At 39.6% G+C, this 47,747-nt stretch carries 35 protein-coding genes and 2 pseudogenes (1 of these 37 only partly in view); 7 read left to right on the forward strand and 30 right to left on the reverse strand.

The annotated features are described in order from the left end of the window. The 15 genes from D3H55_RS13165 to D3H55_RS13235 all read right to left on the reverse strand — a co-directional run. Window positions 1-718, reverse strand: the 5' portion of a protein-coding gene (locus D3H55_RS13165) for a DUF1672 family protein (protein WP_119547372.1). Its footprint begins 221 nt before the window's first position; 718 of the gene's 939 nt are visible here — the first part of the coding sequence; the start codon lies at window positions 716-718; its stop codon lies beyond the left edge, outside the window. A 121-nt stretch (window positions 719-839) separates the two neighbouring features. Next, window positions 840-1,787, reverse strand: a complete 948-nt coding sequence (locus D3H55_RS13170; protein ID WP_119547421.1) for a DUF1672 family protein — start codon at window positions 1,785-1,787, stop codon at window positions 840-842. Window positions 1,788-1,939: 152 nt separating this feature from the next. Next, window positions 1,940-4,051 carry an SA1320 family protein gene (locus tag D3H55_RS13175; RefSeq protein ID WP_119547373.1) on the reverse strand — a complete coding sequence of 704 codons (2,112 nt, stop codon included), beginning with the start codon at window positions 4,049-4,051 and terminating at the stop codon, window positions 1,940-1,942. 17 nt (window positions 4,052-4,068) lie between these two features. Continuing rightward, complete coding sequence (locus D3H55_RS13180; RefSeq protein ID WP_119547374.1) at window positions 4,069-4,998, reverse strand: DUF1672 family protein; 930 nt, start codon at window positions 4,996-4,998, stop codon at window positions 4,069-4,071. Window positions 4,999-5,361: 363 nt separating this feature from the next. Continuing rightward, window positions 5,362-6,273 carry a DUF1672 family protein gene (locus tag D3H55_RS13185; RefSeq protein ID WP_119547375.1) on the reverse strand — a complete coding sequence of 304 codons (912 nt, stop codon included), beginning with the start codon at window positions 6,271-6,273 and terminating at the stop codon, window positions 5,362-5,364. Window positions 6,274-6,320: 47 nt separating this feature from the next. After that, window positions 6,321-7,247 (reverse strand): DUF1672 family protein, encoded by a 927-nt coding sequence (locus D3H55_RS13190; RefSeq protein WP_119547376.1) that lies wholly within the window; start codon window positions 7,245-7,247, stop codon window positions 6,321-6,323. Between the two features lie 29 nt (window positions 7,248-7,276). After that, the gene (locus tag D3H55_RS13195; protein ID WP_119547377.1) at window positions 7,277-8,188 is read right to left on the reverse strand and encodes a DUF1672 family protein; all 912 of its coding nucleotides are present in this window, start codon (window positions 8,186-8,188) and stop codon (window positions 7,277-7,279) included. Between the two features lie 83 nt (window positions 8,189-8,271). Next, a complete protein-coding gene (locus D3H55_RS13200) occupies window positions 8,272-9,171 on the reverse strand; it encodes a DUF1672 family protein (protein ID WP_119547378.1) in 900 nt (299 codons plus the stop codon). A gap of 23 nt (window positions 9,172-9,194) precedes the next feature. Then, window positions 9,195-10,082 (reverse strand): DUF1672 family protein, encoded by an 888-nt coding sequence (locus tag D3H55_RS13205; RefSeq protein ID WP_168413076.1) that lies wholly within the window; start codon window positions 10,080-10,082, stop codon window positions 9,195-9,197. 87 nt (window positions 10,083-10,169) lie between these two features. Beyond that, complete coding sequence (locus tag D3H55_RS13210) at window positions 10,170-11,093, reverse strand: DUF1672 family protein (protein WP_119547380.1); 924 nt, start codon at window positions 11,091-11,093, stop codon at window positions 10,170-10,172. Between the two features lie 28 nt (window positions 11,094-11,121). Then, a complete protein-coding gene (locus D3H55_RS13215) occupies window positions 11,122-12,045 on the reverse strand; it encodes a DUF1672 family protein (RefSeq protein ID WP_119547381.1) in 924 nt (307 codons plus the stop codon). Between the two features lie 98 nt (window positions 12,046-12,143). Then, window positions 12,144-13,052, reverse strand: a complete 909-nt coding sequence (locus tag D3H55_RS13220) for a DUF1672 family protein (RefSeq protein ID WP_119547382.1) — start codon at window positions 13,050-13,052, stop codon at window positions 12,144-12,146. Window positions 13,053-13,132: 80 nt separating this feature from the next. Then, window positions 13,133-14,050, reverse strand: coding sequence for a DUF1672 family protein (locus D3H55_RS13225; protein WP_119547383.1), 918 nt, complete (start codon window positions 14,048-14,050; stop codon window positions 13,133-13,135). A 36-nt stretch (window positions 14,051-14,086) separates the two neighbouring features. Next, window positions 14,087-14,986, reverse strand: coding sequence for a DUF1672 family protein (locus tag D3H55_RS13230; protein WP_119547384.1), 900 nt, complete (start codon window positions 14,984-14,986; stop codon window positions 14,087-14,089). A gap of 284 nt (window positions 14,987-15,270) precedes the next feature. Continuing rightward, window positions 15,271-15,975 (reverse strand): CPBP family intramembrane glutamic endopeptidase, encoded by a 705-nt coding sequence (locus D3H55_RS13235; protein ID WP_119547385.1) that lies wholly within the window; start codon window positions 15,973-15,975, stop codon window positions 15,271-15,273. Between the two features lie 81 nt (window positions 15,976-16,056). Here D3H55_RS13235 and D3H55_RS13240 point away from each other — a divergent pair, with 81 nt between their 5' ends. Continuing rightward, window positions 16,057-16,803, forward strand: coding sequence for a MerR family transcriptional regulator (locus D3H55_RS13240; protein WP_119547387.1), 747 nt, complete (start codon window positions 16,057-16,059; stop codon window positions 16,801-16,803). 51 nt (window positions 16,804-16,854) lie between these two features. Here the strand turns inward: D3H55_RS13240 and D3H55_RS13245 are convergent, their stop codons facing one another. Beyond that, entirely contained in the window at window positions 16,855-17,160 is a 306-nt protein-coding gene (locus tag D3H55_RS13245) for a nucleotide pyrophosphohydrolase (protein WP_420808752.1), read from the reverse strand. 182 nt (window positions 17,161-17,342) lie between these two features. Here D3H55_RS13245 and D3H55_RS13250 point away from each other — a divergent pair, with 182 nt between their 5' ends. Continuing rightward, window positions 17,343-18,704 (forward strand): ion channel, encoded by a 1,362-nt coding sequence (locus tag D3H55_RS13250; RefSeq protein ID WP_168413077.1) that lies wholly within the window; start codon window positions 17,343-17,345, stop codon window positions 18,702-18,704. Window positions 18,705-18,814: 110 nt separating this feature from the next. Here D3H55_RS13250 and D3H55_RS13255 read toward each other — a convergent pair whose 3' ends face one another. The 9 genes and pseudogenes from D3H55_RS13255 to D3H55_RS13295 form a co-directional block, all read right to left on the reverse strand. Then, the gene (locus D3H55_RS13255; protein ID WP_240628571.1) at window positions 18,815-19,225 is read right to left on the reverse strand and encodes a hypothetical protein; all 411 of its coding nucleotides are present in this window, start codon (window positions 19,223-19,225) and stop codon (window positions 18,815-18,817) included. A gap of 247 nt (window positions 19,226-19,472) precedes the next feature. Further along, window positions 19,473-19,613 carry a hypothetical protein gene (locus D3H55_RS13260; protein WP_168413078.1) on the reverse strand — a complete coding sequence of 47 codons (141 nt, stop codon included), beginning with the start codon at window positions 19,611-19,613 and terminating at the stop codon, window positions 19,473-19,475. Between the two features lie 300 nt (window positions 19,614-19,913). Continuing rightward, entirely contained in the window at window positions 19,914-20,093 is a 180-nt protein-coding gene (locus tag D3H55_RS13265) for a hypothetical protein (protein WP_240628572.1), read from the reverse strand. A gap of 59 nt (window positions 20,094-20,152) precedes the next feature. Then, window positions 20,153-20,686 (reverse strand): hypothetical protein, encoded by a 534-nt coding sequence (locus D3H55_RS13270; protein ID WP_119547395.1) that lies wholly within the window; start codon window positions 20,684-20,686, stop codon window positions 20,153-20,155. Between the two features lie 112 nt (window positions 20,687-20,798). Beyond that, window positions 20,799-22,067, reverse strand: a complete 1,269-nt coding sequence (locus tag D3H55_RS13275; protein ID WP_168413079.1) for a DUF2399 domain-containing protein — start codon at window positions 22,065-22,067, stop codon at window positions 20,799-20,801. Continuing rightward, complete coding sequence (locus D3H55_RS13280; RefSeq protein ID WP_119547425.1) at window positions 22,054-26,169, reverse strand: TIGR02680 family protein; 4,116 nt, start codon at window positions 26,167-26,169, stop codon at window positions 22,054-22,056. Before D3H55_RS13280 ends, D3H55_RS13275 begins: the two co-directional genes overlap by 14 nt. Beyond that, on the reverse strand, window positions 26,162-27,334 hold the full coding sequence (locus D3H55_RS13285; RefSeq protein ID WP_119547399.1) for a TIGR02678 family protein: 1,173 nt from the start codon (window positions 27,332-27,334) through the stop codon (window positions 26,162-26,164). Before D3H55_RS13285 ends, D3H55_RS13280 begins: the two co-directional genes overlap by 8 nt. Continuing rightward, window positions 27,312-28,828: pseudogene (locus D3H55_RS13290) on the reverse strand (TIGR02677 family protein). Before D3H55_RS13290 ends, D3H55_RS13285 begins: the two are co-directional and overlap by 23 nt. 208 nt (window positions 28,829-29,036) lie before the next feature. After that, a complete protein-coding gene (locus tag D3H55_RS13295; protein ID WP_119547401.1) occupies window positions 29,037-29,429 on the reverse strand; it encodes a hypothetical protein in 393 nt (130 codons plus the stop codon). 94 nt (window positions 29,430-29,523) lie between these two features. On the opposite strand from D3H55_RS13295, the gene D3H55_RS13300 reads away from it, so the two are divergent. Continuing rightward, window positions 29,524-32,673, forward strand: coding sequence for a DEAD/DEAH box helicase (locus D3H55_RS13300; RefSeq protein ID WP_119547403.1), 3,150 nt, complete (start codon window positions 29,524-29,526; stop codon window positions 32,671-32,673). A gap of 464 nt (window positions 32,674-33,137) precedes the next feature. Here D3H55_RS13300 and D3H55_RS13305 read toward each other — a convergent pair whose 3' ends face one another. The 3 genes from D3H55_RS13305 to D3H55_RS13315 form a co-directional block, all read right to left on the reverse strand. Next, a complete protein-coding gene (locus D3H55_RS13305; protein WP_119547405.1) occupies window positions 33,138-34,040 on the reverse strand; it encodes a hypothetical protein in 903 nt (300 codons plus the stop codon). A 242-nt stretch (window positions 34,041-34,282) separates the two neighbouring features. Next, window positions 34,283-34,765, reverse strand: a complete 483-nt coding sequence (locus D3H55_RS13310) for a TIR domain-containing protein (RefSeq protein WP_119547407.1) — start codon at window positions 34,763-34,765, stop codon at window positions 34,283-34,285. Beyond that, window positions 34,765-36,210 (reverse strand): SIR2 family protein, encoded by a 1,446-nt coding sequence (locus D3H55_RS13315; protein WP_119547409.1) that lies wholly within the window; start codon window positions 36,208-36,210, stop codon window positions 34,765-34,767. The genes D3H55_RS13310 and D3H55_RS13315 overlap by 1 nt, the downstream gene beginning before the upstream one ends. Window positions 36,211-36,818: 608 nt before the next feature. On the opposite strand from D3H55_RS13315, the pseudogene D3H55_RS13320 reads away from it, so the two are divergent. The 3 genes and pseudogenes from D3H55_RS13320 to D3H55_RS13330 all read left to right on the forward strand — a co-directional run. Then, window positions 36,819-38,263 (forward strand): annotated as a pseudogene (locus D3H55_RS13320) (DNA/RNA helicase domain-containing protein); the annotation flags it as partial. Window positions 38,264-38,510: 247 nt separating this feature from the next. Continuing rightward, window positions 38,511-39,575, forward strand: coding sequence for a ParB/RepB/Spo0J family partition protein (locus D3H55_RS13325; protein WP_119547411.1), 1,065 nt, complete (start codon window positions 38,511-38,513; stop codon window positions 39,573-39,575). Further along, complete coding sequence (locus D3H55_RS13330; protein ID WP_168413080.1) at window positions 39,568-40,371, forward strand: restriction endonuclease; 804 nt, start codon at window positions 39,568-39,570, stop codon at window positions 40,369-40,371. Before D3H55_RS13325 ends, D3H55_RS13330 begins: the two co-directional genes overlap by 8 nt. Before the next feature lie 103 nt (window positions 40,372-40,474). Here D3H55_RS13330 and D3H55_RS13335 read toward each other — a convergent pair whose 3' ends face one another. Together D3H55_RS13335 and proA are read right to left on the reverse strand one after the other, a co-directional pair. Continuing rightward, on the reverse strand, window positions 40,475-41,416 hold the full coding sequence (locus D3H55_RS13335; RefSeq protein ID WP_119547415.1) for an exonuclease domain-containing protein: 942 nt from the start codon (window positions 41,414-41,416) through the stop codon (window positions 40,475-40,477). A 66-nt stretch (window positions 41,417-41,482) separates the two neighbouring features. Beyond that, window positions 41,483-47,290: an anti-phage protein ProA gene (gene proA, locus D3H55_RS13340; RefSeq protein ID WP_168413081.1), complete on the reverse strand. Its 5,808-nt coding sequence runs from the start codon at window positions 47,288-47,290 to the stop codon at window positions 41,483-41,485. 238 nt (window positions 47,291-47,528) lie between these two features. Here proA and D3H55_RS13345 point away from each other — a divergent pair. After that, window positions 47,529-47,747: GIY-YIG nuclease family protein (locus D3H55_RS13345; protein WP_168413082.1), on the forward strand; the 219-nt coding region annotated here is incomplete at its 3' end.

Consider the following 47,747-nt stretch of genomic DNA (forward strand, 5'->3'; position numbering starts at 1 on the left):
TAGTCGGATCAAATGCTTGCTCATTATAAGCAGCCCTTAATTTATCTGTGCTAACCTGAGGATTTTCCATGTATAAATCATAAACCGGTTTAATTGATTCATCATTCACCACAGTAGATGACAAGAAATAATAGGGAGTCATAAAACCAGATCCACCTGCGTTTTGAAGAGATTCAACTGTTCTTCCAGTTACAGGCTCTTTATTTACAATTCCCTCTAAATATTCTTCCAAGCGATCAAACTCGTCTTTAAATATTCTTCTGTAAAGGCCTTCAGTTATAGCGCTCTCCACCTGTCCCTCTTGTGAAAACACACGGTCGGACTGAATTTTTTCATTGGATTGATCAATGGGAACAATTGCAAAAGTGTAAAAGTGAAGCGGGTTGGTTGATTCTACAAACACTGTTGCACCGTCTTCATTGCCCACGATATTATGTACCTTTACATCTGTCTTATATTTTTTCATAAAAAAATCTTTAACCGCTTTCTCTACCGTTTCATGATTCTCTTCTGCAATCTTGTCTGTTTCTTCCCCGTTTTTAAGGGTGTATCCCTCCCCTGTGTATTCCTGCACTCTTACATATTGATTCTTAACTTGTGATTCATTGTTCTCTTTTTCATCCACACCATTACCATTCGCATTATCCATATTCATACATCCACCAAGTAATAATGAAAGTCCGATTCCATTTATGATCCACTTCTTTTTTCTGTTCATGAATGGCTGATCCTCCTAGTGTGGGACGGAGGGACAGGTTCCTTGTCCCTTCGGAATTGTTCCTTGATATGGGACGGTGTACCTGTCCCTCTGTCCCATGTCCCTCTGTCCCACCCAATACTCACCTCTTACCAATTTCATTTACAATATAATCCGGATAAGCTCTTTTTAAGGAATTACCCTTAATGCCTTCAGATGATTCTACTGAAACTTTATTGTCGTTAAGGAAGAAACTATAGGTTCCATTGGGGATGCCTTCTAAACTCTCTAAGTCTGATGATATCTTTTCGAATATTTCTTTATTAGGATCTGCGCCATTCTTTTTCATAAATAAACTTACATTAATTTTTAAATTTTCCAACTTAAAAGAGTTATAATCAAACTTTTCTTTCAGTTCACTATCTGAAATATCTGGATCATTAAGATAAAGATCATATACTGGTTTAATTTGATCATCATGATTAAAAGTAGAGACAAAGTAGTAAGGAGTCATATACCCTGATCCCTCTACATTTTGTATTGCTTCTATCCTTTTCCCTGTCACCTTCCCTTCAGATGTTATCTTCTCAAAATATTGATCAAGTTTTTGAAACTCTTTTTTATATAAATGGGCATATAAACTTCCTCTAATCGCGTTCTCCACTTGACCTTCAACAGACATCACTTCTGAAGTTCTGACTTTCTTCTGATTTGTATCAATTGGAACTACTGCGTAAGTATAAAAATGCAGCCGGCCTTTTGATTCTACGTAAACCGTTGCCCCATCTTCATTACCCACAATATTATGGACTTCCACATCCGTTTTATATTTTTTCAGGAAAAAATCTTTTACTGCCTTCTCAACTTCTTCACGATTCTCTTCTGCAATTTTATCGTTTTCCTTACCATTTATTAATGTGTAGCCTTCCCCTTTATAGTCCTGCACTCTTGCGTACTGAGCCTTCACTTCAGCCTGCGTATTCTTCTTCTCATCCACACCATTACCATTCGCATTATCCATATTCATACATCCACCAAGTAATAATGAAAGTCCGATTCCATTTATGATCCACTTCTTTTTTCTGTTCATCAATGTCTGATCCTCCTAATTTTGGGACGGAGGGACAGGTTCCTTGTCCCTTCAGAATTGTTCCTTGATATGGGACAGTGTACCTGTCCCTCTGTCCCATGTCCCACTTCCAAAATCGGCAAAAAAAAGAGGAACAAGTGAAGGACCTGTCCCTATAACGTGACACGATCCACTTGTTGACGCAGTTGGATCATGTTGTTCTTCAGCCGTTTTGAGATTTCGCATAACGCTTCAATGGATTTTCCTTTTTGATGACTGAGCTGATAGACGATATCGTCAAAGAGCAGTTCCATTTCTTTATGGATGGCGATGGCTGAAACATTGTATAAGTGGATATTAGCGTAGCCCGTTGAATCAAAGATGGCTGCGTTGATATAAGGCTTGAAGCTCTCCAGTAAGGCTGGGAATCCGATGGTCAATCTGGTTAATCCATCCCTGAGCCCTTCAATGGTGGCGGCGAGCTCGTCGATCGGTTCCAGTGCGGAAGATACGTATGAACGGATTTTGTCATCGAAGTCGGAAAAGATGCTGATGATTTTCCCAGGCACCGTTCCGCTTAACGCGATGTTCATGGCGCCTTTGATCTGCGCTGAGATGATCTCCAGGGTATTCTCGATGGCAAACGCGAGTCCGGTTAATGATCCTAACAGTGGGAGAAGCAAACCGTGTGAAGCTCCTTTGAAACTTTCAAAGGATCCTTCCAGAATGACTTCTTTCATCTTCATTCCGATAAGCATATGGTCAGACGCTTCCAGAACATATTCGTTTTTCTTGGGCATCGCCACAGTATGTTGAACGGAAGCCCCTGATGAAATGCTGGCACTTAAGGAGGCATCCCGCTCACCAAAGTTCTCTCCCAATTTTGCAACCTGACTTTGAAACTCTGCAATGTTACTATTCAGCTTCGCAGTATTATAGTCGATAATCTTATAGTGTTCTAGCATGTCGTTTACAAGAAGGTCCTCGAACGTCTCCCTCCCTCCACTAAAAAGCTCCGGGATTTCTTTATGAAGGATGTTCTGAAGGAAGCCGGTCAGACTGGCGATCTCCCCTTTGAACTCAAGCAGCTGACTCCGTGCCTGCCCGAAAATACTCTCGACACTGATGCTTCTGTTGAATAGGTGTTCCACCAATTCGACAGGCGGTGAATTCAATACACCATTGAGAGACCGGCTCGCATTTTCAGCCATATTGACGAGAGAAATAAGGTGATCGATTTCTGAAGTCAACCGGTGAGAGGTTGTCGTAATGCCAATAAATAAAGGATTACCAATCAGATTTTCAAAAGAATCTTCAAAAACCATCTGCAGGCGGTTTAGCCGTTCAGCATACCGATCGCCTTCATGCTGGGCAATCTCTTCTGAATGGGTCAAGTATTCCTGGGCTTGCGTCAGCCTTGTCAACACATCTCCTGCCAGGGCTTCAGCCAGGAGATTGAGGTTGTCACGATTGATGTCGATCCTGTCTGAATGGCCGCTATAAAGGGGTTCGCCGGTCCAGATGCTTGTCATGATATGGGCATCGGCTTCGTCATAGATGTAACCATGACCAGGAGTCCCAGGTTGCCCGATTTCATACTTACCATCCTCAATATATCCCGTATGATTGTTTTTTAGGATGTTAAACCCTTCTCCGGTCTGGGGGATGCCGGTTGATATATCATATCTTTTGCCCGGTATGCGTGAATCGAGATCCAGGGCAATGAGGGTGCCTGTCAGGACATCATAGTTGGTAAAGTAGTTGGTGATGTTGTCGTAGCTTTTGTCAGGGTCCATTACACCCTTTGGGAATAGGGCTGGATTCAGTGTAACGGACTTAATATCCGGGCGATTTCTTACGGCGTAGTTTGCAAGGGGGCCGCCTAGGGAGTTTCCGGTAACAGAACTGACTCCCCCTTGATCTTTAAATCTTTCATTAATTTTATTCAAATACTCCTCAGCAGCTTCCAATTGCGGCAATGTTAAATCACTTAAAAGTTGAACATCCGTAAGTAAGTCTTGCCTACCGTTCTCAGCAGCAGCGTCGGTACCTACATATGCTATCGATATTTCTTTGGTAACTTCATTTCTGACAGTAAGTGCATCAAGTCCAGTAGGATCATTATAGTGGGTGTGTAATACTAAATATTCAGTTCCATTAACTTCAAATTTAGATTTTGATATTAAATGTTTGTAAGAATGTAACCCAGCAATTTCAACCAAATTTTTATCGATATTTATTTTATTTATATCGTTATTGGGTGGTTCTTTATATATTTTATTCATATATCTTTCCACCTATCTTAATTAATTTCAATATAGTCAGGAAACCCGGCTTCTAATGAATTATCTTTCAACCCATCACCCACTTTCTCATTAATTAAGTTGTCATTGAGGGTCAGGCTATAACTTCCTTTAGGAATACCTGTCATTCCTTTCAAATCATTTGAAAGTTGATTTATTAATTCTTCATTCGGTTCCGCTTCCTTTTCCTCCATAAATAGCTCAATATTAATTTTTATATTTTCAGCAGAGAACCCGTCTTCTGCAAATTGAGCTTTGAATTCACTTACTGGAGTATCTGGATTTTCAAGGTATAAATCATATACTGGCTTTATGGCTTTGTCGGATTTTGAGGTGGTTATAAAATAATAGGGAGTCATATACCCGATTCCTCCAACATTTTCTATAGCTTCCATGGTTCTTCCCACTACCTTATGCTCGTTTACAAAAGTATCAAGGTACTGATCAAGTTCCGCGAACTCTTTCTCGAACAGTAAATGGTAAAGCCCTCCACGGATGGCACTTTCCACTTCACCTTCAAGAGACACTACTCCATTCGCCTTCACTTTTTCTTCACTCAAATCAATCGGCACTATCGCAGTCGTATAGAAGTGAACCGGTCCTGTGGATTCAACAAACACAGTCGCACCATCCTTGTTCCCTACGATGTTGTGGACTTTGACGTCTGTTTTATATTTTTCCATAAAGAAATCTTTAACAGCTTTTTGAACTTCATCACTTTTTTCTTCTGCAATTTTATCTGCGTCTTCTCCGTTTCTGAGTACATATCCTTCACCCTTATAATCTTGCACTCTCACAAACGTGTCTTTGTAGGGTCCAGTTGCCTCTTGAGAATCCACGTTATTTTTTTCATTATCCATATTCATACATCCTCCAAGTAATAATGAAAGTCCGATTCCATATATGATCCACTTATTTTTTCTGTTCATGAATGTCTGATCCTCCTAATTGGATGGGTTCATTTAGTGCATTACCTTTATAGTTTATAAAAGTCTGTAAAGTATTAACAGTTAAGTTAGGAATTACTTAGATTAATTAGGAAAAACAGGAAAAAAGTAGTGGCGGCATTTCGTTTCTGCATTTCTTTTAACCTATTTATGTAATTAGAATCATTGTGAGTCTTTGGACTTATACACTTGTATAATTACCCAATTTTTTTAAAATATAGCCTATGAAATCATGAATTTTTCTAAATATTGAGTAATTAGTCTAGCTGAGAATTTTCTAGTCTACCTGAATCACTTCCTGTTCGATTGAATGATTTTTAAAACCCTTGCTTATTAACTTCTGCCTTACTTTTTAACAATGGAATCAGGAAACGTTAATTGCAAAGAATTATCTTTAATGCCATCGTCTGCTTTTTCATTAATCAAATTATCATTAATGATTACACTGTAATTTCCTTTAGGTATTGAATTCATTGACTTAATATCTTGTTGAAGTTTAGTAAATAGTTCTTTATCCGGTTCTTCATTTTCGTTCTCCATGTATAACTGAATGGTGAAATTATAATCTTCTGCTGCGAAGTCAGCTTTTGAGAAGAGCGATTTAAGTTCTTCGACAGGTGTGTCCGGATTATTTAGATATGCCTCATAAACGGATTGCATTGCTTTATCATCAGGAGGGGTGGATAAATAATAGTATGGAGTCATATATCCGGCTCCCCCGACATTTTGGAGTGCTTCTTTTGTTTTTCCTGCAACTGCGTACTCAGATGCGATTTTACCTAAATATTGATCAAGCTTATGAAATTCATCTTCAAATATGAGATGGTACAAACCTCCCTGAATCGCACTCTCAATATCTCCATCCAAAGACGTAACACGGTCTTCTAAAACGACTTTATCACTCAAATCAATCGGCACGATCGCGGTCGTATAAAAGTGGACCGGGCCTGTCGATTCAACAAACACAGTCGCACCATCCACGTTTCCTACAATGTTATGGACTTTGGCGTCTGTTTTATATTTTTCCATAAAGAAATCTTTAACAGCTTTTTGAACTTCATCACTTTTTTCTTCTGCAATTTTGTCCGCTTCTTCTCCATTTCTGAGTACATATCCTTCACCCTGATAATCCTGCACTCTCACAAAAGTGTCTTTGTAGGGACCTGTTACCTCTTGTGAATCCTCATTATCCATACACCCGCCAAGTAATAATAAAAGCCCGATTCCATATATAATCCATTTAGGTTTTCTGTTCATGAATGGCTGGTCCTCCTAATGGGTTCATTTTTCTTTCTTATTCACTTTTAATTCCGAACAATATAGTTTCCATGCCCTCTGCTTAACGAATTTTCTTTCTCACCAGTAAAACTGTCCTTATAAACTTTATTATCATTTAGGTACAAGCTGTACGATCCTTTTGGCAGACCTTCTATCCTCTCTATATCATCGGCCACACGGTTAAAGACCTCTTCATCTGGAGAAGCTTCTTCATCTTTCATAAATAGCCGTATATTTATTAATAAATTTTCAGGAGAGAAGGAGCTTTCTATGTAAGCATCCTTTAGATCCTCGATGTCAGCTTCCGGATCTTTTACAAATAAATCGTATACCGGCTTAATAGATTCATCATTCATAAACGTTGAAAGAAAATAATATGGTGTCATATAGCCTGTTCCTCCAACATTTTGCAGTGACTCTTGTGTTTTTCCAACGACTTCACCTTCCGAGACCAGGTCCTCTAAGTAGCTGTCCAACTTATTAAATTCATCTTCAAAAATCAAGCGGTATAATCCGCCTTTTATTCTATCCTCAACCTGGCCTTCCTCTGAAAAGACCTTATCACCGCGAATTTTTTCGGTGTCTCTATCAATTGGCACGATCGCATAGGTATAATAATGAAGACGTCCCACTGATTCTACAAAAACGGTTGCTCCATCCTCATTTCCTACAATATTATGCACTTTGATGTCTGTTTGGTAATTTTCCTTAAAGAACCTCTTTACTGCGCTCTCTACTTCATCTTTATGAGATTCTGCCATTTCATCCATTTTCTCTCCATTGGGTAAGGAATAACCCTCACCCTTATAATCCTGTACACTCACTAATTGCTTTTCCATTTCTTTTGAGGTTTCCTTTTGGCCATTATCGTTCGCTTTATCCATATCCATACATCCGCCAAGTAATAAGGAAATGCCGATTCCATATATGATCCACTTATTTTTTCCGTTCATGACTGTCTGCCCTCCTTACTCAACTCTTTCTAATCTTTCATAATGTAATTGGGGTCCGCCCTTTCAACAGTAGTATCTTTATCCCCGCTGCCCGAAACTTCATCAATCAAATTGTCATGCAGAAGAAGATTATACGCTCCATAAGGCAGTCCTTCCGCTTCTTCAATAACTTTTGCGATTTCATCCAGCTCTTCTTTGGTTGGATTTGAATCTTCTTTGTTTTTAAAAAGCTGAATCGTAATATTGATTGACTCAGGGCTTAATTTCTCTACATTTAAATCTTGTAACTCTTCCTTTGTAAGGTCAGGATTTTCTAAATAAAGTTCAACGATTTGCTCTGATAATTCCATATCGAAAAATGAAACAAAATAGTATTCATTCCCAAATCCGAATGATTTAGTGTTATGAATGGCCTGCGTCGTTTCGCCAGTATAGTGATAATCTCTTGTGATTTCTTTTAATACCTCATCCAACTCGTTAAATTCTTCTTCATACATCAACCCATAAACTCCAGAAGTGATGGCATTTTCAACCTCTCCTTCTAATGAATAAACCTGGTCAGCCATGATTTTTTTCTCTTTGGCGTCTAAAGGTACTACCGCATATGTATGGAAATGAGGCTTGCCAATCGATTCAACAAACACACTAGCTCCATCAACATTACCGACAATATTATGAATCTCAACTTCCGTTTTATATTGCTGCAAGAAAAAATCTTTCACAGCTTGTTCCACTTCATCACGGTTTGCTTCTGCAATCTTGTCATTTTCCTGCCCGTTTTTCAGAGAAAATCCTTCTCCATTATATTCCTGTACACTTACTAGACGATCGCTATGATCCTGCATCTCATCCACTCCATTACCACTCGCATTATCCATACATCCTGCAAGTAATAATGAAAGGCCGATTCCATATATAATCCATTTGTTTTTTCTGTTCATGAATGTCTGATCCTCCTCATTGGACAGGGTTACTGATAAGCTGTTAGTGAGTCTGGCTGCTGTGTTTTAGTCACACTAACTATTTATTCGTTACGAATCATTTCCTGTTCAATGGAATTATCTTTAAACCCTTCAAATGATTCCTTATGAACCCCGTTATCATTTATGGCCACTCTATATGTCCCTTTAGGGAGAGCGCTCATTTCTTTTATCTCTTTTACTACACGCTTCATGATCTCTTCACTTGGACCCACATTCTCTTCTTCCATAAAGAGCATAATATTAATTCTTAAACTATCAGGATCGAACGAATCCCCGTCATACGCTTTTTTTAGTATGGTTCCCGCTGTTTCATGGTCTTCCATGTAGAGATTATAAACAGGCTTTATGGCATCATCGCTTTTCAGGGAAGACATAGAGTAATAGGGCGTCATGCTACCCGATCCACCAACATTTTGAAGGGACTCAACGGTTCTTCCTACAACGTCTTCTTCCGAAACGACCTTCTCAAGATACGCATCCAGATTCTTAAATTCTTCCTCAAATATTAATCTGTATAACCCTTCACGAATCCCCCGCTCAACTTCGCCTTCTTGTGTCCTCACTTCTTTCGTCATGATTTCTTCCATTCCTTGATTTATTGGAACAATGGCATAAGAATAAAAATGCACAGGTCCTGTCGATTCCACAAACACCGTCACTCCATCGACATTCCCCACCAGATTATGTACTTTCACCTCAGCCTTATATTCCTTTAAGAAGAAACCCTTTACCGCATTTTCCACTTCATCCCTTTTAGCCTCGGCAATCTGATCGTTCTCGTCACCATTATTCAAAAAGTACCCTTCCCCTTTATAATCCTGAACTCTTGCATACTGATGCTTCACTTCAGCCTGCTTCTTATCCACACCATTATCCATACACCCGCCAAGTAATAATGAAAGTCCGATTCCAAATATAATCCATTTGTTTTTTCTGTTCATGAATGTCTGATCTCCTTCTCTAATTATTTTTTAATAATATAGTCAGGCAAAGATCTTTCAATAGAGGTTTCTTTGCTTCCAACCCCTGATTCTTTATCAATGGTATTGTCATGTAACAGAATATTATAAGCACCTGCAGGTATACCTTCAGTATCTTTAATCGTTTGAACTACCCTTTCCAGCTCTTCAGTTGCGGGTTTTTCCCCTGGCCTATTTTTATAGAGCTGAATGGTAATATAAATGGCTTCAGGATCGACCTCTGAAATGTTCAGCGTTTCTTTCCATTCCTCTTTACTGGTTTTGGGATTTTTTATGTATGTGTCCATGATTAGGTTCGATCTTTCTATATCGCCAAAAGAAACATAATAATAAGGAGTTCCATAGCCGAAAGCTGCAGTATTATTTATTGCTTCTTTTGTTTCTCCGGTAAATGCCAGCTCTTCTGCCATTCCCTCAATTACTTGATTAAGCTTGGTGAATTCATCCTCGTATAGTAACCCATAAACACCTGAGGCAATGGCATTCTCCACCTCTCCCTCTGGTGAAAAAACCTGGTCAGTCAGCATTTTTTCCTCGCTCACATCTATGGGCACAACTGCATAGGTATGGAAATGCGTCTTACCTATCGACTCAACAAATACACTGGCTCCATCAACGTTACCGACAACATTATGAACCTCAACATCTGTTTTATGTTGCTTTAAGAAAAAATCTTTCACAGCCTGTTCCACTTCATCACGGTTGGCTTCTGCAATCTTGTCATTTTGTTGCCCGTTTTCAAGAGAAAACCCTTCTCCGTCATATTCCTGTACGCTTACTAAACCATCGCCAGAGTCCTTCCCTTCAACTTGAGTATTCTTTTCCTCCACGCCATTACCATTTGCACTATCCATACAACCACCAAGTAACAATGAAAGCCCGATTCCGTATATGATCACCTTATTTTTTCTGTTCATGAATGACTGGTCCTCCTTTCCCATTTTCCCTTCACCTCAAGCTTACTCAATGACAATATAGTCAGGAACCCCAACACGTAATGAGTTTTCTTTGTAGCCATCGTCGACTTTTTCATTAATTAAATTATCGTTGATTACTAGACTATAACTTCCTTTAGGAATAGAGTTCATTTTCTTTAAATCTTTAGGAATCGCATGAAATAATTCCTTGCTGGGTTCTGCTCCCTCTTCTTCCATAAATAGCTGCAGATTAATTTTTAGATTTTCAACCGAAAATTCATCCATGGCGAAATGCGATTTAAGTTCAGCAGGAGGAATGGTTGGGTTTTCAATATACGCATCATATACAGGCTTTATGGCCTTGTCAGAAGAAGAAGTCGTAATAAAGTAATAAGGGGTCATATAGCCGGTTCCTCCAACATTCTCTATAGCTTCCTTTGTTTTGCCAACCACCTTATTCTCTGCCTCAATTTTTTCAAGGTACTGATCAAGTTCCGCAAACTCTTTCTCGAACAGTAAATGGTAAAGCCCTCCACGGATGGCACTTTCCACTTCACCTTCAAGAGACACGACTTCATCCGCCTTCACTTTTTCTTCACTCAAATCAATCGGCACTATTGCGGTCGTATAAAAGTGAACCGGTCCTGTCGATTCGACAAACACAGTCGCACCACCCTTGTTCCCTACAATGTTGTGGACTTTGACATCTGTTTTATATTTTTCGATAAAGAAATCTTTAACGGCTTTTTGAACTTCAACACGTTTTTCTTCTGCAATTCTATCTGCGTCTTCCCCGTTTCGGAGTACATATCCTTCACCCTTGTAATCTTGCACTCTCACAAACGTGTCTTTGTAGGGACCTGTCACCTCTTGTGAATCCGCATTATTTTTTCCATTACCCATACATCCTCCGAGTAATAACGAAAGGCCGATTACATATATAATCCATTTGTTTTTTCTGTTCATGAATGTCTGGTCCTCCTTTCCACCAACCTTAATTAATTTCGATATAGTCAGGAAACCCGGCTTCTAATGAATTATCTTTCAACCCGTCACCCACTTTCTCATTAATTAAGTTGTCATTGAGGGTCAGGCTATAACTTCCTTTAGGAATACCGGTCATTCCTTTCAAATCATTTGAAAGTTGATTTATTAATTCTTCATTCGGTTCCGAGTCCTTTTCCTCCATAAATAGCTCTATATTAATTTTTATATTTTCAGCAGAGAACCCGTCTTCTGCAAATTGAGCTTTGAATTCACTTACTGGAGTATCTGGATTTTCAAGGTATAAATCATATACTGGCTTTATGGCTTTGTCGGATTTAGAGGTGGTTATAAAATAATAGGGAGTCATATACCCGATTCCTCCAACATTTTCTATAGCTTCCATGGTTCTTCCCACTACCTTATGCTCGTTTACAAAGGTATCAAGGTACTGATCAAGTTCCGCGAACTCTTTCTCGAACAGTAAATGGTAAAGCCCTCCACGGATGGCACTTTCCACTTCACCTTCAAGAGACACTACTCCATCCGCCTTTACTTCTTCTTCACTCAAATCAATCGGCACGATCGCAGTCGTATAGAAGTGAACCGGTCCTGTCGATTCGACAAACACAGTCGCACCATCCTTGTTCCCTACAATGTTGTGGACTTTGACGTCTGTTTTATATTTTTCCATAAAGAAATCTTTAACAGCTCTTTGAACGTCATCACGTTTTTCTTCTGCAATTCTATCTGCGTCTTCTCCGTTCCGGAGTACATATCCTTCACCCTTATAATCTTGCACTCTCACAAAAGTGTCTTTGTAGGGTCCTGTTACCTCTTGTGAATCCACATTATTTTTTCCATTAGCTATACATCCTCCGAGTAATAACGAAAGTCCGATTCCATATATAATCCATTTGTTTTTTCTGTTCATGAATGTCTGGTCCTCCTAATGGGATGGGATTATTGATAAGCTGCTATTCCAGCCAGTTCTTAATTCTAGTACGTCTGGTATAGGTATTTTAATCAAATTCAGTCCGAACTTTCCGCTCTTACTATCTCATTTTTTATGGAATTATCCTTATTGCCTTCAAATGACTCCTTATGAACTCCATTATCATTCACAACCACTCTGTACATCCCATTAGGAATAGCCCCCATCTCTTTTAGATCATCCGTTACTTTTTTCAGAATTTCTTCATCAGGCGGAACGTTTTCTTTTTCCATAAAAAGCATGATGTTAATTCTTACATTTTTCTCATCAAATGAAGCTTGATCAAATGCTTTTTCAAGCTGTTCTTTACTCGTATTTGGATTACTCATGTACAACTCATATACCGGCTTTATGGCCTCATCTCCAAATAGGGACGACATAAAGTAGTACGGTGTCATAACACCAGATCCACCAACGTTCTCGAGGGACTCTACTGTTCTCCCAACAACGGCTTCTTCCGCCACAACATTTTCCAGGTATTTATCCAGGTTTTCAAACTCTGTCTCGAACACCAGCCTGTATAATCCTTCCCTGATTCCTTTTTCAACTACATCCTCCTGCGTCCATACATCCTCCATCATGATTTCTTCCGTTCCTGGATTGATTGGAACAATGGCAGTTGAATAAAAGTGCACTGGCTCTGTCGATTCCACAAATACCGTCACTCCATCAACATTCCCCACCAGATTATGTACTACAACCTCTGTCTTATAGTTCTCTAAGAAGAAATCCTTTACCGCTTTTTCCACTTCGCCACTTTTAGCCTCGGCAATTTTATCGTTCTCGTCCCCATTATTCAAAAAATACCCTTTCCCTTTATAATCCTGCACTCTTGCATACGGTTCCTTCACTTCATCCTGCTTCTCATCCACACCATTATCCATACATCCTGCAAGTAAGAAGGAAAGTCCAATTACATATATAATCCATTTGTTTTTTCTGTTCATGAATGTCTGGTCCTCCTAACTGATACTTCCTCTCTCAATTTTCCTCAAGGCCAGTTGGGTCACCATAGTATTAAACCGCCTTATTCTTTTATGATTTCATCGGGGTAAGCCCGTTCAAGGGAATTGTCTTTCACACCTTCAAATGAGTCCTTGTGGATTCGATTATCATTTACGAAGACACTATAGGCCCCCTTTGGAAAATCAGCTGCATCTTCTATGTCATTAATAATCTGGTTGAATACTTTTTCACTTGGTTCCTTACCTTTTTCTTTCATGAAAAGCATGATGGATATTCTTAAATTTTTCGGATCAAATGCTTCCTTTTTAAACGCTGCTTGTAATTGCTCTGCGCTGGCATCAGGATTATTTATATATAGTTCATATACAGGTTTAATAGCCTCATCTTTAATTGGTGACGTTGAAATGAAATAGTACGGAGTCATATACCCATCTCCTGCAACATTTTCGAGAGATTCTCTTGTCCTTCCAACAACTTCCCCTTCAGTTACGACTTTCTCCATGTAACTGTCTAATTGGCTAAATTCCTTATCGAACAATTGTTTATACAAGCCATCTGTTATGGCACTTTCTACTTGCCCTTCCTTGGACCAAACCTCATCCGATTGGATGGTCTGATCACTCGAATTGATGGGGACAACAGCATACGTATAGAAAGAAAGCGGGCCGGTTGACTCGACAAACACGGTGGCCCCATCCACATTCCCAACCATATTATGAACTTCGATTTCTGTACGATATTGAGTCAGAAAAAAATCTTTTACGGCGTTCTCAACTTCTTCCCGCTGTTCTTCTGCGATTTTGTCGTTTTCCTTCCCGTCTTTTAATGTGTAGCCTTCGCCCTTATAATCCTGTACACTTATATACTGTTCTTCCATTTCATCCTGCGTACTCTTCTCGTCCACACCATTATCCATACATCCTGCAAGTAATAAGGAAAGTCCGATTCCATATATGATCCACTTGTTTTTTCTGTTCATGAATGTTTGATCCTCCTCATTGGCTGGGTTCATCTACTATTTAGATTTAATAAATTCAGCCTTAATCGAATTATCCTTATACCCCTCAGATGATTCTTTATGTATTCCATTATCATTGATGATGATTTGATAAGTTCCATTCGGAATTGAATCCATTCCTTCTAAATCCTTTAAAACTTTTTCCAGAAGGCTTTTACTCGGGGAAGCCTTCTCCTCGCTCATATATAAGATAACGTTCATGGTTAGATATTCTTCATCAAATAATTCTGTATTGAATGCACTTTTCAGGTTTTCCGTTTTGGTATCCGGATCTTCCATGTATAAATCGTACACAGGCTGGATTGCCTCATCACCATTAAACGAAGTAATCGTATAGTAAGGTGTCATGAATCCTGATCCACCTGTATTCTGCAGTGATTTAACCGTTCTTCCCACTACCTCTTTTTCAGATGCCAGTTCCTCAAGGTAATGATCCAGCTTCTTAAACTCTTCTTCAAAAATTTTAAAATATAAGCCTTCTCGAATCCCTTCTTCCACCACATCTTCCTGAGACCTCACTTCATCAGAAATGATTTCTTTCGCTTTCTGATTGATTGGAACAATGGCAGATGAATAAAAGTGCAATGGCCCAGTCGATTCCACAAACACCGTCACTCCATCTACATTCCCCACCAGATTATGTACTACAACCTCCGTCTTGTATTCCTCTAAGAAGAAATCCGTCACCGCTCTTTCCACTTCTCCACTTTTGGCCTCGGCAATCTGATCGTTTTCGTCCCCATTATTCAAAAAGTACCCTTCCCCTTTATAATCCTGCACTCTTGCATACTCATCCTTTACTTCAGCCTGCTTCTCATCCACACCATTACCCATGCATCCGCCAAGTACTAATGAAAGTCCGATTCCATATATAATCCACTTCTTTTTTCTGTTCATGAATGTCTGATCCTCCTAATGCAATAGGTTCATATTAAAAAACACCTTTAAACTTTATGTATGAATGTTCGCCATCCCCTATTAATCCTGCTGAATTTCCGCGGGTTTTACGACTTCTATATTTGGATAATTACCCCAATTATTCAAAACATAGCCTTTAATAGGAGAAATATTTCTTAGTATGGAGTAATTAGTCTAACCTGAGATTTCCCTAGGCATGTCACTACAATTCAGCAACAAAAATAGAGACAAGGTTCCCCCTGTCTCTTTGTAAGTACTTCCCGTCACCCCAAACTCGTCAGCAGCACCATCGTTCCATTGGTCAGTCCATGAACTAAAACGGATGGCCAGATCGAGCCCGTCCGTTCATAGGCCAGCGCAAAAATAATCCCGCTGAAGAAATTGACCGGCATGACATTGTAGGTTGGAATATGGACGATTGTAAAGATGAGCGAGCTAAGCAAAATCGCTCCTTTAAACCCGACACGCGTCCGCAGCCACCGGTATAAAAAGCCTCTGTAAAAGATCTCTTCGTAAATGGGAGAAATAACCGCAGCAGAGACAAAGGCAAGCAGAACCGTAACCAGCGTCACATTCTGCTGCATTGCCTCCGTCTTGCTGTTCTCCCACGTATTCCCTATAAAACTGGTGAGCACCACAATGATGACAGCACCCGCCAATAGAATAATGGAATATAAAATGATCAGTTTCCAATCCTTCATCTGAAAGGGCTTTACGCCCACTTCACTCCAGGAAAGCTTTTTTGGACGCAGAGCGATAAAATAAATGCCTCCGAGTAATACGATGGCGATTGTTAATCCCATCAACGTCCCCGCGTACAATTCGTTGTTCAGCCAGCCAGAGTAAATCGGCTGCACCGTCCATTTAATGACGCCAATCACAATGACAAACTCAAGGACCATGAGCAGGACAAATTCCTTCACACCCCATCGGTCTCTCTCTTTCCAGTTTTGCTGTTCCATCCTCATCCCTCTTCCTTTATATGCTATAATCCAACTGTACAGGGTGACGCTGCGTTACCCGCAAGCATTTTTTTCAGGGGGAATGAAATGAAACGCTGGACAACCGGAGAGGTATCCAAACAGAGGAATATCTCCATCCGCACGCTTCGATATTATGACGGAATCGATCTCCTTACACCGAGTTTCAAGGATGATAACGGAAAGAGGTATTATTCAGAGGAAGATTTATTCACATTGGAAAAAATCATCATCCTGAAATCCCTCTCGCTTCCATTGGAAGACATCCGCACAATATTGGACAAGCTTTCCTATAAGCAAATCCTGATCTCTCACTACAATTATCTGCAAGAGCAGCAAGCGGCCCTTCAAACAAGCATTTCCAAGACCGCCTCACTGATCAACATGATCGACCTGGAAGAAACGCTGTCCTGGGAACGCGTTTCCGAGCTTGTTAAAAATTCGGAAGAAAGCTCCAAAAAGTGGATCGATTACTTTCAAGAAGATGAAAAAGCATTCTTACAAAAAGCCATCCCCAACCTCAGCCATAACGATGACTCCACACAACAATATATGACCCTGCTGCGGCAGATTGAATGGTGTATAAAACACGACATCAAACCAGAATCAGACCAAGGCGCCGAAATCGCAGCTAAACTAATCGAACTAACGGATGCCAGTTTCGAAGGAGATACAGAGCTGATGGACAAATTCTGGGAAGTCAGGAAGCTGCCTGCCGAGGAAACGGGGCTCTATCCGGTTTCGGAAGAAGTGCTGGAGTTTGTGGAGCGTGGGATTGCTTTTGTGTCTGAACGCCAGAAAGAGACTGAGGTCTGAACCATATAAAAAAGGCCTGTTCCCCTAGTGTGCTGAGAACAGGCCTATTCATTAACTTCCTTGCTTTACCGGGTATTTAATATTATTTTTCTCAAGCTTTTTATAAACTTCATCCTCCAGATCCACATCAAGTGAATCCGCCAGCTGGACTAAATAGATCAGCACATCCGCCATTTCCTCCTTGATATTCTGCCTGGTATCCGCTGCCGCCTCTTCACTCGACTTCCATTGGAAGTTCTCCAGCAGCTCACTTGCTTCAAGGACGATGGAAATTGCCAGGTCCTTTTCCCGGTGGTCGTGATTCCAGCCTCGGTCGTCTCGGAATTTTAGGATTTCATTTTTTAGGTTTTGCATAATATCTCCCCTGTTCTCTTCTTCATTATTTGCTGAGTTTCTATCCAGTCTTGAAATATCCCTCGCCATTTCTATCTACCAACCTCTTAGTATATAATATATGAGGATTCCAGAATTAACTAATAAGTTGCAGCCGGCTCTTTTACAGGAGGGATTTTTTGAGGTTTATAAGGGTTTTATTTATTTTGATTCTTACCATGCTTTTTTCTCAAACTGTTTCAGCAGAGGAGAATAAAGTCACAAAAGTAATAAGTGTGGATACACTAGAAATCAATAACCAAAAAGAAGTTACATTGTATGGAGTTTCCACTGAGATTTATGAAGAGTACCAGAAATTTGCGGAAGAAAATGATATCCGCACTTTTGGAATGGACTATAAAACTGTGGGAGAACTGGAACTCTACACTTTTACAGGCAACGAATATACCGAAGTTGATGCTATCAAAGAATTGGAAAAGCTTCTTTTGAATAAAAGGGTACACTTAAAAGAAATGGACAATAACCAATTCCTTGTATTCTTTTCTGCCGATGATACATATAGTCTTAATCAATTAATCCTTGCGAATGGATATGGCTCTTTAGATAACAATATCGGTTCTGAACATAAAATGGATTTCCTATTAGAAGAAAAAAACGCCCAAGATAAAAGCCTGGGAGTCTGGAATATCAGTTTCATTTCAGCAGGCTCCGGCAGTTCCGAGACCACTCTGCCAGGTGCTATCTACATTTTCCTATCTATTTTCTTCATTCTTAATTTCTTTATCTTCATCTTTTCTGTGAGAAAATTATCTTCCCTACCGAGTTGGAGCGGCTTACTATATGGCCTGACATCACTCCTTCTCATTCCTTTTCCGGCAATGGTTTTCTCTTTACAATACGAGCTCGCAGCTAAAATCTTTTTAGCACTGGTTTTTTTAGGCATAGGATTCATCTTCTATTATTTATCCATTTTCATCATCAAACATAAAGAAGTACTGACCATACCAAAGCTCTTGGGATTAATAGTAGGTGGGGTCTTCATCATCATTTCATTTTTCGCTATAGTATATAGTACATTTGATCATCCGCGCTTTATATCTGTGTTAGAACAAGGATTTTCTAAGAACCAAATAATATCAGACACAAGAGTGCTTGGCGGGGATCATATATTCGTAAATGACAATAAAGACTCCTTCAACCAATACGCCGACTATATTTACTTTAGCGGTACAACGTTTTTCGGCGGTTCTTACGGTGATGTACTACCCAAGGGAAACATCCGCTTCATCGTGCTCATTGAAATGCTGACCAGCTTCTTATTGCAGCTAGTATTCTTCGGGATCATCATTAATATCGTTTATGAAAAATTTATTGCACATAAGCGATCACAGCCGGCAACGGTAAAAGCTGATGATAAACCTAAGACAAACCAGGATCCTTATAAAGAAGAAGAATTGCCCAGTGAAAATAGCGCTGGAATTGAGCAAAAGACTGGGAACAATTCATCTTTGTTAACCTTAATAGTAGTCCTGTTAGGGGTATTATTTGCTAAAAAGCAGGACAAATAAGAAAAACCAAGCAGCCGGCATTGATTGTTGGTTGCTTTGGTTTTTTCAAGATAATCGGACGGAACGTATTTCACTGTAAGACTTATATTTTTAGATACTTTTACCTTGAATTACGCTGTTTTTATTTCCTCCTCAAAACACATAAACCAGTAACCGAACTCATCTTGTTTGCAAATTGCATTCCTTAGTTCAATCTTGCCTTCAGGAGTAAAGTAGTACGCTAGAACTCGTTCTTCTTCCTTTAAATTGTCATAGTACCGGTAAATCATCAATACCTGCGATTGCTGTACAGAGTTCTTTTCGAGGACCAAGTTATTTAGAAAGTCAATTCTCTCCTGTGAATCAACATATTGAATACCTATTACATTCTCGGGTAAATAACCTTCTTCTGTCTCTGAAAACAGCTTTTCAATCATCTCCATATCCTTTTTCCAGAAACTCTCTCTTTCCAAATGCAAAACAAGGGAAATATAGTGCTCTTCATCAATACGCGGGTCACACTTCCACCAAGACAGATCCATTGGACGTGACCTCCCTTTACTGAAATCCATTTTGGAGTCTTCCACAAAAGCATCTAATCCCAGCATTTCTCCAAGATCTGCAAAAAATTGATTTCTCTCCTAGTAAATATAGAAACATTGTGATTAGAAGCTAGATTCAAACGACGGTAATTACGTATGTATCCCTCAAAAAAACTGCATCAAGTTCAATTGGTTTTTCACTTTTTTCTTCAGCATGGGAACCTCCTCTGTTCAAGTGCGCCAATTATCATTTAGCTATTTGTAGAAAAGCATCAAGATTTTTATTTAATTCTATATTCGTATCTTTAACCCACGGCTTACCACTAGGTCTATCATGCTTAAAATGCACCATTGTAACTTTTCTTTTATTAAATACTTCCGGTTCCAATTCTAAAATGAAACCATGGGGACAGTTTCCTTGGCACATTCGAATCAACGTACCTGCCCCCCTTGACTATGTTTTGTAAGGCTAACCGGGGACGGTTCTCGTCCCCTCTCTACCTGGATACCTTAGCCGTAGACTAATGATTCGCATCTCCCAATGTCATTGGTACCTACTTACTCACTTTATCTGATATAAGCCCGTTATTTTGAAACGCAAAAGGAAGCAAGAGATACGCGACACAGTAAGGCATTTCAAAACAGTTATGCTATCAAAATAAAAAGCCCCTAATCATTTAGGGACTTCTTAGTATACAAGAAACGGCTTCATTTCTTCTTCCGTTAAATCTTTTGGTTCTACTCCATGCTCTTTACAATAGTTGTCCAACGCTCTTATTTTCACTTCAGGGGAATCTTTGGAAGCCGGGAATGCAAATACACCATCTGGAAAAGCGTTATCAAATCTTTCGATATCTCTTCTGCGCATAATATCACCCCTGGTTCTAGTATGCCCAGCTGGAGTTCTTTTAATAATATACCTTGATTTCAATTTGATCCCTGCCACCATAATACACCTCCCGGAAAATATTGTTCGACAAGTTTTGAAGCTGCAGCGTTATCAAACATAAAATGCTGCCCAAATGTCTGTTTAGCTCCCATACTAAAGTAAAAGAGGTATTTACTGCTTTTGGATGTAAGACCTACATACCCGTCAAACCCTTTATCTAAGCTATACCAACATGCAAAAGCTATGAGAACTCTTCCGACATTAATATGTGACCGCTCTAGGTTTGGTACACCCTTTATAAATTTCTTGTTTTGGGGAGCAGATTCAATTATATCTACATCTACACAAAGGAAGTCTTCATCAGGGTTTTCTTTCAAGGCAATAAGACCTTCTACAAAATCGGGATTATTGTTTGTAACTAACCCGAATACCCTAAACTCATGCGATATCGGGTGAAGCCAATTAAATTCCCAGCCAAAATCGGCAAGGTATCTATTACCCTTTATTTCTTCTTTTCCCACTTCTCGAAAATAGTAAACAACTGGCTTGTTTGTAGCTGCATCTAATAGCATAGCTCAAATCACTTTCTTTTGATTGTTATTCTATTTTAACATAAAAAGGATAATCTATGCTGATCGGTATGTAAAATTCTGAAAAATCTAAATAAAAATCACTATGGTAATGCTACTCCCGCTTCAAATCTTCTAGCATCACCTCCACCAATGCTTCCTGATAACCAGCTCTTTTCTCCCGTTGGATGCCTTCAGCAACTTTGTTCAAACCAGGATGGCGAAGCTTTTTCAATTGACTTAACCTTTTGTCAGATATTATTTCTTCTGACCTCCCCTCAAGATACGATTTTTCATCCATTCTCCATAATTGAACAGCTTCCGGAAACCTGCCTACTAATCGGTCCGCGATGAGCATCCCTTCAGGATCTAGATCGCCCGAATAGTAAATCGTAACTTCTGATGATGCAAGTAGTTCAATCAGTCGCCAGCCGGCAATCCGCACCTGCCCATGTGTACAGATAACCGGAGCAGTGGGAGCAAGATCCATCAATGTGGAGGCCACGCTCGAGTTCTCAACTACCCAAACTGCATTTCCTCGATATGGATAGACCTTATCCACCTTAATCAACTCTTTTAAAGGTAGATTCAAGACCGTTCCCGTTTCTTGTGCAGCCATCCAGACAGGATGAAGTCCTTGATCCGTCTCAGCCAATATGTTTTGACATGTAATAAAGCTCCATAAATCATCTCGTAGAAGCCCATAGAATCCAAGGAGATCGTTTTCTTCTTCTGATGTTTTGCTAAAACTGATCTCGCCTTCCTCCTTGTTTTTCTGGTCAACCGTTAATAAATGAAGCAGCATTTTACCCAGTATCGCATTTCGATCGAACGCATGTGGATTGCCCGTTACCTTTTGAGCAAATAAGGGAATTCGTATGAACATATGTTCTTTCCTTATAAACCCCCACGCTTTTTCAAGGTGTTCCAAATAATAAGACAATCTAGCAGAGTCTTCCTTATACACACTCCAAATCCATCTGGTGTCTGCTGACTTGGAAGAAACCCAATCAATGTACCAATCAATCTGCGGAAATTTCACTCTCGCGTCCCTCAAGAACTCCATTTCTCGTTCTTGCTCTTGCATAAGAAGATCCCTGTTTGCTACAAATGTCTCTTCGAAATAGTCTTCAAGGAACGAAAGCAACGAATCATACTGATACCTTGTACGGTTTAACGATTTTTCAAACCTTAACAGGGTAATGGATTGTTTCCCGCGTAATTCTTCTACGGGCAACCCTGTCAGTCCTGAGATGACTTTCAACTCCTCAACTGAAAATGATTTCAGGCTGACCGTCCCCCCAATCCGTCCGAGGGACTCATATCTTTTCCTGAACAGGAGAAACAGCTTCTGAAAAGCAGTCTCCCCCTTAAGTAAGCTCAAGTCGTTCATAGATATCTTCCTCTTCCTGTTGAACTGATTTCCTCTGAATCCCATCCCATTCATAGCGCATGACCGTTACGAAGTCAGCATTTTTAGGACGCAGCAGATCAGCGATTGAAAGGGATGGCACTGTATCATAATCCCCCCACAACGCCTGGGAATTCATAATATAGTTGAAGCCCAGTTGCTCGATGACTTCGAACATGTCCCTGATATTGTTTTCATCCACTCCTGCAAAGGCCTCGTCCAAAGAGATGATATAAGGTGCGAAATCTCCTGCTTCCTTATATCGTGAATATGCAGCCGTGAATAGCGGGATATACATGGCCATGGCCTTCTCTCCACCTGAGAATTGGAAAAACGCATTATTTGTTAACTCACGCTTGACTCCTTCGTTCTCTCGCTTATAAGAAAGGACAAAGGTGAACCATTTTCGATAATCCAATACTTCTTTCAAAACCTGATGAAGAGTGGATCCTTCATTCCTGAGAGTGATCAATTCTTTGGCTTTCGCGATCCTGGATTGGAAGTGCCGAGTGATTTTGCTTAAATCATCTTCGTGAAGATGTTTGCTGTCACGTTCGAGCAAGCTGACAAGTTCCACCGTATCCATCTCTTCTTCCGATTCCGCCGTCTGTGCTTTCCACGCAATTGAGAAGATCAGTCCCGAGGAATTGTCGCGTGCCGCCATGATCTTATCCATTTGACGAACCCATTTGGCAGCCCGTTTAATCCGGCTCCTGAGAATCGTTCCGATATGATTCAGCATAATATCCTCGTACAGCTTCCGGTCCTGTTCATCCAGGTTACGATCTTGTTCTTCATATGTTTTTGTCAGGATATCAGCAAGATAATAAGGATTGACCTGACTGCCATTATAAGAGAAACGAATCATACGGCGATCCTTTAGAGAGCTGTACTCTTTCAGGAAGGGTTCAAATCGCTCATCCTGCTCCTCATTCATCCACTGGGGCCTCTCTCTGTCCTCGGTGTAACTCCCCATCCTGTACTCCGATAGCATCTGTGATTCTTCAAAAAATGCCTTGGACAGCTGCTCTAATAGTTTTGGTTTTTCATAAGAGGTAAGCATATCCCCGTATGCTGATAGAATGTGATCCGCATCTGGAGCATCGACTTCCACAAACTGATGATTGATCTCCTCTGTGACGTGCTGTTTCCACAGATCACGCATCTTCGTCCAGAATTCCATGTCCGCAGCGTGCGCCTCCAACTTCTCATTCACCCGTTTTGCATCATTTGTTTTTTCCGGAATGGTCTTTTGAAGCATCTTCAGTTGCCGCTTCACTTCTTCATATCTGCCTTGAACACGTCTGATTTCACGCCTGATTTCCTCCACTCCTTTTAATGCCAGCTGCTGTTCGATGGATTCAATTTCCCGAAGCAATTTATCCCTGTCACTCTGCTCCACATTAATGTCACCTTTCAAATCATCCAGCTCTTCTTCTATTTCATGAAGGAATGAGGCTAAGTCTTGGATCCGTTGCCGGCTTACTTGCAATTGAACAAGCGCATTTTCAAAATTGTTCAGATCCCCATCATATTCCTTCATCAAACGTATTGCCTGCGTCACGCTCTCTGTGTCCAGCTCAAACGAGAAACGGCTGCTGTAATCGTACAGCTGTTGCTTCAGCCGGCTTAGGGCCACTTGAACCCCTTTCCACTGGTGATCAGTTTGGTCCAGGAGTGCCTGTTGAACTTTCCGGTTCTGTTCCAGCTGTTCATACTCCTTATGCACGTCACGGAGCAGCTTATCAGATGGAATCGATTGCTGCCATTCTTTCACGTCCTCCAGGATCTGTGATAACCGGGAGATCTCCATCATCACTTCGTCCCGTTCTTCGTTCAGGTCCGCAAGATCAGTCACAAGAAGCGCGATCTGCTCCTTTAAATGACGTTTTCTTGATGCCCTTCCAATGAATTTGGATGGGCCTTCTTCCGGGGCATGACCTTTCAAGATCCCCATCATGTAAGAACCATCTGGATCGATCACGAATGCCCCGGCTGTCTCTTCTAATGGAATGGAACGAAGGACATCATCCACCTTTTGCAGGGAAACAGCTGAGTCATCTTCGACATCCGGTATCAGATAGTCAGCAAGGGTCTGCGTCATAAGCAGCGGCTCTGGCACCAGTATCGAATCTTCGGAGGGGGTGATCTCGTCCGCTGTAATGAGGCTGTCGAGGATCCCCGTCTGTTGAAGAACCGCTTCGATCCGGGATTTTTCCCCTTCCGTCACACCTTCCTGAAACTCCACCGCTTCATAAAATGGAACCGCCCCAACCCCTTTCCCCTTCAGTTCTTCACGGTGCAGGGAAGTTCCCTCAGAGCGGTCGGGCTCGATCATTTTTTGCTGCTTCAATTGCGTCATCTGCCTGTTCTTCTCTTCAATGGCATCGCCCAATCGCTTAAGATGATTTCTCTTTTCTACCATTTGAGTCCGTATCTCTTCCCGGTACTCATCCAGACTTTCGAGCAGGATCCCTTTCACTTGATCATAGGAACACTCTTCGTAAAGCCCCTGTACAGACCGAGCAAGATGTTGTCGCTGACCATCCGTAAATAAGAGCTTGTCATGCTCACCGATCCAAGTGAAAATGGCAGATTCCAATTTCTGCTGTTCTTCCGTAAACCACTCTTCAGTATGGTTCATTTGCTGCAGAATCTCATCCACCTTCTGCTTCTTCTCCGACGATTCCCGTTCAAGTTCACGGTATCTCTCCAGCTGCCGCGTTCGATCTTCAAGGAGCTTCATGGCTTCTGAAAGGACCTCCTGATGAGCCCCCGTTTCTTTCTTCCAGACGGTGAAATCGTACACACCTTCTTCCATCCGTTCGAAATCGGCTTGATTGACGCTGTGAGCTGAAAAATCACATTCCTCTGCCAATTCATTCATATCATCCAGTAATTCTTCGACCTTATTTTTTGCTTTCCATTCACGGTCCTCCAAGGACTCCAGCTCTGCCTTCTTTTTCACATAATCATTGTGCTTTCTGTCTCTTTTCTCTTCCAGGCGATTGACCGCGTCTGTTTTCCGCAAAGACTCTTTCTCTAGATCTTTCTTCTTCGCTTCAAGTGACCATACTTCATGGCGGTTCAGCTGATCTTTTTGTTTTTCAAGAAGATCCTGCTCATTCGACAAGCTCTCTTCTTTGACCTCAAGGTCTGAAATTTCCACTTTCAAATCTGCTTTGTTTTGCTGAAGTTCTTTGACCGCTTCTTCTTTCTGTATAACCTTCTTATGGGATGATTGCCACTTTTCCGCTTGTTCAGCAAGTATATAACGGTTATAGCGATCGTACACCCGGAGCACTTTATTAATTGATTCCTTTTGCACCGCCAAGCGCTCAAGCTCCTGTTGCGCCTGATCCATGTGATCGATACTATCGGATAAATAACGGATTTCATCATCCGTCAATGGCGGCAAGGCCGATTCCAGGATTTCATAAATCACCGTCGGTTTGAAATCTTTTGAAAGCTTGGGGCTTCTCAATTGAATCAATAATTTGATCAGGTCCTCATAGGCTTCCGTTGATTGGAAGCCGAAGATGTGGCGATTCACTAGCTCCATGTACTCCCTCTGGGACTGGACGACCTCTCCGCCTGTCCCAATCCGATTCTTCAGTTCCTTTTCAGACATGGGAATCTGTTCACCCGAATGCTTTAGGGTGAGGGAAAAATCAAAGCCGATCCTCCGATTATCTGTGATGACGAAATACCATGATTTCATCTGCTTATTCCTCTTTGCCTGCATTCCGATTCCGGTTGTCATATACTGCCCTGTACTTTTCTTCACATATTCCATAAACAGATATCCCGTACGCTCATCACGATCGACAATCCCTTTTTCGCCTAGAAGATAGTCTTCCATCCGTCTCGCCTTTGAACCAAATGGATCCAACCTGTCCGGGGACTTCCTCCCATCCAGCAGCACGGGAAGAAAACTCTGCATCGTAACAGACTTACCCGATCCATTGGCTCCACGAAGCAGCAGCTTCCCGTCTTTAAAGTTAAAGGTCTCTTCATCGTAATACCAGAAATTCACGAGACCGGCGCGGTTCAGTTGCCATTGCTCATTACTCACTCTCATCATCCTTTCCAGTAAAATCATCCGGATATTTCCCCGCAAGGATCCCAAATAAAGGCTTGAAATAAATCATCGCATCACTCTCATCCGTCTCGACCATCATCCAGCTTTTCATCGAAGAGAGGCACTCCTTCCTGATCGTCTCAACCGTAGCTTCCCGGAAATATTTCGACCAACCGGACCCATTCTGTTCTCTCAACTCTATGATCAACTGATCGAAGTCCCCAGTCGTCAACAGTAAATCACCGGATTCCAGGGGCGTGAATGAAGAACGCCTTTCATATAGTAGATACGAAAGCTGCAATAATACATCGGTCACGGCTTTATTATCCGGAAAATACTCATACTTGTAATGAGGTTCCTGTAAAGACAGAAATGCCGTATTCTTGAACAGCCGAAGGCGGTAATGGCTGTGTTTCTCAATGTCTTCCATCATACGGTTCCGAAAGTTCCGGATATAAATAAAATCAGGATCGCTGCTTGATTTTCTATGTACGCCAGGAGAAAAGAACAATTGGCGGTAGACGCGCTTTCTCCGCTCATCTTCCTGCTGAAACTTCCAATCTTCCTGAAGAAGATCCTGCCAGCAGGTAAACTGAGTCAAATCTTCCGGAAATGACCGAATGAAATATTTACTGTAAACCGTTGTTTCATACAGCACCTCATGTTCTTCGTCGGTATCAAACTTCTGAATATTCCCGTCCACCGTACTGATCAGCTGAAGGTCTGCCATTGTTTTAATCGTACGGATAAGGGACTTCCGGTGAGTATACACCGTCCAATCGATCCCTTCGTCCCCCTCATAGTCATGTCTGATTTCCTCTGCCAGTTCCGACAACAGAAACTGTTCACCGACAGACTTTTCCTCAAGAAATGCCATGGCATAACAGAACAACGCGTAATCTCGCTGCTCTTGAAACGATGATATGCCCATCCATGCCTCAGGCTCGACCGGAATTTTTTCAAGCTTAATAAAATGCTGATGGACGATTAACAAGAGGCCGAATTTGTCATCAAGATACCGTCTCAATACCTTCTCACGTTCCCGGATCAACTGATACTCCTGTGGATTCTCACTTCTCAATATCCAGAACTCATTCAGCAGGAGTTCCAATCCTTCAATCGCTTTGTCATCGAATTCAACCGTCTGTATCTCTTCCAACCGATAGCCCCCCTTTCATTTCTAATGTCACATCAGGCATCTTTAACACTCCGTCTTCCGCTTGCAGGATCACCATTCGATCACGATGGACCTGAACCTGAACCGTGAACCCATAATCCGTTTTAATGGTCTGTTTCTTGGTGGCCATTGCTTTACCGATCCAGCTGAGAATCACCTTCCGGACAAAAGGCTCCACTACATCAAGCTCAGAAATAATCATTTTGTCATCTGTAAACAGATTTTCGATGATAGTGCGCTCCTGTTCCTTTTCAGCAAGATGTTCCCGCATCAATGCCTTTTTCTTTTCCTCATTCGATACCATCGCCCCGGCTTCGTTTTTTCCTTATAAGATCTGATCCTTGGTTTGATAGGCAGGATGATCGGTTCTTCCTCCCAAATATCACTGTGAATATTTTCTGTCGTATCTTCTTCGATTTTCAGATGCCTGATCGTCATGGAACCGAAAACGACCGCTGATAATTGATGGGCATCTTCCATCGAACGGCTCCCGCTGAAGAGCCCAGCAAGATGAAGATAATCTTTCTTACGGCTTTGATGACTGTGATGCCGTTCGCTCATCCGCTGCACATAACGAGTGATCCGTCTGATCATTTCATTCGTCTGAAGCTGCAGCATCTCGAGCTCGCTCGATTGGCTGTCGCTCCCGAGAAACCATGACCTCATCACTCGCCAGAAATCGTGGAACTCCTGATACCAATCCATCACCGTCTCTTCCCAGATTTCCTCTAGCCTGGGAATTTGCCTCCTATGATCAGCAAGCTTATCAAAGAAAGGAGCCACAACCTGCTGATCCATCCGTTCCAGCACATCCGAAATCTGAAAGGATGTTTTCTGCAAGGACACAATAAAGTCCCTCAGATAAGTGGTGAATTGATTTTTATACACCAAGAACGCCTCACTCTGCATTCGCTGATCCGTTTGTTCACTGTTGATATACGCAATATAATCAGCCGTGCTCGTCCGAATCGTCCGAAAATATTGTAAGAGGTCTTCCCATAGGAGCATATACGTCTCAGAAGATTCCGATAGTCCCTTTTTCAACTCATGATCCAATTTGTTCACGGATTCAAGCAGCCTGTCAAACTGTGACTTCTCTAGAGAACCACCGAAACTCTCCCCGCTCTTCTTCTCAAGCGTCGACACCATTCTCTCGATCTCAATCGTATAAGGCGTCGACTGATAGCGAAACCGCTTCTTCTTATACTCCTCGATCGTCTTCGCATTTGTCATATCCTGCCGGGCATTCAGATTCTTCCACTTCACCAGCTGAGCAAGCTGGACAAGAAGCTGCTCCTCTTCATAATGCTCGTAATGAGGGAGATCTCTCATGTATTCCAGCACCTCTTCTGGTGAAATAAAATCCCGCATCCGTTCATGCTGTAAATAAAAGTATCGTAGAATCGTTCGGTATTCAGCCGCATTCTCAGCAGTTAAATAACTCGCTTCGATAAGTTTTTTCATTGGTCCTTGCATATTTATGCACCTCTTTTCATGGCTATCATACTTCACTCATTTTATGTATATGGAATAATTATACCAGTTAAGGGAGCCAGAGGGACAGGTACAGTGGCTCTATATGGAGGGAAAGATAGTAAGAGATAAGATAAGTACATTTTCCAGGAAGGATCATTATAAGGATACAAAAAAAGAGCGATTCATTCAGATAATCCCTGATCGCTCTTCACTGATCCTTCTTAAGCTCATCAACCTTCCCCATGTCAGTTACCTCTCTGAGCATAGGAAAATTCAAATCAAAGGTATCTTTCGAATATCTTTTATCCTTCAAACTCTCTATAACAGATTGTGGAACACGGCCACTCTCCAACAGTCTTACTAAATCGGTTCTCGCAATTTCCCCTACCTTCTTCTCACTATCCGGCTCTGCTTCCACCGCCACCGTTACAGCTGCCTCTTTTTCCGCCACGTTGTATTCCTCATACTTACGGACTTTCCGGCTTAACTGTTTCAGCAGCCTCTTCTTTTCCTCTATCTTTTCTTCCAGCTCCAATAGTTCTTTCTGTCTTAGACTGATGGTTGTTTCAAGGTTTGAGAGTTCTAAGAGTTTCTTAATCATTGGGACCTCCTCTATTCACAAGCACGATTCCTTTTATATCTATGTTATTATGATTATACCAAATAAAACCATATATTAGGAAAGGATCCCCATCATGCTTAAACAAGGAATCTATGAAGAAATCATTACGAAAAAGCTTCAGGACGAGCTGTCTGGTTCGGACTTGGATTTTGATATCGGCAAGACCCCTCTGGATGTGGAGGAAGCGCGGAAAGTCCTTTCTTCTTACATCAGTTCGGTGACGAGGAATGCTCTGAAATCTGTTCGCGATGAGGAGCGGAATGATCAGCAGGCTCTCCTGAGACAGATTGAGACCTGCAATGACATCATCACGATTCTAAGCCAGCGACTGGACCGCCAGGAATTTGAACGACTGAAGATTGCCGAAGAAGGCGAGGTCCTGACACATATCTACTCCAAGATGAACTCCATCCGAAGCATCGGTAATCAGGAAGTCATCCGTCCCGTTACACCCATCTCTGAGAGCTCCTTATTCACCGGCTCCAGCTACGAGCCGAACATGCTAGGTGAACTGAAGAAGGAAATCGTCTCCTCTGATTCTATCGATATGCTTGTGTCCTTCATCAAGTGGAGCGGGCTGCGGATCATTTTAGAAGAATTGAAGACATTCACGGAGGGTGGCGGCAGGCTGCGGGTCATCACAACCTCCTACATGGAGGCGACGGATTATAAGGCGATCCAGGAGCTGAGCAAGCTTCCCACCACCGAAATCCAGATTTCTTATGATGTACAGCGGACAAGACTGCATGCCAAGGCCTATCTTTTTAAAAGAGAGACCGGCTTCAGCACAGCTTATATCGGCTCCTCCAACCTCTCCAATCCTGCTCTGACGTCGGGGCTCGAGTGGAATGTGAAGGTAACCGAGAAGGATTCCTTTGATGTGCTCAAAAAATGTGAGGCCACCTTTGAAAGCTATTGGAACGACAAGGAATTCAAAGTTTTTAACGGAGAAAATGAGGAAGACAACCTGACCCTTAAGCTGGCTTTGGAAAAAAGCAAAGTCGCTGAGGAATCGGTTCAGTATCTCTTTGACATCCAGCCTTACTACTATCAAAAAGAGATTCTCGAAAAGCTGCAGGCAGAACGGGAAGTTCATCATCGTTATAAAAATCTGCTGGTTGCAGCAACCGGTGTCGGAAAAACCGTCATCTCTGCTTTCGACTACAAACGCTTCCGGAAGGCAAACGGCGGCAAAGCAAAGTTGCTTTTTGTTGCTCACCGGGAGGAAATTTTAAAACAAAGTCTGAACACTTTCCGTGCGATCTTACGTGAACCGAACTTCGGGGACATGCTTGTTGGAACACACCAGCCATCCTCTCTCGATCACTTATTTGTCAGCATTCACAGCTTTAACAGCAAGGAGCTTCATCAACATACCGAGAGCGGCTACTACGATTTCATCATCGTCGATGAGTTTCACCATGCGGCCGCTGACTCTTATCAAAAGCTGCTGAACCATTATCAGCCGGGGATTCTCCTGGGACTGACCGCTACCCCTGAGAGAATGGATGGAAAAAGTGTTCTTTCTTATTTTGATGACCACATCGCAGCCGAAATGCGGTTAACCGAAGCGGTCAATCAAAAGCTGTTAAGTCCTTTTCAATACTTCTGTGTCACCGATACCGTCGATCTCTCCAACCTGAAATGGTCCCGAGGCGGTTATGATACCAAGCAACTGGAAAATGTCTATACGTCCAATCACCTCAGAAGCTCGCAGATCGCCCAAAGCGTCCAGAAGTATGTCACGGATATCAGCGATGTAAAAGGACTGGGCTTCTGCGTGTCGATTGCCCATGCGCAGTACATGGCCGATTTCTTCAACAAATCCGGCATCCCTTCCATCGCATTACATGGAGGAACCGACCGTAAATCCCGTCAAGAAGCTCAGCAGTTGCTCGTCTCGGGAGAAATCAAAGTCATCTTCGTCGTCGACTTATACAATGAAGGAATCGACATCCCGGAAATCAACACCGTGCTGTTCCTGCGGCCAACAGAAAGTTTAACCGTCTTCCTGCAGCAGCTCGGACGCGGCCTTCGCCTATCAGAAGACAAGGAATGCCTGACTGTCCTGGATTTCGTCGGACAAGCACACCGCAACTATTCGTACGAAGAAAAACTGAGAGCCCTGATCGGCAAATCAAAGCACTCCGTCCAGTACTATGTCGAAAACGGATTCTTCAACCTGCCAAAAGGCTGCTTCGTTCAACTGGAAAAACAAGCGAAGGAATACATCCTGCGGAATATCAAAGCCGGCGCCAACACCAAAGCAAACCTTGTAGCCAAACTAAAAACCTTTGAGCACGATACAGGGAAACCTGTTACCTTGAAAACTTTCCTGGAGCACTATCACCTGGATCTCTATGACTTTTACGGAGGAAATAAAAATAGAAGCTTTTCCCGCTTGCTAGTGGAAGCGGGACTTGCAGAAGATTTCACCTATGAAGGAGAACAGTGGCTTACAAGCCGCCTGCCGAACCTCTTTCATCTCAACTCAAGAAAACTGCTGGCGTTTTTAAAAGACTACATGGAAACGGAAGAAGTGAATGGGAAAGAAGAAGAACTAATGCTGAACATGTTCTATTACTCCTTTTATCAAGCCCATCCTGAAAAAGAAGGACTCTCTTCCATTAAGGAAGGCATTGAAAAAGTGTCCGAGCATCCTGCGTTCAAAGAGGAGATCAAACAAATTGTAGAGGTTCTCTATGACTCTCTAGAAACGATTGAATTGAAGCCGAACTTCGCCTTCCCTTGCCCGCTCCAAGTCCACAGCCGCTACTCAACAGCACAAGTACTGGCTGGATTTGACTACAACAATGAAGAGCAAAGTCCGGCATTCCGGGAAGGAGTCAAATACTTCAAGGACAAGAACCTGGATATCTTCTTCATCACGCTGAACAAATCGGAAAAAGACTTCTCGCCATCAACACTTTACGAGGACTATGCCATAAACGAAAAACTATTCCACTGGCAAACCCAAAGTAAAGTCAGCGAAGAAAGCCCAACCGGACAGCGGTACATCCACCACCGCCAGACCGGAAACAAGATCGCCCTGTTTGTTAGAGAATACAAAAAAGAGAAAGGCAGCATTCCTTCACCTTTCGTCTTTCTTGGGACAGCCAATTATATTAAGCACTCAGGAAACAAACCGATGAGTTTTGTTTGGGAACTTGAGGAGGAAATGCCTTCTTATTTGGTGCCTCGGGCTAATAAGAATATACTTTAATTAAACTGGATTTCACCTAATACCTAAACTTAATTTAATGACCAAGGAAACATTTCCTTGGTCATTTTTTATGGGAACCAATACTACGATTAACTTCTACATTTGGATTGTTATTATCCTCAATAACATTTATCTGTAGTTAGTTTTAAATTAATTCACCAAATTTAAACATTGACATATTACATAATCCGGAAGACTCACTTCAGTATCTATAAATATTTTTTATGAAAACTCAGTAAAAAAGTTAGCACATTTCAGATAACTCTTCTCAAGCTTTTTATAAACCTCTTCCTCCAAATCACCCTTCAGCCGGTCCACCATCGGTACTAAGCAAATTAAAATCCCCCCCCATATCTTCATTGATATTCTCCCCAGTATCCGACCAGCCTTCTTATTCATTTTCCGTTAATAATCCTCCAGCAGCCCGTATAATGAGGCTTCTTTGAATGCATAAGATATCTAATCTATAGAATAAATTTGAACCTTACCTTATTTATATCTTCTACTGTTTCATACTTTGTTAAAAAGCTGCTATATCGTAAACTTCCCTTTCTCTTCCTTTTATAATTTATTATGATTTTATGTATGCGTTTCCTAAGTATTGCTTCCGCATACCCTAACTCAAAAGGCATCCATTTTGAAAATCTTGAATTTTTACTGTCAATATATAAGAAGTTATCAGAAATCTCTAAGGCATGTAATATTTCATCAGTGATTTCTACATTAGATAGTTCTCTAAAAAAATTATTCTGTTCAAAAAACCTTTCCAATTCCTCAATAGTCTCTTTATCCTCTTTGCTTATTAATTCTAAAAATAGATTTATAATCTTTTGAGTTGCTCTTTGATAATTTAGATGATAGTCATCTAACCAATCTACATAAGTTGACAGCCCCGACTCATACAGTAATAGAAGTTTAATCCCTAATACCTCTCTGGCATCAATACTACTATGTGAAAGGAAAACATTATACTTTTCTTGTTTTAGATATTTCTTCATTTTAAATATTAGCATCATAATCAACCGGGAACGAAACACAAATTTCACCTGGTGTACGAGATCAATATTATTCTTATCATATATACCTAATTCTTTACTTACTTTTTCAAGCACATCTTTTTCATTTCTATTTTCTGATAGGTTTAATACCTGTTCCGTTGATACTTCCCCAATCCTCATTATGGAATTCAAAATATTTATTGAATAAGTTGAATCAACTTCTGAAAACTCGTGTGGGTTTTCAATATTTATTATGTACCTTGAATTTCCATCTAATTCAGATGCCTTATTATTAAAAACTTTCTTTAAATCTTCAATGTATGAATCTAAATAATTTGTTAAACTCTTTTCAATATCATTAACACGCAATATTATTAGCCCTCCGTAACATGTTTTTTTAGAGTATGTAAATCCATGACGAATTCAAAAAAGAGAGAGAAACCCATTTTCTCTATACATAATGATCCGGTGTCCTTCACTAAGTAAAACTAATTCTAAAACTCCTGAAATTATTACTGAATTAAACAGGAACCCTCAACAATGGGGGTTCCTGTTTGACTTTACTGATTTAGGTTGCATTATATAATAAGCAAACGTCAATAACTATTTATTTATCTACCTGCTAGTCTTGCGGACTCCTCTATCCAACTAGAAAAATTCTCATACCCTTTGTCTAAATCCCAATAATACGTTTTAAAGTAATTTGACGCTTTTTTTGATTTTCCGTCTACTGTTATATAAAGATTATCTAATGGGTTCTCTCCTTTTACATCTGTTTCACCATCTTTATTTTTTAAGCGGTGAATATAGATTCCAAGTAAACCATTTCCCTTTTCTACACTTTTTTCAATTTCATACTTAACCCATTTTCTTTCTGAGGTTTCTTTTCCAATTAGGACTACCGTTACGGAGGTCCCTTTCATTTGTTCTTCTATCCATTCTTTTATTGCCTTATCACCCTTTCTTTTTACTTCTTCCCATTCTGCCTTATCAATATAACCCTTAATAGATTGAGTTATATTTGAGTTTCTTACCTGCCCTGCTCTCCATGCATCTTTTTCATAATGAAAACTAAAAAAAACCTTTCTTGCCACTATACTCTCCTCCTAATTTTATCGATTATTTTTTTTATTTCAGAAATGACCTTCTGGTGGTCTTTTTCCCCAATTAATACATCTAGGGATTCTTCTAAGTACCAAAAGGTTTCTAAGTCACCCTTAACTTCATTTAAAATTTTTTCAGCTGCAAATCCAGTTGTTCCAACCGGGATAATATACTTATCTTTTTCCCTAGCTATTTTGTATTCTTCAATCATCCCATTAGCCTCAACGACTTTCCCATCAACAATTTTATTCCCAAACAAAAAAATCACTACTCCTGCATCACTTATCATTTCGTTTCTATATTCTGTCCATAGTTCTTTTAGAGTTTTACCTCCGGATTCAGATTGGGGAAAAGGTCTTAATGTTAAATAGTCATTGATTTTTTTTCCTTTACCTAGAAAAATCTCTTCAAGTGCTCCATTAATTATATAACTGCCCACTCCTAAGCCAAAACCTGAGATAATATGATGGTTGTCCACTACTAAAGATTTTGAAAGATCATGCATTAAATCTTTAGCTTCAGTTTCGGTATAGTTACCATATTCTTCGGCACTGCCAGAAATAAAAATTTTATTAACCTTAAACTTCTTTTCAATATTTTTTAAGATTGTAGTTATATCCGCATACTCTTCAATTAATACCGAGTTTATTCCATATCTTTTTAAATCCTTGACTTTTAAATCTTGTTTCACTTTGTCATAGTTAAATGCGTCTTCATCAATTGAGCCATCCTGTTTTTTATATTGTTGATCATATTTATTTACTTTCCTAAAAAAACAGTAATGATTCTTTGGACTATCCCCAAGCAAATCTATTCGTATCTTACTGAGTATTTGTTCTAAGTTGGGATCTTCAAAGCTAAATCCTATAAATAAAAATGTTTTTGAAATCAATTCACCTTTTAGTTGAGTCGTAAAAAGCGCTTTAGTGGAGTCATATTTTTCATAATCATCTCTAGTAATAACCGCATCATCAGGAAAGTCTCTATCTCCATGCATTTTATATACGACTACATCTCTATTTGGTTTAAAGTTTTTCATCTGGTTTTGATTAATTTTTTTATCAACAATTTTCCCTACATCGCCTAAGGTATCTTCAATAATAGAATCATAATTAGTTGTCCAATAGGTATCAATCGGTAAACGAGATAGGATATTCATGTTCTCATTTCGTTCTGCTGCCCGTTGAAACTCATCAACTATCGCTTCATTTATTGTCTGCCTTCCATTAGCGTTAAAATGATATTGAGCCACAGAAACTAGGTCTAGTTCCTTATTAATATCTAAATCTAGTTCTGTTGCAATATCTCTAAGAAGCCCCCTCCAATCAACAAATCCAGAACCTCGTGAAAGACCTGCTCCTGCAAATATTGAAAGGTTATTATTTCTGATTTCTTTTAGTATTGCTTTTTCAAAGACTGATAAAGATGTACTCAAATTTACACCTACCCTCTACATTCTTTATTTTAAATTACAAATTAATACATTTTTTTATTATTTTACCATTTATATTGCCTAAAAGCGACCTATCCTTTTTAAACACTGGTTTCATTTTCTTGTACGTTAGTAGGAAAGTAGAGACTAGAATTTATCCTATTCAATAATCACAGAATCTTTCCTCCTACTCCCCCGGCCATTTGTACTAATTTAATTTAAACATAAAGTAGTAATATCTAAACAAAAAACACTATAATATGCCTAAAAGAATATTTATTGCAAGAAAAACATTCGCTTATACAACTTGCTCCCTTAACACTTTAATTTATTTGAAATACCCCCACCCTCGTACACAATACTCCTTATCATTAATTTCAAGGGAAATTGGTATTACTATATTCTTATTGTCTTCGTTACAAGTAAAGTGATATTGATGTGGGGGTATTATTTGATTTCATCCCCTACTTATGTACTGGAGAGAGCTGAGCGGTAAAGAAGTATAATTATAGGTTGTATATTGCCTCTATGAGTTGGTTTTTTCAGACACTACAGAGGCATGTGTGTTTTTTATGATACAATTTTTAAAAAGAGACAATGAGGTTAAAAGAATGGACGAACTTATTGTAGAAAAGAGAGATCTCAATCGTGAGCATATCGCTTACATAAAAACAGACCACTTAAACAACTATCCAATCGTATATATTCTTTACAATGACAAGAAAAAGCCCTCTGCCTACATAGGACAAACGGTTCAAGCTGCACGTCGGTTGAAGTAAAAGGCGGAAGAACTTAAATCGTTTGATTTTAATTGGCCATGAGAAATATTAATCAGTCGGCGACCTATAATATTGAGTCTAATCTTATAAACTTCTTTATTGCCGATAATCGCTACCAACAGCAGAATGTAAGCCAGACAAACTCCAGGGAAATGCACAACTATTATGAGAAGCCTTTTTATAATGAGGAGCTTTTTCAAGCGATTTGGGAGAAGCTTAGGGAAGAGAAGGTTGTTTACGACACAGTTGAAAATCTTAGAAATAAAGATATTTACAAGTTATCTCCCTATAAAGAGCTGACATCTCAACAGCTTGATATTAAAAATGAAATTCTTGATTTCTGTAGAGAGAATATCAACCGAGATGGCAATCATGTAATTGCGATTGAAGGTGACGCCGGATCAGGGAAAAGCGTCCTGTTAAGCTCTTTGTTTAACACCATTCAGGACTTAGCTCATGACAGCAGCTCTTCCCTCCACGCAACGGACAATTACCTGCTGGTGAATCACGGAGAAATGCTGAAGACGTATAAAGGGATTGCTAACAGCCTGCCGAATTTGAAGAAGAAGAGCCTCATGAAACCTACACCTTTCATTAATCAAAAGACAAAAGATGACTCGAAGGCTGATATCGTCTTAGTAGACGAAGCTCACCTTCTCCTTACAAAGGAAGATTCCTATAACAACTTCAGGTATCAGAACCAGCTGGAGGAAATCATTAAGCGCAGCAAAATCACAATTGTTATTTTTGACCCGAAACAAGTGCTGAAAATTAAAAGCTACTGGGATGATAGATTGCTTGAGGAAATCACCAATCAGTACAATGCCAAAACCGTGAAGCTGACTGATCAATTGAGGATGAACGCCAACCCTGAAACAATGAGGTGGATTGACCATTTTGTTGCAAAAGAATTACTTCCTTTCCCCCCTAAAAAAGAAGATTCAAAGTTTGAACTGAAAATTTTTGAGGAAGCTTCAGCCTTTAAAGAAGCCATTGAGAGCAAGAATGATGAAGTCGGTCTTTCTCGGATCGTCTCAACATTTGATTACCTTCATAAAAAAGATAAGAAGACCTACATCGTAGACAAAGATGGAATCAACATTCCCTGGAACAGTACCCAAGATAACATAACCTGGGCTGAATATCCGGAATCCATTAAAGAAGTTGGCTCGATCTACACTGTTCAGGGATTTGACTTGAATTATGTCGGTGTGGTCCTTGGCCCCTCCGTCAGTTATGATGAAGAAAATGACCGGCTCGTGATTGACCCGTCAAGGTAAGGCCTCCATTCTCACAGCATTAAAAAATTGATATAGAGTTTTGTAAACTAAGCTAATAAACTTTAAATTTATTACTCTTAAATCACATCTGTTTTATTGGTTTTTCACTAATTTTCCCGAAAATATAAATGGTGAATAAAATAAAAAGGAATAAAATAATTTTTAAACAGATATCTTTAAATAATAATAATATTTATTTTAGGCTATAATGTATTCATAGCAATTACTAAGGAGGGTATTTACTATGGAAACCATTTCATTGAAGGTAGATCAACTTTTACTCGATCCGAATAACTATAGAATTCACAGTCATAACAGGTATACATTCGTAAAGGAAGAAAGCATTCCTAATCCGTTAGTACAAAAAAGAGTAAGAGAAATGGTTGAGGGCGAAAACCGAGAAGATATTAAAGATTTATTAGACAGTATAAAAACTAACGGTTTTTTAAGAATTGACAATATTCTCGTAAGACAGCATAAAAGTAATAACAACCTGTATGTTGTAATAGAAGGTAACCGAAGAATAGCTGCGCTAAAAGCATTAAAAGATGATTATGAAAGAGGTTACTCAATAGGAAAATTAAACCCGGAAGTTTTCACACAAATTGAAGTAGTAACGTATGATTTAGGTGAAGAAGACTACCTCCTTTTAATGGGATTAAGACATGTTAGTGGTGTTAAAGAGTGGGGCGACTATGCTCAGTCCGAATTAATAATGAACCTAAAACAAAAATACGATATGGATATTTCTGAGATAGCCAATCGACTAGGCATGAAAAAACCTGAAGTTAAAAGAAGAATCAACTCTTTTATAGCAATGGAAAAGTATAAGAATGATGAAGACTATGGAGACTATTTTAAATCCAGTCAAGCAGCTTTATTTTATGAATTAATGAGTAAACCTAATATGAGAGAATGGTTAGATTGGGATGAAACAGTTAATGATTTTAAAAACAAGAAAAATCTAAAACGATTTTTCAGTTGGATATCAACTACTGAAGAATGGACATCACCTATTATACAAAAAAGGGACGATATACGTGAACTAAGTAAATTTATTAAAGATGAAGAAGCCCTTGAAACACTCGAAGAAAAACAAAGCATTTCTGAAGCTCTAGAACAAAGTACTTACTTTACTGACCAGGGATTCAAGAGTAACATAAAATCTATTAAAAGGAGTTTAGATAAAATACCTGCTACAGCTCTTTTAGCTATGGATAAAGATTCACAAAAAGAAATGATGAAAATCATTAATACTATAGATGCTTTCAAAAAATTTGTAGCTACGGATGCAGAATTTAATGAATAAATTACAAAAAGAGGAAGAGTTTAAATCCTTACTTGAATTCTTATTAACAAACTATAGTGAATATAACAATATTATTAATTTTGTTGAAGACCACGACTATGACTCCTTGCTGGCTAATGATTTTGCTGAGGAACTTTCTAAATATGAGAAAGACGTAGAGAGTATTTTTGGACTCCAGTTATTTGATATAGATACAAATAGCTTAAATATTAAATTTTTTGATACAATCAAAAATGTAGTTAAGGCATTAGAGGTAATAAAATCTTTATCACCTCATGACTTTGAGAGATTATGTGCTCTATATTTACACTTTTTAGGAAGTTCAAAAAGGCCAAATGTTACAAGAAAATCTCATGATCAGGGAATAGACTTTGTTGGAGCAATAGAAAGAGATTTAGATAATAAAATACTAGCTAAAAATATGAATATTAATAGAGTTTATTTAATAGGGCAAGCTAAGCATTATAAAGAAGATAGGGTAGGTTCAAAAGAAGTTAGAGAATTAGCTGGATCATTACTCCTTCTTAAAAGTGGAAACTTTGCACTTCTACAAGGTATATATAAAGGCCTTGTAGAGAATATTAAAGCTTTCACTCCCGTATATGCATATTTTATAACTTCGTATTATTTTTCCCAGAGTGCTAAAACTTTATGTATGAATTCAGATATTATGCCTGTGGATAGGATATTACTAGCTTTTACTTTCGGCTTAAATCATGAATATCATAACGTTAGTGGCAATTTTGATAATGATATTCTAGTGCGTAAACTAGCAGAAATAGATTATATAAGGTAATTAAAAATAACATCTATCTTAGTGGAACAGATGGACAGGTAATTGTCCTGTCCATCATACACAGAAGGATACCAGCTTTCTCTAATTTCTTTACTTATAAAGCTTATAATAAAACAGCAGAAAACAACCTCTTCAATTCTTCCTCCCCAATAACCTTAATCTCAATTCCTTGCTCAATCAGTTCATAAGCTTTCTTTTCTTTGGAACTTAATCCCTCTTCTCCCACAACACTCTTGTCCTGCTTACCAACAACCAAGAAGTCTGTTTTCCTGCTGACCCCACTTTTCACAAAGCCACCAAGGTCAACAACTTTTTGCATAGCTTCTTTGCGATCAAACGTTAGTAAATCACCAGTAAATACTACATTCTTTCCATACAGCTCATGGTTTTCATCAAATATCTCTTTGTTAGCTACAATATCTTTTATGGCAATCTTATTGAATTTCTTTCTTTTCCTGAAGGTGGTTTGGAGCTTTAACTCAGAGAACTTTTTGACAGGAATACTTCCATAGGTCCGGCAATAACTTTGGAGAGACTTTCTTCTCTTCGATTCCACACACTTTATTACCAGTTCAGCGCAGGCACGGGCATCTGAGAGTGCATCATGATGGTTCTCCAAGACAACTCCAAATCGCTCTGCTCTCTCTTTTAGTGAATTGCCGATCCGTTCTCCCCTGCATGCTCTGGTGCTTACAGGGATACTGCAAACATATTCAAATTCGGGTATTTGAATGGAGTATTCTAACAAAGTGTTCTTCAAGACATTCATATCAAATTGAGCATTATGAGCCACGAACAAATTTCTCTTTGAAAAATAGTAGTGTATTTCACTCCATATTTCTGGAAAGCTAGGAGCGTCTTTGAGCATTTCACGAGTTATCCCATGTATCTTTGTATAATCAGGGTCTACGTCAAGGCCTGGAGGTTTTATCAGAAAAGATTTCTTGTCTACAATTACGTTTTCTTCCACAAACACCATTCCTAATGAGCACGCGCTGGATAATTTATGGTTGGCAATTTCAAAATCAAGAGCAATAAAATCCACCATATCCCTCCTATTATTCATCATGGATTGACAGTGCCTGCCCTTTCAAGGACAGGCACTATTAAACTACTTTACTTCCACAAACCCTTTTTCGTCTTCAACAATCAAACCTTTCGATACATTCAAATCAATCGCTTCTTGGATAAACTGCTCTCCTTGGCTGCTCGTTCGGCTGTACCCAAGCTGCTTTGATATCTCTTTGATTAAATCTGTTTTTGGTAACCGAAGAGCTGTGCTGATAATCTCCATTACTCCGTTGGCGAATTCTTGTTTGCTAATATCTTGTAATGCTCTTCTATCATTTCCAGCCAATCTAAATTCTTTATAGGTATTAAATTGAGCTTCGTCTTTCCAGATGAATAGTCCTTTTTCTTCTTTGGACTTATACACTTTCATTTTAGAAAGAACGGTTTCTACAATGTTCTCCAGCTTTGCTCCGCTTCGTGTAAAGCCCCAGGCTGAAATAATTGATTTTGTCAGTTGAGAAAAACTTACGGGAGCTTCCTGATTAACTACCTGTTGAATTTGCTTTCGGATAATCGGTCTGCCCTCGATTGGGTAGAACGATTCATTTGGCAAGTTAACAGTTTCCAGTATGGCTGGGTCAAAGAAGTTTCCTTTTGGTTTTGAATTTTCTAATGGGATGACCAAACTGCTTATTTTTTGCTGAATGGTCGGTTGAACCTTCGTTGAAGCAGCAGGTTGATTACTATTTTCTTCAGATGGGTTGTTCTCAATATGTTTTAACTGATTTAATATCCCTTCTATCTGTTTCCTTTCATCATGCCACCATTCGACGGACCACACCTTGATGATCTGCCAGCCTAATCTCCCTAACATGAGATCACTCAATTTGTTCCGATCCCTTGTTGTTTTCCGATTGGCATAACCAGGACCATCAATTTGTATCGCAGCAATGTATTTGCCCTCTCTGTTCTTATCCACTACGGCCAAATCGATTTTAAACTCGCTGCTTCCTACATTTTGTTGAGTTTGGTATCCATGGTCTTCTAAAGCCTTCTGAATTTTAGGGATAATAATCTCAGAATTTGTATTTCTGCTTTGGTTGCGGTTTTCCAGAAGCAGTGGTTCATTTCCGCGCTTTGCAAATTCCATAAAAGCTCTTAAACTATGAACACCTTCAGCTTTGGTTCTGGACAGATTAATTTGATCTGGTTCCATAGAAGCATAGATGATCATTTCTTTTTTGGCTCGAGAGACCGCTACGTTCAGACGGCGCCATCCACCATCACGATTCAATGGACCAAAGTTTAGCGTCATATGACCTGTTTCATCAGGACCATATCCTACAGAGAATAAAATGACATCCCGTTCATCTCCTTGAACATTTTCAAGGTTTTTAACAAACACAGGATCAAGAACTTCATCTGTAAAGTACTTTTCAAGACTGGAATCTTCTTTCAAACGTTCGTCAATCATGTCTTCTATTAAGGTTTGTTGAACCTGGTTAAAGGTCACCACCCCAATGCTTTGGTGCTCCTGTTCTGGATTACTCAACCTTGAGAAGATTTCATCAACGATTGCTTTTGCTTCAATTTTGTTATGCTTTGTTTTCCCTCTATCGTATACACCTTTAACATTTTTAAAAGAAACACGAGACTTAATATCATCAACCGATGGAAAGGTGATTAATTTATTTTCATAGAAATGGTTATTAGAAAACGAAATTAAGCTTTCATGTTCACTTCGGTAATGCCAACTTAAATGCTTTTGCGGCATTCTTACAGACAAGCAATCATCTAATACACTCTCCAAGTCCTGTATATCAAAATCTTCCTCAGATTGTTGTGCACTAAAAAAGCTTGTAGGCGGTAATTGTTTTGGATCTCCAACTACTACAACGTTTTCTCCTCTGGCCATAGCTCCAATTGCTTCGCTGGTTGGCAGCTGGGAGGCTTCATCAAAAATGACAAAATCAAATTTTGACACCGAAGGATCCAGGTACTGTGCAACTGATAAGGGACTCATCAGCATACACGGTTTAATCTTAGGCAGGAGATTTGGGATCCGTTCAAACAATTGCCGAATTGCAATCCCTCTTCCTTTGCTTTTGATTGCTTTTAACAAAATACCTGGCTCAGAACTTTGAATCACATTATTAAGCAGATCAGGCACCCGCTCCATGAGTCTTACATATACTTCAAGTTTCGTTAACTCGCTGATCTCGTCATCCAGACTATTAAACGTTTTCACCTTATTCTCAAACTCGGCTCTTGAGAAACCGGATAAGGTCTGGCTGCTTGTAATTTCTTCATCTATCCTGACACGATAAAAACCATACAAGAAAGCAGGAAGCAGTTCACTATGTTTTAGTTGACCATTGAGATAAGGCTTTGTGACATTTTCTAAGCCTGCTAATTCAGCTTCTTCTATGGTACGAGCAAGCTGACAGTTATCTTTCAATTGAGGAAGAGCATTTATTAGAAGTATAGATTTGTCTTTTATGACTTGTGTCCAATTGTGCTGTCCAGGCTCATGAAAATCTGACAAAAGCAATTCTTCTTCAATTTTATTGACACAACTCTTTACCTTCTTGAATGTTGACTTAAAGTTTGTGATAGCATCTTGCATTTTCTGAGCAGTAATAGCTTTAGTATTGTTTTGCAAGACTTCTGCTGTATTGGTTAAATAGGCTTGTTCTTCACTAAACTCATGAAGAGCAGATCGAACCGATACTGTCCATTCAATTGCTTTTTCTATTTCAGACCAATTTCCTTTTGAGTCATTCCATAAACTAGGGAAATAGCGTTCCATCATATCAGTGGATTGATTCAAAGTTTCTTGTTTTTGCTGAATCTCTTTTATGGTTGTAATAATCGTGTCCAGTTCATCTGTATCAATCTTATTTTTTGTAACAAGGTATTTTTTCAATTCCTTTGAGATTTTGTTCTTTCCTATTATCTTTTTAAGGAACCAACTGTTTTCTGCCAGTCTTAACTCCTGTAACAATGGCTCTGGATTGATTTTCAGGATAGATAAATCAAATCGTTCTGTAATTGTCTTGATTTTATTGTCTCTTTGCTTGCCAGTCGAAATGACATTAGCTAATTGTGCTGCAAGCTGCTCAAAATGATCTACCCCTATCAAGTTAAGGTTTGCTTGAGGCATGTCTAGCAGGTAAGTGCTCAGCGAATCCAGTAAACTGTACCATTTATATGTTCGATTTTGATCGACTAACCCCAGTACATTAAATGATTGCTCAAGCTCCCCCAAAAGTGAAACGTTCGTCTCGATAGCGGACAGCTGCTCTTTTATTGTGTCATTTAACTGTAAAGAGTAGTTGGTTTGTTTGATACCACTCCAAGGGTTTTTGTCGGTATCTCCGCAAATTTCTCCAACAACTGCAATGTTTTCTAATAGTTGTTTGGATTTCTTAAATAACCCCTCATCCATGTTTTTGACCGAATTTCGATTGAAATCTATAACTTGGTTTTTTACTTTGATATCGGAATACTCCTCTATCATTTCAAAGATACTTTGTCCTATTGTCGTTTTCTTGTGTAAGTCATGAACATAGGTATTCAATTCTTTCTTTAACCTTTTGATCTCCTCTGACTTTTCATTCCATTTTGTCCCTTTTGTTTTACTCTGTGCCTTAAAGGATGCTTCCAACTGAGCAAGTATATCTTTTTTCTGCCCCTTGCTTGAATAAACCTCTAAGCAAAAGTCACCAAGACCAATATCTGAAAGCCTCTTTTGCACTACACTTAGTGCAGCCATTTTCTCTGCAACAAATAACACCGTCTTATCATTAGCGAGAGCATGAGATATCATGTTTGTGATGGTTTGAGACTTACCTGAACCTGGAGGTCCATGCAGGACAAAACTATTATTATCACCTGTTGCCAAGATTGCTTCTAATTGGGTACTATCAAAACTTAATGGAGCAAAGACCGTTTCTTCCTCATCCACTTCTGCAGTAACTGGTTTATTCATTGTTTGGCTGGCTTCACCCAAGTAGTTACCTTCTATTAAGCTTTTGACAACTTTATTCTTCTTTAACTCCTCCGAATTGTTTACAAGGTCATTCCACATGACAAACTTTGAAAAAGAAAACAAACCGATACTGGCTGTCTCATAGACATCCCAATTTTTCATAGGCATTATCAACCGTCGCATTGTCGTTAGAACTCTTTTCACATCTGCTCCATGATCATCCTTTGGTATGTCATATAACCTTGAGGCATCTATACCGAACTTTTGCTTTAAGTATTCAATAAGAGAAATATTTATCTGGATTTCTTCATCCCTTGCTCGAATATAGTAACCTTTCTTAGCAGACAACCTTACTAAATCAACAGGCAGCAAAAGAATTGGAGCGTAACGTTCTTTGGTATAAGACTTTTCTTCATACCATTTTAAGAATCCTAAAGCTACAAATAGGGAATTTGCTCCGCTTTCTTCAAGAGTATTTTTGGCTTTCCGATATAGTTTCACTAGTTCTTGTTCAAGCTTAACCTCAGTAAGAGTTGACCGTAACCGGTTGTTTTCCATGTCTCCCTGTAGAATTTTCGATTGTAAAAGCTCCTTTTGATCCCTGAAATCTCTAGCCTTGTTTTTCCACTCATTTGGCAAAGGATTAATAAAAACTTTTTGTCCCATGGCTAATATATCTTCAGTTTTGGATAAATCCGGCGTTACTACCGGGACTCCCTGAGTATGTAGACGATAGTTCAACAGATTATTACGGAGACTCATATCGATAAGCTTATTTTGCCAGTAGATGACTTTATTTTCTTGTTCGTTAGTCTGATCAGATCTATCACTTTCAGGAATTACTTCGACATGATCAAATTGCATGTTGCCAGGAGTTTTAAGTCCAGTTTCTGTTTGTACTTCCACTTCAATTTCCCCGCCAACCTTTTTCAATGGAATAGGTTTGATTTGGCCGATTCTGCTTCTTTGAACATCAATAAAGAAATGGAATTGTCCTTCTTTATCAAGGTTCATTTCTGCAGCTTGTACTGCTCCGTTAAAACTAGCCTCTTTCTTTGTTAAAAGAGTAGATTCCACTACGATGAGCTCGTTAATTCCATTAGCCATCGATTTAGTTAAAATGCTTTTATCATCTTGAAAACTCTCAAAAGAAGTTTGTTCCTTTAACCAGAAAGCAGGAAAGGCATGACCTTTCAGGAACACAACGATAGGATAAATACCAACAGCTTCTGCACACGCAGCATAAAGTAAGGTAAGGTCCAGGCAAGTTCCTAATTTATGCTCTTTAATCAAATCTGGAAATCTAACTTTCTGTCCTTCTTCTTCAAAGCTGGCAGGAGGATTTACATATGCAATTCCATATGATTGAATCGCTGAAAAAATAGCAGACAATTGAGCCAAAACCCTGTTTGGATTCCCACTTTGATAACCATCCATTGAGCTGGTTCCTGTGCCTTTTTCCATAATGGTGGCAGCATATCTGATAATTTCATTGATAAATGGACGATTCGGAGTAATGAAACTGGATATTATTTCAGGTAATACGGAAGCACCTGGCCATGAATCAAAAGACATTACATCAATAGGTAACGTTTTTTTAAATAGTTCCTGATTCTCATGAGTAATTCTCACATTTAGATGGCCGGCAATGCTTTCATCCAGACTGCTGAGGAATTCTGACGATAATGGCAAATCAGGTCGTATTTCAATAACCTCATCAGGCTCTAGCTTCTCAATAGTCAAAGTGTAGGATTCAGCAAACATAGGATTGGCTGTGATTTCTATTTTAAGATTGGAAAGGTAATCGGCAGATGAGTTTTTGACGGAAAGAAACTTAACGACGGGGACATGGTTCTGTTGCAGAGCAAAACTAACTTTTTTATCATATTCAAATTGACATTCTATGGTTGTGTTCAACATTAGTCCTCCTTGTAGTATAAATAGTTAAATAGGATTACTACATATTATATCAATTATTGGGAATTATTGTTTAAAATTGAGAGAAAAAGTAAAATGGGGAGTGTGAGGGTTTTTCAAATTCTGTTTAATAAATCCATGGATATTCTAGACAGCTATTTATATATCAAACCAACTGGTTAAATAAACCAGAAAAGTTATGTTACTATTTAAAAAAAGAGACAATGAGGTTAATAGAATGAACGAACTTATTGTAGAAAAGAAAGATTTCAATCGTGAGCATCTCAATCACATAAAAACCGTCCACTTAAACAACTACCCAATCGTATACATTCTTTACAACGACAATAAAAAACCCTCTGCCTACATAGGACAAACGGTTCAAGCTGCACGCCGTTTGAAGAACCATTTAGAAGATAAAAGGCGGAAGAACTTAAATCGTTCTATCTTAATAGGC

It is taken from the genome of Bacillus salacetis, assembly GCF_003581585.1.
GTDB lineage: Bacteria > Bacillota > Bacilli > Bacillales > Bacillaceae_B > Rossellomorea > Rossellomorea salacetis.

Excerpts from the sequence above, each read along its gene's own strand:
- D3H55_RS13170 (WP_119547421.1), bottom strand. The coding sequence starts at position 1,787 with ATGAACAGAAAAAAGAAGTGGATCATAAATGGAATCGGACTTTCATTA.
- D3H55_RS13175 (WP_119547373.1), bottom strand. The coding sequence starts at position 4,051 with ATGAATAAAATATATAAAGAACCACCCAATAACGATATAAATAAAATA.
- D3H55_RS13180 (WP_119547374.1), bottom strand. The coding sequence starts at position 4,998 with ATGAACAGAAAAAATAAGTGGATCATATATGGAATCGGACTTTCATTA.
- D3H55_RS13185 (WP_119547375.1), bottom strand. The coding sequence starts at position 6,273 with ATGAACAGAAAACCTAAATGGATTATATATGGAATCGGGCTTTTATTA.
- D3H55_RS13190 (WP_119547376.1), bottom strand. The coding sequence starts at position 7,247 with ATGAACGGAAAAAATAAGTGGATCATATATGGAATCGGCATTTCCTTA.
- D3H55_RS13195 (WP_119547377.1), bottom strand. The coding sequence starts at position 8,188 with ATGAACAGAAAAAACAAATGGATTATATATGGAATCGGCCTTTCATTA.
- D3H55_RS13200 (WP_119547378.1), bottom strand. The coding sequence starts at position 9,171 with ATGAACAGAAAAAACAAATGGATTATATTTGGAATCGGACTTTCATTA.
- D3H55_RS13210 (WP_119547380.1), bottom strand. The coding sequence starts at position 11,093 with ATGAACAGAAAAAACAAATGGATTATATATGTAATCGGCCTTTCGTTA.
- D3H55_RS13215 (WP_119547381.1), bottom strand. The coding sequence starts at position 12,045 with ATGAACAGAAAAAACAAATGGATTATATATGGAATCGGACTTTCGTTA.
- D3H55_RS13220 (WP_119547382.1), bottom strand. The coding sequence starts at position 13,052 with ATGAACAGAAAAAACAAATGGATTATATATGTAATTGGACTTTCCTTC.
- D3H55_RS13225 (WP_119547383.1), bottom strand. The coding sequence starts at position 14,050 with ATGAACAGAAAAAACAAGTGGATCATATATGGAATCGGACTTTCCTTA.
- D3H55_RS13230 (WP_119547384.1), bottom strand. The coding sequence starts at position 14,986 with ATGAACAGAAAAAAGAAGTGGATTATATATGGAATCGGACTTTCATTA.
- D3H55_RS13235 (WP_119547385.1), bottom strand. The coding sequence starts at position 15,975 with ATGAGGATGGAACAGCAAAACTGGAAAGAGAGAGACCGATGGGGTGTG.
- D3H55_RS13240 (WP_119547387.1), top strand. The coding sequence starts at position 16,057 with ATGAAACGCTGGACAACCGGAGAGGTATCCAAACAGAGGAATATCTCC.
- D3H55_RS13255 (WP_240628571.1), bottom strand. The coding sequence starts at position 19,225 with ATGGATCTGTCTTGGTGGAAGTGTGACCCGCGTATTGATGAAGAGCAC.
- D3H55_RS13265 (WP_240628572.1), bottom strand. The coding sequence starts at position 20,093 with ATGCGCAGAAGAGATATCGAAAGATTTGATAACGCTTTTCCAGATGGT.
- D3H55_RS13270 (WP_119547395.1), bottom strand. The coding sequence starts at position 20,686 with ATGCTATTAGATGCAGCTACAAACAAGCCAGTTGTTTACTATTTTCGA.
- D3H55_RS13295 (WP_119547401.1), bottom strand. The coding sequence starts at position 29,429 with ATGATTAAGAAACTCTTAGAACTCTCAAACCTTGAAACAACCATCAGT.
- D3H55_RS13300 (WP_119547403.1), top strand. The coding sequence starts at position 29,524 with ATGCTTAAACAAGGAATCTATGAAGAAATCATTACGAAAAAGCTTCAG.
- D3H55_RS13325 (WP_119547411.1), top strand. The coding sequence starts at position 38,511 with ATGGAAACCATTTCATTGAAGGTAGATCAACTTTTACTCGATCCGAAT.
- D3H55_RS13330 (WP_168413080.1), top strand. The coding sequence starts at position 39,568 with ATGAATAAATTACAAAAAGAGGAAGAGTTTAAATCCTTACTTGAATTC.